General features: G+C 60.6%; 51 protein-coding genes, 1 tRNA gene and 3 pseudogenes (1 of these 55 cut by a window edge). 9 read left to right on the top strand and 46 right to left on the bottom strand.

Annotated elements, in window-relative coordinates:
* The 5 genes from AF70_RS10150 to AF70_RS10130 all read right to left on the bottom strand — a co-directional run.
* Positions 1 to 66, bottom strand: the 5' portion of a protein-coding gene (locus tag AF70_RS10150; RefSeq protein WP_019581714.1) for an amino acid ABC transporter permease. 600 nt of this gene lie to the left of the window's left edge; only the first 66 of its 666 coding nucleotides appear in the window; the start codon lies at positions 64 to 66; its stop codon lies beyond the left edge, outside the window.
* Between the two features lie 466 nt (positions 67 to 532).
* Positions 533 to 1,315 carry a MetQ/NlpA family ABC transporter substrate-binding protein gene (locus AF70_RS10145; protein ID WP_007941045.1) on the bottom strand — a complete coding sequence of 261 codons (783 nt, stop codon included), beginning with the start codon at positions 1,313 to 1,315 and terminating at the stop codon, positions 533 to 535.
* 263 nt (positions 1,316 to 1,578) lie between these two features.
* Positions 1,579 to 2,511 carry a sigma 54-interacting transcriptional regulator gene (locus AF70_RS10140; RefSeq protein WP_028939554.1) on the bottom strand — a complete coding sequence of 311 codons (933 nt, stop codon included), beginning with the start codon at positions 2,509 to 2,511 and terminating at the stop codon, positions 1,579 to 1,581.
* Positions 2,512 to 2,566: 55 nt separating this feature from the next.
* Positions 2,567 to 3,148 (bottom strand): alpha/beta hydrolase, encoded by a 582-nt coding sequence (locus AF70_RS10135; protein WP_019581711.1) that lies wholly within the window; start codon positions 3,146 to 3,148, stop codon positions 2,567 to 2,569.
* Between the two features lie 378 nt (positions 3,149 to 3,526).
* A complete protein-coding gene (locus AF70_RS10130) occupies positions 3,527 to 4,600 on the bottom strand; it encodes a fatty acid desaturase (protein ID WP_028939553.1) in 1,074 nt (357 codons plus the stop codon).
* 100 nt (positions 4,601 to 4,700) lie between these two features.
* On the opposite strand from AF70_RS10130, the gene AF70_RS10125 reads away from it, so the two are divergent.
* Positions 4,701 to 5,705, top strand: coding sequence for an AraC family transcriptional regulator (locus AF70_RS10125; RefSeq protein ID WP_028939552.1), 1,005 nt, complete (start codon positions 4,701 to 4,703; stop codon positions 5,703 to 5,705).
* A gap of 70 nt (positions 5,706 to 5,775) precedes the next feature.
* On the opposite strand, the gene AF70_RS10120 is transcribed toward AF70_RS10125, so the two are convergent.
* Together AF70_RS10120 and AF70_RS10115 are read right to left on the bottom strand one after the other, a co-directional pair.
* Entirely contained in the window at positions 5,776 to 6,141 is a 366-nt protein-coding gene (locus AF70_RS10120; protein WP_019581708.1) for a response regulator, read from the bottom strand.
* 86 nt (positions 6,142 to 6,227) lie between these two features.
* The gene (locus AF70_RS10115) at positions 6,228 to 6,914 is read right to left on the bottom strand and encodes a Crp/Fnr family transcriptional regulator (RefSeq protein ID WP_028939551.1); all 687 of its coding nucleotides are present in this window, start codon (positions 6,912 to 6,914) and stop codon (positions 6,228 to 6,230) included.
* Positions 6,915 to 6,998: 84 nt separating this feature from the next.
* Between AF70_RS10115 and AF70_RS10110 the strand changes: the two genes are divergently transcribed.
* Positions 6,999 to 7,517 (top strand): DUF962 domain-containing protein, encoded by a 519-nt coding sequence (locus AF70_RS10110; RefSeq protein WP_028939550.1) that lies wholly within the window; start codon positions 6,999 to 7,001, stop codon positions 7,515 to 7,517.
* A gap of 43 nt (positions 7,518 to 7,560) precedes the next feature.
* Here AF70_RS10110 and AF70_RS10105 read toward each other — a convergent pair whose 3' ends face one another.
* The 9 genes from AF70_RS10105 to dibA all read right to left on the bottom strand — a co-directional run bounded on the left by AF70_RS10105 (position 7,561) and on the right by dibA (position 18,237).
* Positions 7,561 to 9,771 carry a GMC family oxidoreductase gene (locus tag AF70_RS10105; protein ID WP_028939549.1) on the bottom strand — a complete coding sequence of 737 codons (2,211 nt, stop codon included), beginning with the start codon at positions 9,769 to 9,771 and terminating at the stop codon, positions 7,561 to 7,563.
* Positions 9,768 to 10,280, bottom strand: a complete 513-nt coding sequence (locus tag AF70_RS10100) for a hypothetical protein (protein ID WP_028939548.1) — start codon at positions 10,278 to 10,280, stop codon at positions 9,768 to 9,770. The genes AF70_RS10105 and AF70_RS10100 overlap by 4 nt, the downstream gene beginning before the upstream one ends.
* Positions 10,270 to 11,640 carry a hypothetical protein gene (locus AF70_RS10095; RefSeq protein WP_026331890.1) on the bottom strand — a complete coding sequence of 457 codons (1,371 nt, stop codon included), beginning with the start codon at positions 11,638 to 11,640 and terminating at the stop codon, positions 10,270 to 10,272. The genes AF70_RS10100 and AF70_RS10095 overlap by 11 nt, the downstream gene beginning before the upstream one ends.
* 270 nt (positions 11,641 to 11,910) lie before the next feature.
* Positions 11,911 to 12,900, bottom strand: a complete 990-nt coding sequence (locus tag AF70_RS10090; protein ID WP_028939547.1) for a sulfate/molybdate ABC transporter ATP-binding protein — start codon at positions 12,898 to 12,900, stop codon at positions 11,911 to 11,913.
* A gap of 3 nt (positions 12,901 to 12,903) precedes the next feature.
* A complete protein-coding gene (gene cysW / locus AF70_RS10085) occupies positions 12,904 to 13,773 on the bottom strand; it encodes a sulfate ABC transporter permease subunit CysW (RefSeq protein ID WP_007941037.1) in 870 nt (289 codons plus the stop codon).
* A 13-nt stretch (positions 13,774 to 13,786) separates the two neighbouring features.
* A complete protein-coding gene (gene cysT / locus AF70_RS10080) occupies positions 13,787 to 14,605 on the bottom strand; it encodes a sulfate ABC transporter permease subunit CysT (protein ID WP_028939546.1) in 819 nt (272 codons plus the stop codon).
* Positions 14,606 to 14,676: 71 nt separating this feature from the next.
* Complete coding sequence (locus AF70_RS10075) at positions 14,677 to 15,690, bottom strand: sulfate ABC transporter substrate-binding protein (RefSeq protein ID WP_018929363.1); 1,014 nt, start codon at positions 15,688 to 15,690, stop codon at positions 14,677 to 14,679.
* Positions 15,691 to 15,821: 131 nt separating this feature from the next.
* Entirely contained in the window at positions 15,822 to 16,004 is a 183-nt protein-coding gene (gene oscA, locus AF70_RS10070) for a sulfur starvation response protein OscA (RefSeq protein WP_018929364.1), read from the bottom strand.
* A 313-nt stretch (positions 16,005 to 16,317) separates the two neighbouring features.
* A complete protein-coding gene (dibA, locus tag AF70_RS10065) occupies positions 16,318 to 18,237 on the bottom strand; it encodes a phosphodiesterase DibA (protein ID WP_028939545.1) in 1,920 nt (639 codons plus the stop codon).
* Between the two features lie 148 nt (positions 18,238 to 18,385).
* Here dibA and desA point away from each other — a divergent pair, with 148 nt between their 5' ends.
* Both desA and AF70_RS10055 read left to right on the top strand, forming a co-directional pair.
* Positions 18,386 to 19,570 (top strand): delta-9 fatty acid desaturase DesA, encoded by a 1,185-nt coding sequence (gene desA / locus AF70_RS10060; RefSeq protein WP_019581700.1) that lies wholly within the window; start codon positions 18,386 to 18,388, stop codon positions 19,568 to 19,570.
* Positions 19,571 to 19,714: 144 nt separating this feature from the next.
* Complete coding sequence (locus tag AF70_RS10055; protein ID WP_019581699.1) at positions 19,715 to 20,704, top strand: sensor domain-containing diguanylate cyclase; 990 nt, start codon at positions 19,715 to 19,717, stop codon at positions 20,702 to 20,704.
* A gap of 55 nt (positions 20,705 to 20,759) precedes the next feature.
* On the opposite strand, the gene AF70_RS10050 is transcribed toward AF70_RS10055, so the two are convergent.
* From AF70_RS10050 to gabD, 3 genes are all read right to left on the bottom strand, one after another.
* Entirely contained in the window at positions 20,760 to 21,974 is a 1,215-nt protein-coding gene (locus AF70_RS10050) for a response regulator (RefSeq protein ID WP_028939544.1), read from the bottom strand.
* Positions 21,975 to 22,110: 136 nt separating this feature from the next.
* On the bottom strand, positions 22,111 to 23,388 hold the full coding sequence (gene gabT / locus AF70_RS10045; RefSeq protein ID WP_028939543.1) for a 4-aminobutyrate--2-oxoglutarate transaminase: 1,278 nt from the start codon (positions 23,386 to 23,388) through the stop codon (positions 22,111 to 22,113).
* 197 nt (positions 23,389 to 23,585) lie between these two features.
* Positions 23,586 to 25,028, bottom strand: coding sequence for an NADP-dependent succinate-semialdehyde dehydrogenase (gene gabD / locus AF70_RS10040; protein ID WP_019581696.1), 1,443 nt, complete (start codon positions 25,026 to 25,028; stop codon positions 23,586 to 23,588).
* 349 nt (positions 25,029 to 25,377) lie between these two features.
* Here gabD and AF70_RS10035 point away from each other — a divergent pair.
* A tRNA-Arg gene (locus AF70_RS10035) sits at positions 25,378 to 25,454 on the top strand.
* Positions 25,455 to 25,530: 76 nt separating this feature from the next.
* On the opposite strand, the gene AF70_RS10030 is transcribed toward AF70_RS10035, so the two are convergent.
* Both AF70_RS10030 and AF70_RS10025 read right to left on the bottom strand, forming a co-directional pair.
* The gene (locus tag AF70_RS10030; RefSeq protein ID WP_081625773.1) at positions 25,531 to 25,839 is read right to left on the bottom strand and encodes a type II toxin-antitoxin system RelE/ParE family toxin; all 309 of its coding nucleotides are present in this window, start codon (positions 25,837 to 25,839) and stop codon (positions 25,531 to 25,533) included.
* Positions 25,836 to 26,135, bottom strand: coding sequence for a type II toxin-antitoxin system prevent-host-death family antitoxin (locus AF70_RS10025; protein ID WP_019581695.1), 300 nt, complete (start codon positions 26,133 to 26,135; stop codon positions 25,836 to 25,838). The genes AF70_RS10030 and AF70_RS10025 overlap by 4 nt, the downstream gene beginning before the upstream one ends.
* 206 nt (positions 26,136 to 26,341) lie before the next feature.
* Here AF70_RS10025 and AF70_RS29795 point away from each other — a divergent pair.
* Positions 26,342 to 26,428 (top strand): annotated as a pseudogene (locus AF70_RS29795) (DUF3077 domain-containing protein); the annotation flags it as partial.
* Between the two features lie 105 nt (positions 26,429 to 26,533).
* Here the strand turns inward: AF70_RS29795 and AF70_RS10015 are convergent.
* From AF70_RS10015 to AF70_RS09990, 7 genes and pseudogenes are all read right to left on the bottom strand, one after another.
* Positions 26,534 to 26,716, bottom strand: a pseudogene (locus tag AF70_RS10015) (type II toxin-antitoxin system HicB family antitoxin); the annotation flags it as partial.
* A pseudogene (locus tag AF70_RS29790) lies at positions 26,713 to 26,844 on the bottom strand (type II toxin-antitoxin system HicA family toxin); the annotation flags it as partial. The pseudogenes AF70_RS10015 and AF70_RS29790, both read right to left, overlap by 4 nt.
* A 129-nt stretch (positions 26,845 to 26,973) precedes the next feature.
* A complete protein-coding gene (locus AF70_RS10010) occupies positions 26,974 to 27,243 on the bottom strand; it encodes a hypothetical protein (RefSeq protein WP_028939542.1) in 270 nt (89 codons plus the stop codon).
* 20 nt (positions 27,244 to 27,263) lie between these two features.
* Positions 27,264 to 27,884 carry a hypothetical protein gene (locus tag AF70_RS10005; protein WP_028939541.1) on the bottom strand — a complete coding sequence of 207 codons (621 nt, stop codon included), beginning with the start codon at positions 27,882 to 27,884 and terminating at the stop codon, positions 27,264 to 27,266.
* Complete coding sequence (locus tag AF70_RS10000; protein ID WP_028939540.1) at positions 27,881 to 28,462, bottom strand: RNA polymerase sigma factor; 582 nt, start codon at positions 28,460 to 28,462, stop codon at positions 27,881 to 27,883. Before AF70_RS10000 ends, AF70_RS10005 begins: the two co-directional genes overlap by 4 nt.
* A gap of 8 nt (positions 28,463 to 28,470) precedes the next feature.
* A complete protein-coding gene (locus AF70_RS09995; RefSeq protein ID WP_028939539.1) occupies positions 28,471 to 30,204 on the bottom strand; it encodes a VWA domain-containing protein in 1,734 nt (577 codons plus the stop codon).
* Between the two features lie 87 nt (positions 30,205 to 30,291).
* On the bottom strand, positions 30,292 to 30,852 hold the full coding sequence (locus AF70_RS09990; RefSeq protein ID WP_028939538.1) for a YbhB/YbcL family Raf kinase inhibitor-like protein: 561 nt from the start codon (positions 30,850 to 30,852) through the stop codon (positions 30,292 to 30,294).
* A 140-nt stretch (positions 30,853 to 30,992) separates the two neighbouring features.
* Here AF70_RS09990 and AF70_RS09985 point away from each other — a divergent pair, with 140 nt between their 5' ends.
* On the top strand, positions 30,993 to 32,522 hold the full coding sequence (locus AF70_RS09985; RefSeq protein ID WP_028939537.1) for an apoptosis inducing factor family protein: 1,530 nt from the start codon (positions 30,993 to 30,995) through the stop codon (positions 32,520 to 32,522).
* 23 nt (positions 32,523 to 32,545) lie between these two features.
* On the opposite strand, the gene pgaD is transcribed toward AF70_RS09985, so the two are convergent.
* The 13 genes from pgaD to AF70_RS09920 all read right to left on the bottom strand — a co-directional run bounded on the left by pgaD (position 32,546) and on the right by AF70_RS09920 (position 47,728).
* Positions 32,546 to 33,073 (bottom strand): poly-beta-1,6-N-acetyl-D-glucosamine biosynthesis protein PgaD, encoded by a 528-nt coding sequence (pgaD, locus tag AF70_RS09980; RefSeq protein WP_028939536.1) that lies wholly within the window; start codon positions 33,071 to 33,073, stop codon positions 32,546 to 32,548.
* Positions 33,070 to 34,425 carry a poly-beta-1,6-N-acetyl-D-glucosamine synthase gene (gene pgaC, locus AF70_RS09975; RefSeq protein WP_019581685.1) on the bottom strand — a complete coding sequence of 452 codons (1,356 nt, stop codon included), beginning with the start codon at positions 34,423 to 34,425 and terminating at the stop codon, positions 33,070 to 33,072. The genes pgaD and pgaC overlap by 4 nt, the downstream gene beginning before the upstream one ends.
* Before the next feature lies 1 nt (position 34,426).
* Entirely contained in the window at positions 34,427 to 36,424 is a 1,998-nt protein-coding gene (gene pgaB, locus AF70_RS09970) for a poly-beta-1,6-N-acetyl-D-glucosamine N-deacetylase PgaB (protein WP_028939535.1), read from the bottom strand.
* Between the two features lie 12 nt (positions 36,425 to 36,436).
* Positions 36,437 to 38,917 carry a poly-beta-1,6 N-acetyl-D-glucosamine export porin PgaA gene (gene pgaA, locus AF70_RS09965; protein ID WP_028939534.1) on the bottom strand — a complete coding sequence of 827 codons (2,481 nt, stop codon included), beginning with the start codon at positions 38,915 to 38,917 and terminating at the stop codon, positions 36,437 to 36,439.
* Positions 38,918 to 39,167: 250 nt separating this feature from the next.
* A complete protein-coding gene (locus tag AF70_RS09960; RefSeq protein ID WP_028939533.1) occupies positions 39,168 to 40,679 on the bottom strand; it encodes a YdgA family protein in 1,512 nt (503 codons plus the stop codon).
* A gap of 235 nt (positions 40,680 to 40,914) precedes the next feature.
* Positions 40,915 to 41,550, bottom strand: coding sequence for a hypothetical protein (locus tag AF70_RS09955; RefSeq protein WP_019581681.1), 636 nt, complete (start codon positions 41,548 to 41,550; stop codon positions 40,915 to 40,917).
* Positions 41,551 to 41,631: 81 nt separating this feature from the next.
* Positions 41,632 to 43,080 carry an efflux transporter outer membrane subunit gene (locus AF70_RS09950; protein ID WP_028939532.1) on the bottom strand — a complete coding sequence of 483 codons (1,449 nt, stop codon included), beginning with the start codon at positions 43,078 to 43,080 and terminating at the stop codon, positions 41,632 to 41,634.
* Positions 43,077 to 43,964, bottom strand: coding sequence for an HlyD family secretion protein (locus AF70_RS09945; protein WP_019581679.1), 888 nt, complete (start codon positions 43,962 to 43,964; stop codon positions 43,077 to 43,079). Before AF70_RS09945 ends, AF70_RS09950 begins: the two co-directional genes overlap by 4 nt.
* On the bottom strand, positions 43,961 to 44,170 hold the full coding sequence (locus AF70_RS09940) for a DUF1656 domain-containing protein (protein ID WP_018929385.1): 210 nt from the start codon (positions 44,168 to 44,170) through the stop codon (positions 43,961 to 43,963). Before AF70_RS09940 ends, AF70_RS09945 begins: the two co-directional genes overlap by 4 nt.
* Complete coding sequence (locus AF70_RS09935; protein WP_028939531.1) at positions 44,167 to 46,239, bottom strand: FUSC family protein; 2,073 nt, start codon at positions 46,237 to 46,239, stop codon at positions 44,167 to 44,169. The genes AF70_RS09940 and AF70_RS09935 overlap by 4 nt, the downstream gene beginning before the upstream one ends.
* On the bottom strand, positions 46,236 to 46,664 hold the full coding sequence (locus AF70_RS09930; protein WP_019581677.1) for a MarR family winged helix-turn-helix transcriptional regulator: 429 nt from the start codon (positions 46,662 to 46,664) through the stop codon (positions 46,236 to 46,238). The genes AF70_RS09935 and AF70_RS09930 overlap by 4 nt, the downstream gene beginning before the upstream one ends.
* A gap of 215 nt (positions 46,665 to 46,879) precedes the next feature.
* Positions 46,880 to 47,125, bottom strand: a complete 246-nt coding sequence (locus tag AF70_RS09925) for a DUF2789 domain-containing protein (protein ID WP_007940999.1) — start codon at positions 47,123 to 47,125, stop codon at positions 46,880 to 46,882.
* A 135-nt stretch (positions 47,126 to 47,260) separates the two neighbouring features.
* On the bottom strand, positions 47,261 to 47,728 hold the full coding sequence (locus AF70_RS09920) for an aminoacyl-tRNA deacylase (RefSeq protein WP_018929388.1): 468 nt from the start codon (positions 47,726 to 47,728) through the stop codon (positions 47,261 to 47,263).
* Positions 47,729 to 47,942: 214 nt separating this feature from the next.
* Here AF70_RS09920 and AF70_RS09915 point away from each other — a divergent pair, with 214 nt between their 5' ends.
* The gene (locus tag AF70_RS09915) at positions 47,943 to 48,476 is read left to right on the top strand and encodes an NfeD family protein (RefSeq protein ID WP_019581675.1); all 534 of its coding nucleotides are present in this window, start codon (positions 47,943 to 47,945) and stop codon (positions 48,474 to 48,476) included.
* A 2-nt stretch (positions 48,477 to 48,478) separates the two neighbouring features.
* Positions 48,479 to 49,237 carry a slipin family protein gene (locus tag AF70_RS09910; RefSeq protein ID WP_019651568.1) on the top strand — a complete coding sequence of 253 codons (759 nt, stop codon included), beginning with the start codon at positions 48,479 to 48,481 and terminating at the stop codon, positions 49,235 to 49,237.
* Here AF70_RS09910 and AF70_RS09905 read toward each other — a convergent pair.
* The 5 genes from AF70_RS09905 to AF70_RS09885 all read right to left on the bottom strand — a co-directional run.
* Positions 49,226 to 50,191: an aspartyl beta-hydroxylase gene (locus AF70_RS09905; protein ID WP_028939530.1), complete on the bottom strand. Its 966-nt coding sequence runs from the start codon at positions 50,189 to 50,191 to the stop codon at positions 49,226 to 49,228. The genes AF70_RS09910 and AF70_RS09905 overlap by 12 nt on opposite strands.
* Positions 50,179 to 50,964: an aspartyl/asparaginyl beta-hydroxylase domain-containing protein gene (locus tag AF70_RS09900; protein WP_028939529.1), complete on the bottom strand. Its 786-nt coding sequence runs from the start codon at positions 50,962 to 50,964 to the stop codon at positions 50,179 to 50,181. Before AF70_RS09900 ends, AF70_RS09905 begins: the two co-directional genes overlap by 13 nt.
* Positions 50,961 to 51,566 carry an adenylyl-sulfate kinase gene (gene cysC, locus AF70_RS09895; protein ID WP_028939528.1) on the bottom strand — a complete coding sequence of 202 codons (606 nt, stop codon included), beginning with the start codon at positions 51,564 to 51,566 and terminating at the stop codon, positions 50,961 to 50,963. Before cysC ends, AF70_RS09900 begins: the two co-directional genes overlap by 4 nt.
* Positions 51,550 to 53,067: a TolC family protein gene (locus AF70_RS09890; protein WP_028939527.1), complete on the bottom strand. Its 1,518-nt coding sequence runs from the start codon at positions 53,065 to 53,067 to the stop codon at positions 51,550 to 51,552. Before AF70_RS09890 ends, cysC begins: the two co-directional genes overlap by 17 nt.
* Positions 53,068 to 53,108: 41 nt before the next feature.
* Positions 53,109 to 56,999 (bottom strand): S-layer family protein (locus AF70_RS09885; protein WP_256677872.1); only part of this gene is annotated, 3,891 nt, incomplete at its 5' end.

Raw genomic sequence — 56,999 nt, 5'->3', positions numbered from 1 at the left:
CGTCACGCCAACGGCTTTGAGAAACGCCGGCAGGGTGCCGAGGATAAATGCGTAGTCGAAGGTCATTGAACATCCTGTAAGCCGCTCGGGAAGCGACGATGGCGCAGTCCATGGGCAGTGGATAACCACCCGGCAGGCACCGACTTTAAAGGTATAAAAAGAGGAATTTAAATACCGATAAAGCATATTGATATCACACAAAAAACTATCCTGTGGGTTTGCGACGGCAGCGGGAGACGGCTATTTTCCTTTGCGCTGTAGGAAGGATCTTTTTTTCAAGATGCCCCTCCAAGGACGTGCAGCTTTTGGCCAGACTCCCCCGGCCGAACCATCACAAGGAAGAGAACATGGCTGACGTAAAAGTGCCGCCGCGGCTGGATCCGCAGGACATCGTGAAATTGCTGGTGGCGCTGCGCAGGGCGTTGAAGGCGCGGGTGGCCTGAAATCTTTTGATCTTGGCGCAATAAAAAACGCCGACGCTGTAGTAGCCGTCGGCGTTTGAAACCTTGAAGGGGTTCGAGACGGCGGTGAATCAGAACGCCGGCAGTACAGCGCCACTGTATTTCTTGTCGATGAACGCCTTCACTTCCGGGCTGGTCAGGGCCTTGGCCAGTTTCTGGATGGCAACGCTGTCCTTGTTGTCCGGACGTGCCACCAGGAAGTTCACGTAAGGCGAATCGGCACCTTCGATCACCAGCGCGTCTTTAGCCGGGTTGAGGCCCGCGTCCAGCGCGTAGTTGGTGTTGATCATGTCCAGATCGACCTGGTCCAGAACACGCGGCAGCATGGCCGATTCCAGTTCCTTGAACTTGAAATTGTGCGGGTTCTTGGCGATGTCTTTCGGGGTGGCCAAAGCGTTTTTCGGGTCTTTCAACTCGATCAGGCCAGCCTTCTGCAGCAGGATCAGGGCACGGCCGCTGTTGCTGCCTTCGTTCGGGATGGCGATGGTTGCGCCGTCCTTCAGCTCAGCCAGGGTTTTGACTTTCTTCGAGTAGCCGCCGAACGGTTCGACGTGCACACCGATCACAGTTACCAGGTTCGTGCCTTTGCCTTCGTTGAAGCTTTTCAGGTACGGCAGGGTCTGGAAGTAGTTGGCGTCCAGACGCTTCTGGTCGACCTGCACGTTCGGCTGAACGTAGTCGGTGAAGACTTTGATCTCCAGGTCTACGCCTTCTTTGGCGAGGGTTGGCTTGATCAGTTCAAGAATCTCGGCATGTGGAATCGGCGTCGCCGCAACCACCAGTTTCTCGCCAGCCTGGGCCAGGCCCGCGGTCAGGGCAGCCGCCAATGCGGTGAACAACAGAACCTTTTTCATGCAGTGTCCTTATCGAAAATCACGGTCGTCATCGACGACGGCTAAATGTTTAGGTGCCAGTGAAGTGCTATCGCTGGCGTGACGCGGACAATACCGGGATTTTTTATTCCCGAACAATATCTTTTATTCACTTTCATATTCCATTTTGTTCATACAGTCCAATCCACGAACGACCCTGTAGGAGCGAGGCTTGCCCGCGAAGAGGGAGTGTCAGCCGACATCAATATTGCCTGGCACACCGCTGTCGCGAGCAAGCTTCGCTCCTACAGAAGCCCCGTGGTTTTGAGCAGGTCTTTCAAGGCCTCTTTTTCGGCGGCGGAGCCGCTGCCGAGGATTTTTTTCAGTTGCTGCTCGATCTGTAGCAACGATGCCGGCGCCTCGGGCAGATTCAAATGCTCCGGCAAAATCTCATCGCCAGTACTCACCAGCAGTGCAAAGTGAATGACGTTCTCCAGCTCTCGTGTATTGCCCGGCCAACTGTGTTGCTCCAGCAGATGCTGCGCGGCTTCGCTGATCAGTGGCACCGGCAGGTCGAGGCGTTGGCTGTAGATGCCGAGGAAGTATTCGGCCAGCGACAAAATGTCGCCCATCCGCTCACGCAAGGCCGGCAGGTCGAGCTGGCCCTCGCTGAGGTAGTGATAAAGCCGCTCATGGAATTTTCCGGCCGCCACTGCCTGGGCCAGATCGATGCTGGTGGCCGCCACCAGACGCACGTCCACCGGGCTCGGCTGGTGCGCACCGACGCGGGTGACTTCGTGGTTTTCCAGGGCTGCGAGCAACTTGATCTGGATCGGCAGCGGCAGGTCGCCGATCTCGTCCAGGTACAAGGTGCCGCCGTTGGCCGAGCCGAACCAGCCGGCACGACTGCTGGCCGAACCGCTGTAACTGCCGGCGGCATAGCCGAACAGTTCAGCATCGGCGTAAGTCGGGCTGATCGCGCCGCAATTGACGGACACGAACAACCCGCCACGATCACTGGCGCGATGGATGTGCCGCGCCAGCAGTTCTTTACCGCTGCCGGTTTCACCGCGAATCAACACTGAGATCGAACGTGGCGCCAGCTGTTCCAGCTCCTGGCGCAACTGCCGGGAACGCGGATCGACAAACACCAGCGCCTTGGCACGGATGCTCAGCGGGCTTTTCTCCGCATCGGGAAAGGTCAGCAATGGCTGACCGAAGGTTTCATGCAAACTCATGGCAGACTCCCGCCCAAAACCGCCGGGAGACGGGGGCGTTTAACAAGAAAAAGGGTTACGCACGTCGCAGGGCGTGGTGTTCCATACGGTTTTGCAGGCGATAGAGATAGGCAAAACCCTGCTCCCAGCGCTGGTGACCGGACTTCACATTGATATGCCCGGCACCCGACAAAATCCCCGCCTCCGCACCCCAGTTGCGGGCCAGCTCAAGGGCTCGCGGCGCACTCACGGCGCTGTCGTTGTCGGAGCTGACCACCTGGCTCGGGAACGGCAGCAGGCTGGTTGGAATCGGGGCGAAGTTACGCAGCGCCGGCGAGCACGCGGGGCGCTCGACGTCCGCCGGCGCGACCAGCAAGGCGCCGCGCACTTGACGCAAAAATTGCAGCGGCGCGGTGGCTGCCCAATGGGCAACGGTGATGCAACCCAGGCTATGGGCGATCAGGATCACAGGCGTGCTGTCGGCGGCAATCGCCTCGGCCAACGCTGCGACCCAGTCTTCACGACGAGGCGTCAGCCAATCGGCCTGCTCCACCCGCGCGCTGTTTGGCAGACTGTTCTGCCAGTGGGTTTGCCAATGATCTTCTGGCGATCCTTGCCAGCCCGGCACAATCAGGTAGCGAATTGATTCGTTGCGCATGGGGGAGCTCTCCTGCTGTGTGTCTGTTCCTGATCGAGTATAGGGAGGAGAGTTATATTCGCTAAGGAATAAGAAGCTATTTATTAAGACCAATATCGAATATACGTTTGCCCGAAATAAAAAAGGGGCCGCACCCTGCCAAGGAGACGGCCCCGGAAACTCAAAATCTGTTTGCGCTGATCAACAATCCTGAAGCCGATGATTGGCGAAATCGGTTATCCAATAAAGGAATATTTAATTACTTTATTAGGCCTAAATCGCATATACGAATCATCTTCGGCAATCGCCGCCCCCTCGCTGCTTGCGTCACAACGTAGCGTCCCTTTGGGTCAAATTGATGACGAGCGCTTTTCGCCTTTGAGTTTCCGGGTGCCTTGCTCAAACCTGGGCGGCATGCACCTGACGGGGTTCTGTGGTCGCCTTGTGCGCAAATCGGTTCGCCCGTGCAAACGTCCCGAAATCATTGAACCGAACCCCCATCTCACGCATCACCTCATGCGCCACTGGCACTGTCATCTGGCGGATGTAAAACGGCTCCTTCACCACAAAGTGATGGATCCCGTGGCTGCTGCCGAAGTTGAAGCAGAACGCCTGCAATGGCCACAGCCACCAAGGGTTCAAGACCTGAGTCTGCTGAATCACATTCCCCGGCTCGACGTCACCGTAGTAGTGCATGTTCGAGCTGACAAAGTGCAGGCAGAACGTGCGCAACACGTTCGGACCGATGATCACCACGACAGCGATGTCGATCACTTGCATCACCGCCAATGTCGTCGCCGACCATTCGATGGGCACAGCCAACAGATGCGCGATGCCGTTGGCGGCGTGAAAACCGAGGAACACATACCACGCCCCCCAATGCATCAGCGCCAGCGGTGCGTAAACTTTCAGGGAGCGCTTGAGGATGCTGAACTTGTGCGCCCAGGTCTTGGCCCGCAGCATGCGGATAAACGCCGACATCACGTTGTCGCCAACCATCAACAGCCGCGCAAAACCCCAGCGCTCACCGTTGGTGATCGCCCGCTCTTCCATGTCGGCTTCGGTGCCGGACACCTTGTGGTGGTTGAGGTGCAAATGGCGGCGGATCCACGGATTGATGGTGCTCGGCCGCGCCAGCCACACCAGGCCCATCATCAGGTTATGCGGCACCCGCTGTTTGCGAAAATACATGCTGTGGATCAGGTCATGCTCAAGTTCATGGGTCAACGAGGCGAAGAACGCGTTGAGCAACAGGCATGCCCACCAAGCCATATATCCGTTGATGTAGAGCACTGCCGAACCGATCATCCCGGCCAGGGCGAAGGCCAGAATACCCGCGCCCAAGGCGTCCTGATGATTGAGAATCGGGTAGCGCTGACGCAGTTCGACGCCTTTGGCCAATACCACTTGGCGAATATGCGCTGATCGCTGTGCTGCATTCAGTCGCTGGGGACTTGCAGAAGTACCGTCCATGCTTCCATCCTTTGGTTATTGATGCTCGCATCCTGCCCTGTGATGCTTAACTGAACGGTAGCCGTGAACGCCAACCTGTTGACCGGACGCGCCAATCGACATGACTGAACCGACCTCCCTCGCCAGCTGGACCCGCGCCCTGCGCAAGCAGCTCGATGCGCTGGGGCTCGACAGCACCGCCCTGTGCCAACAGGCAGGGCTCGACCCGCAGTTGATGGACGACCCGAACGCCCGTTACCCGTTGTCCGGCACCACGCGTCTGTGGGAAATCGCGGTGCAGGTCAGCGGCGACCCGGCGATTGGCTTGCGGGTGTCGCGTTTCGTCAGCCCTACCACCTTTCATGCGCTGGGTTATGCGTTGGTAGCCAGCGGCAGTCTGCGGGAGGTCTTCGAGCGCATCGTGCGTTATCACCAGGTGGTCAGTAATGCGCTGGACCTGGAGCTGATCCGCGACGAGGATCGCTACCGCTTCCGCCTGAAAATCCCCCAGGGCAACCCCGCGCCCGCCTTCGAAGCCATCGACGCCTTCGCGGCGATTTACGTGCGCACCTGCCGTAACCGGCTGGGCCGTGACTACGCGCCGCTGGCGGTTTATCTGCGCCGTCCGGAACCTGCCGACCCGCATCAATGGCACAAAGTGTTCCGTTCGCCGGTGTATTTCGCCGCCGAGGAAGACCGACTGGAATTCGCCCTGGTGGATTTCGACAGCCACCTGGACGACGCCAACCCGGAACTGGCCGAACACAACGAAACCGTGCTCAAACGCACCCTGGCACAACTCAAGCCCCTGACCTGGGAGCGCAAGGTTCGCGACGCCATTGAAGAGCAACTGCCTGAGGGCGAACCGTCGGCCGATCGCATCGCCGAAGCACTGCACTTGAGCTTGCGCAGCCTGCAACGGCACCTGGCGGACGAAGGTTGTCGATTCGATACGCTGCTCAACGAAAGTCGGGAAAACCTGGCGCTGCTGCACCTGCGCGACCCGCAATGCTCGTTGAGCGAGGTTAGTTATCTATTGGGATTCGCCGACACCAGCAGCTTCAGCCGCGCGTTCAAGCGCTGGACGGGGATGACGCCGGGGCAGTTTCGGGATGGGTTGCGGTAATAGATTCGCAAGGTGCGTTGAGATTTCCGGCCCCATCGCAATTTCTCAAGCACCACTGAAACCGCTACTGCTACCGCCCCCGATCTCGCCGCAACAGCTTGCGCACCCGTTTCACCAGCTCGCTGACGGTAAACGGCTTGAGCAGGTAATCATCCTCATGCAACTCCAACCCGCGCAGCCGGTCCTCGATGCCGTCCGTGGTGGTGAGCAACAGCACCGGCGTATCGCCGAGCTTGCGGATTTGCTGCAGCAACTGCCAGCCGTTGAGCCCCGGCAGCATCACGTCGAGGATAATCAATTCATATTCGCCAGATTCGATAAAGCGTCGGCCGTCCATGCCATTGAGCGCTACATCCACCGCATAACTCGCTTCGCTCAGGCCTTTGGCCAGGAGGCTGGCGGTCTCGGGTTCGTCTTCCACTAACAGCACACGCATGGCACACCTCGATTGTCGTCTTCACAGGCTAGGCGCGTTCATGGACAAAGCCCATCAATAAAATCGACAGCGCCTGCAAGTGCACATCAAACCACCGCCAACGCCCGCAACCGCTGCGCATCCAGAATCTCGATCTCGCCATACCTGAGATTCAGAATCCCCTGCCCCTGCAAGTCCTTGAGGATCTGGTTGGTGGTCTGGCGCGACAGCGACAGCATCGACGCCAATTGCTCCTGCGGCAGTTGCAGAACGCGGCGCGGCAGATCGATTTCACCATAGCCCTCGGCAATCATCAGCAAGCGATGGGCCAGGCGTGCCGGGGCCGGCATCAGGCTCAGCTGTTCGAGGTTGATGAAGGTCAGGCGCAGTTTGTGGCTCATCAGCAATGCCAGTTGCCGCCAGTACGCCGGGCGTTCGTCGAGCAACGCCAGCAGCGCTGTTTGCGGGATGTGCAACAGAATGCACTGGCCCACGGCGTAGGCATCATGGGTTCGCGGCTGACCATCGAACAGGCAGATTTCGCCGAACCAGTGCGGCGGCTCCACCAGACTCAGCAGCGCTTCCTTGCCCTGCTCATTCACCGCGCCAATGCGCACCGAACCTTCAAGCACCGCATACAACCCGCACGGGGGATCACCGCGTTTGAACAGCAGTTGCCCCGGCGATAGGCGCCGAATCCGGGCGATTGCCAGCAGACTATCCTGTAAGGAAACAGGTACATGACTGAACCATTGCCCCGTATCCAGGCGCGAACGCCAAACCTGCATGTCCATGAAAACTCCTGGAGATTGTCGCCTGGCTGACAGAGCGAGAGATGAACCCGGGGCATCATCAATCACCCTACAGGAGGAATAACAATGAAAAGCCTCGTTGACCATCTCAGTCAATACGCCGCCTACCACCGTGATCCGCGCAATATCGCCAGCCACTTCGTGGGCATTCCCCTGATCGTCGTGGCGGTCGCGGTGTTGCTGTCGCGTCCGCAATGGGCTGGGGGCTGGCTGTCACCGGCAGTGCTGGTGTCACTGGCGTCGGCGTGGTTTTACCTGCGCCTGGAACTGCGGCTTGGAGTGCTGATGACGGTATTGCTGGGCCTGTCGGTCTGGCTGGGGCATGTGCTTGCGCAGCAAAGCACATTTGCCTGGCTTAGCGCCGGCATCGGGATGTTTGTGGTGGGCTGGGCGATTCAGTTTGTCGGCCATCATTACGAGGGGCGCAAACCGGCGTTTGTCGATGATGTGACGGGGTTGATTGTCGGGCCATTGTTTGTGGTGGTGGAAGCAGGCTTCCTGCTGGGGCTTCGGAGCGAACTGAAACGGGCCATCGAAGAACGCGCCGGGCCAGTGGCCTTGCGCAATCAACGCTCAGCCGCCTGAGAAAAAGAGCGGTAACGGATTGATGCCGTTACCGCTCAAGGTTTCACAGCGTGCCGAACTCGACCCGAACCGTCAGTGCACCGAGGTTGTCCTTCAAACCCGCACCGTAGAGGCCTAGCAGGTCATCATTGATACACAACTGCAGCTCGCCTTGCTGGCCGGCCGGAATCTGCGCCAGATCACCGATCAGGAAGGGAATGCCAAAGTCACCAACACGGCCGATCAAAGCACCTTCGGCGGCCCCCATCAGCGTATAGCCGAACTTGGCGATGTAGTTCGGATTGCCCTTTCCATCCACCCAATTACCCTCCGGGCTGGCGCACCATAAGCCAAGGACACAACGAGCCAGACGCGGCACCAGACCGTTGATCTGTACACCGGTGCCCTGCCAGGGCAGATTGGCCAGAACCTCCACCGTCGCAGCCTTCAGGTCGTTGGCCAGCGTATCCCCGGCCTGGAACGACAACGCGGCAATCGTCAGGCTCGGGTTCGAAGTGCCGGTGCTGGGGAAGACACCGTCGCCCACCAGGAACAGGTTCTTGTGGTCCCAACTGCGCTGGTATTTGTCGACGACCGATTTGGTTGGATCATCGCCCATGCGATAGGTCCCCATCAGGTGCCCGGCACCCTGGAAACTGTAAGGCTCATTGTCGTAGGTGAACGTCCCGGGCGTGAGAGGCTTCGTCAGCTCCACCGCGCCGAGCAGTTCGGTGATGATGTGAGTCGCCAACTTCTTCGCCTGCTTGAAGCCCTCCTTGGTGTATTTGGACAGGTCATAGTGAATTTCCGGCCGGGGAATGCCGAGCCGGTCCTTGTACTCGGTCGACGGCACGATGTAACACGTGGGGTGATCGGGATCGTCCTCGACCTGCTCCACCAGAAACGCGATCCGGAACTGACGGATGAACAAGTCGTTGAGCTTTTGAACCAACGCTGTCCCATAGAGCACTTGCTGTGGTTTCAAGGCCGGCGGTAGCGGGTTGGTTTGACTGTGATTCGCCCCGTCGATGAAGTCAGCCACGGTGGTGTAAGGATCGGTGGCCGGCCAGTTCCAGCCCTCGTTACCGATTTCGATGCGCCACGCCGCTCGAGAGCTGCGAAAGTCACCGTCACGCAAACTCTCGATACCCGCCGTGGACAGAGGACCCCGGTACGGAAAAACCGCCTTGCCTTCAGGCATCAGCCCCCATGCCAGGTAGATCGGGTGATCGGCCAGGCTGCGTCCCACCTGCCCACTGCTGTTGGCCACACCTTTGGGCCAGGCCGGACTCGTGGAGTTCAGTAATAGCTTGGGTGTCTCGATGGCATGGGCGGCGATCACATAACGCTGCCCGATAGCGACGCCGGTTCCAGTGACCGGGCCGTCGCCAAGCTGATACTGAATGAATTCGATACCGTTGATATTGCTGTCCGCCCCGACGGTCACTTTGCTCGCCACGGTTCGGTACAACACCTTGACCTTGCCGGTGGCCAGGGCCTTGTTCATTGTCACTGTCGCATCGTACTTGGCCTGGATCGGACAGATCGGTGTGCAGTTGGTGTTGCCGGCACACACCCGGCGCCCCGCGTAAGGTTGGGAATTGCGCCCGGCGGGCGTCGGACTGACCACCAGCGGCAAGCCGTCGAACATCTGCCCCGTCACGGCCGTGACAAAACTGCCATCGACCAGCGACAACGGAATGCTATGCATCGGGAATGAATAACCTTCGGGAAAGGTCATGCCCAGATAGGCCTGGTCGGCGACATTGGCCGCCACGCCGATTTCTGCCTCGGCCCGGCAGTAGGCACTTTGCAGATCGTCGTAGCCGATAGGCCAGTCCACCCCGACGCCGTATTTTGATTTCAGGCGAAAATCGTTCGGCACCATGCGCAGACATGTCCCGACCCAATGCCAGGTGGTGCCGCCGCCGACCCGTTCATAGGTGCTGGTGAAGGGCATCGGGCCTTTCTGTACCAGATAGCTGATCGCCGGCTTGTCCCAGCCCAGGATCAAATCGGCGATGGTCGCACGCGGGGCGTTCTCGTTGGCCGGATCACGGGGCGTGTCCAGGCTCGTCACCGGTGGGTAAGGGGCTTCGGGGGTTTTCAGCGTGGCCGTATAGAAGCGCTCCAGGTATTGAGCACGGTTGGCCGGGATTTCCGGGCCTGATTCGAGCACCAGCACATCCACCCCGGCCATGCCCAGTTGATAAGCGATGATGCTGCCGGCCAGCCCCGCGCCAACGATCACTACGTCCGCTTGTTCGGTACTCATGACAAGGCTCCTTGCTGTCCGCTGGCGGGTACCCCGGTGTAATCCTCAAGGCTCGGCGGCGTGGCGTTCCAATAGCCGAAAAACATCTCGCTGTAGCCCATGGGATGGGCCTGGGCAATTTTCCAGGCCCAGCTGTTGATGTAGGCCTGATCGGACACCACCATCGAATCGGTCGATTTGTAGCTCCCAGTGGCATAGGGCTGATACCAGACACCCAACAACCACAGTTTCATGATCGAACGCGCTGCTCGGGCGGTTTGCGTAGTCGCCGGTTGCGCCCCATCCATCAGTACCGCCTGGGCGATCCGGTCCGGAGGCTCAAGGTCCGCCGCCATCGTGGCGTACTGAGTCAGCAAGGCATTGAGCACATCAGGCGTGATGCGTGGCGTGATGAACTCGAGAAAGATCGGCGGCAAGCCCACCTGGTCGATGGCCGGCGCCAGTCGATCAGCGGGAATGCCGGTGAGGGCCGATGAAAGGCCGATGAAGTTTTGCAGATCACTGCTCATGGCTGACTCCTTGTCCACCCGTGGACTGTGCGCGTTCAAGCAGGTAGGTGAAATCCGCGAAGCTGGTGCGCGGAGATTCGGTGACATGGGTGGCCGCATTACCGTGGCACGCCATGCAGCTGGAAGACGCCTGGGGCACGGTGCCCTGGATATAGGTTTCCAGCGTGGCGTTGGCCAGGAACAAGGGCGCGGGGCTGCCCAGTGGGTTGGTCGCCGATATCTGGCAATTGGGCTGTGGAGGAGCAGACGGCCACTGGGTGCTGATCAATTGATAGTTCGCCCAGACGCTCTGCGGATTGACCGTCCGCAGCAGGGCCTGGTACGTGGTGTTCAGGGTTTTGGTGGCGTCGGTCAGCGGCGCGTCACGCTCGATCTGCGAGGGCGTCGCCTTGACTGCCGGGTTCCACGGCCGTGGCGGAGGCTGGTTGACGTCGCTCTTGCTGTTGACGTTGTAGAACAGGTACGGGCCCACCCGCTGCTCAGGAGGTGTGGATTTCTCCGGTACGTTTTTCACATGTTCGAAGGTTGACCACACCCACTGCGCCGCATTGGCGGTCTTATGAACGATGTGCAACCCCACCAGCCCGACCGGCTCGGATACGCACGACTCCTCGACAATCGGCCCATGACTCGGATCGTTGTTGCCCGGCGTATAGACCAGTGCATCGACGGTGTGGAAATCCTGCCTGCGGTCATTGGGGCCCAGTACTTTCCACGACGCCTTCACCATCACCGCACCGACCTGCTTCGTCTCAGCCGAGCCACAGCTGAAAGCCACGGCGTTGCTCGGGCTCGCGGCGAAAAACTTCTGCTGGCCTTCGATGCTGTACAACCCGTTGTTGACGATCCCGTCGAACATCGATTGGTTGACCACGATTTCGTTGCGCGTATAGACGCCGTTCTGATCCACCAGCGGGCCGCTCTCGAAAGGCTGAATAAACTCATCCAGCACATCGGGCACCTTGCCCATCTGTTGCAACAGGCGGCCAGGCTTGAGTGACTTGCACACTTCGGGGAGGGTGGCCGGCGCATCCCAGGGCAGCGGTGTCTGTCCCTTGGCCCGGAATATCTGGTAGCTCTCTTTCCAGCTTTCCCACACCGTGGCCTCATCCTGCTTGCCGATGGGGGTGCCGGTATTTGGATCGCCATTGTCCAGCGCCGGCCAGCTCAGGGCGATGAAGGTCTGCCACGACAAGTCATCGAAATCGGCCTGCAGGCTGGGCAGAGAAACCGGTTGGGTAACCGTGACATCAAAGGGTATCTGCGGCGACAGTGAGGGGGCGGCAATGGCGGACGAGCCCAACAAAGCGCTCAACAAGGCACAGCCAAACGGGCCATGCCGACTGACTTCCATTCTCATGTTTTATCTCCTTGGCATCAGGGCGCCAGGAGATAACACCGGTCCGTCATGGACTCTCACTGCCTCCTGGCAAGTCAGAGTCTAGGTAGGGTTTGAGGCAAAAAAATCACGGGGGTAGAACCGATCGAAGCAAGGTCGGTTGGTGTTATTACAGATTGGGCGAGGTGTGCTTGGAGACGCCATCGCGAGCAAGGACTTTGGGTTGCCGACAGAGTTTGTGGTCAACACCAATCCACTGCTGGAACGAGCCTGCTCGCGATGCTTTGGCCCTTAAATGTTGGCGACTTTCTGCCAGACCTTGGGTTTGAAGAACAACGTCTCACCCTTCGTCAATCCAACCAGGCTGTCGTGATCCTTCACCACTTCAGCTTCAATCAACTCGCTCTGGCCTTCGACCTTCAGCGTCACCCGCGTGGTGGCGCCCAATGGACGAATATCCCGCACTTCAGCGGCGTGGTGGTCTTCCAGTTCATGCCGCGACAGCGACACTTCGTGTGGACGGAACAGTACGTGCCGGTCTTCGCCCAAATGCAGACGGTTCGAATCGCCGAGGAAGTGATAGACGAAATCGCTGGCCGGATTTTCGTAGACGTCGCCCGGTGACCCGATCTGCTCGATCACCCCCTTGTTCATCACCACGATCCGGTCGGCAACTTCCATCGCCTCTTCCTGGTCGTGGGTCACGAATACCGAAGTCAGGTTGATGTCTTCGTGCAGCCGCGCGAGCCAGCGACGCAGTTCTTTACGGACCTTGGCATCGAGTGCACCAAAAGGCTCGTCGAGCAGCAGCACTTTCGGCTCCACCGCCAGGGCGCGGGCCAACGCGATGCGCTGACGCTGGCCGCCGGAGAGTTGTTCCGGGTAGCGATCGGCCAACCAGTCCAGTTGCACCATGTTCAGCAGTTCGTGGACTTTCGCCGCGATCTGGCTTTCGTTCGGACGCTGGTTTTTCGGCTTCATACGCAGGCCGAACGCAACGTTGTCGAACACCGTCATATGGCGGAACAAGGCGTAGTGCTGGAACACGAAACCGACGTTGCGATCACGCACGTCGTGGCCGGAAACATCTTCGCCGTGGAACACGATGTTGCCCTGATCCGGGGTTTCCAGGCCGGCGATGATTCGCAGCAATGTGGTCTTGCCGCAGCCGGACGGCCCCAGCAGCGCCACGAGTTCGCCGCTTTGAATGTCCAGGCTGATGTTGTCCAGCGCCTTGAACGCGTGGAAGTTCTTGCTGACGTTACGCACTTCGATCGACATGACTTATTCCTCCGCGGCGCTGGCGCGCAGGCGGTTAATACGGTTTTCGCTCCACTGCTTGAGCAGCAGGATGAAGAGCGCCAGGATCAGCAACAGGCTCGCCACGGCGAACGCGGCCACGTGGTTGTATTCGTTGTAGAGAATCTCGACGTGCAGCGGCAAAGTGTTGGTCACCCCGCGAATGTGCCCGGACACCACCGACACCGCCCCGAACTCACCCATGGCCCGCGCGGTACACAGCACCACGCCATAGATCAGGCCCCATTTGATGTTCGGCACGGTGACGTGCCAGAACATCTGCCAGCCATTGGCGCCAAGCAAACGCGCGGCCTCTTCCTCCTGGGTACCTTGTTCCTGCATCAGCGGGATCAGCTCACGGGCCACGAACGGCACGGTGACGAAAATCGTCGCCAGCACAATGCCCGGCAAGGCGAAGACGATCTGAATGTCATGGTCCTGCAACCACGGGCCGAACAGCCCCTGGGCGCCGAACATCAGCACGTAGACCAGACCTGCGATCACCGGCGACACCGAGAACGGCAAGTCGATCAGGGTCACCAGCATGCTCTTGCCGCGGAACGAGTATTTGCTCACGCACCACGCCGCGCTGACACCGAACACCAGGTTCAGCGGCACCGAAATCAACACCGCAATCACCGTGAGTTTCAGGGCCGACAACGCGTCCGGCTCAAAGATCGCGGTGAAGAACGCCCCCAGGCCCAGCTTCAGGCCCTGGGACACGACGATGAACAGCGGCAGTAACAGAAACAGCGCAAAAATCAGCCAGCCGAGGCCAATGAGGATTCGCCGCGAAGCAGCACTGCCACGGCGGGCGGCGTTCGAGGAGGCCGCTGCAATAGACGATTGGGACATTTTTCGCGCCTCCTTATGGGGTTTCGATGCGCCGCTGCAACAAGTTGATCAGCAGCAACAGGACAAAGGAAACCACCAGCATCAGTACACCAATGGAGGTGGCGCCGGTGTAATCGTACTGGTCGAGTTTGACCATGATCAGCAGCGGCAGAATTTCGGTTTTCATTGGCATGTTGCCAGCGATGAAAATCACCGAACCGTACTCGCCGACCCCACGGGCAAAGGCCAAAGCGAAACCGGTCAGCCAGGCCGGGAGCAGCGCCGGCATCAGAATATGGCGGAAAACCTGCAACGGATTTGCCCCCAGACACGCCGCCGCCTCCTCCACTTCACGGGGGATATCGGCCAGTACAGGCTGTACCGTACGTACTACGAATGGAAGTGTTACAAAAGTCAGCGCCAGGGTGATGCCGAGGGGGGTATACGCGATCTTGAAACCCAGGTCCGCCGCGAACTGACCCACCAGGCCGGTGGGGGTGTACAGCGCGGTCAACGCAATACCGGCCACGGCAGTGGGCAATGCGAAGGGCAGATCGATCATCGCATCGATGACTTTGCGCCCCGGGAAGGTGTAGCGCACCAGCACCCAGGCCAGCAGCGTGCCGATCACGCCGTTGATGATCGCGGCGTACAACGCGGTGCCGAAGCTCAGCTTCAACGCGGCCAGCACCCGAGGTGCCGAGATGATTACCCAGAACTGGTCCCAGGTCAGTTGAGCGGCATGCACGAACATCGCCGCCAGTGGAATGAGCACAATCAGGCTGAGGTACACCAAGGTGTAGCCCAGCGTCAGCCCGAAGCCGGGTATGACGGGGGAGATACGACGCGACATAAAAGTCCTTGGTTGAAAACGCACTAAGCCCCGACGGCAAGATCGGGGCCCGTTGGCAGACCTATTTCAGGCTACTGCGCCTGGTAAATCTGGTCGAACACGCCACCGTCATTGAAGAACTTCGGCTGGGCGGTTTTCCAGCCGCCGAAGTCCTTGTCGATGGTCACCAGTTCCAGGGTCGGGAACTGTTTGGCGTACTTGGCGGCTACGTCCTTGTCACGTGGACGATAGAAGTTTTTCGCCGCAATTTCCTGGCCGGCCGGGCTGTACAGGTGCTTGAGGTACGCTTCGGCGATTTCGGTATTACCCTTCTTCTCGGCGTTCTTGTCGACCACAGCCACCGGTGGCTCGGCAAGGATCGACAGCGAAGGCACGACGATGTCGAACTTGTCGGCGCCGCCGTCTTCTTTCAAGGCCAGGAAAGCTTCGTTTTCCCAGGCCAGCAACACGTCGCCCTGGCCGTTGTTGACGAAGGTGATGGTCGAACCGCGAGCACCGGTGTCCAGCACAGGCACGTGCTTGAACAGGGTCTGCACATACTCTTTGGCCTTGGCTTCGTTACCGCCATTGGCTTTCAGGCCATAGGCCCAGGCCGCGAGGAAGTTCCAGCGTGCACCGCCGGAGGTTTTCGGGTTCGGGGTGATGACCTCCACGCCGTTTTTGGTCAGGTCACCCCAGTCCTTGATGCCTTTCGGGTTGCCCTTGCGCACCAGGAACACGATGGTCGAGGTGTAAGGCGTGCTCGCTTCCGGCAGACGCTTCTGCCAGTCAGCCGGCAGGCTCTTGCCGAGCTTGGCGATTTCGTCGATGTCACCGGCCAGGGCCAGGGTCACCACGTCGGCCCGCAGACCGTCGATCACCGCCCGGCCCTGCTTGCCTGAGCCACCGTGGGACTGCTGGATCTTCACATTGTCGCCAGCGTGGTCTTTCTTCCAGAAGTTGATGAACTCGGCGTTGTAGTCCTGATACAGCTCACGGGTCGGGTCATACGACACGTTGAGCAGTTCGTAATCCTTGGCAACCGCGGAACCAGCAAAAAGGGCACTGGCCAGGGCGGCCAACGCAAAATGGCGAATCGACGACATGGTGAAAGCTCCTGGAATTCTTGGTGTGGTGGCTTTTTCTTATGGTCTGGAACGGGTTGCCTGACTCAAGGATCGAAGCCTTCGACGCTCCCGTAGGAGCCGCCGAAGGCTGCGATCTTTTGATCTTTGCTTCAGCTCGACTTGTTGCCCGGATGCTGCAAACGGAATTTCTCTTTGCGTTCGATCTGTACCACCTGGGCGTTGTGCACGGTGATTTCCACCGCGCCAAAGCGCAGATCGCGCAACGCGCTCTGGATCTCACGCAAAATGGTAGCTTCGTCCTGCCCGTCAACACTGCGTAGGGATGCGCTCATGGTGCTGCTCCTTTAATGAGATATGCCTGGCAGTGGCGGGCACTGCGTACGGCGTGAGAGCAATAGTAGATAGGCGCAGATATTCTTAAAAATACTATTTAAGAATGTTTATATAACCAAAATGAATTATTTGATGGGACAAGGGATTGCGGGGGATCTACTATTTTCAGGGCCACACAAAACCCTGTGGCGAGGGGGCTTGCCCCCCGTTGGGTCGCCGTAGCGGCCCCAAATTTTTGCGTCTGCTGCGCAGCCGAACGGGGCGGTGCGGCGTTCCGACAAGCCCCCTCGCCACAAGAAGCAGTTCAGGCACTCATCCAATCACCGGCGCCCGAACCCAATCCAAGGACGCCGCCGGTACAGGTCGCCCAAACCAGTACCCCTGCCCCAGATCGCAATCGTGCTCGAGCAGGAAAGCCGCCTGCTCGACCTGCTCGATCCCCTCGGCATGCACCTGCATTCCCATGCTTTGCGCCAACGCAACGATCACCCGCGCGATCGCCGCGTCATCCTCATCACCCGGCAAGCCTGCGACGAATCCCTGATCGATCTTGAGTTTTTGCACCGGTAAACGCTTGAGTCGCAGCAACGACGAATAGCCCGTGCCGAAGTCATCGATGGCCAACCGCACGCCCAACTCACGCAAGCGATGCATCTGCTCCAGCGCCACTTCCGGATCCTCCATCACCGCGCTTTCGGTGACTTCCAGCTCCAGATACGCCGGATCCAGCCCGGTGTCGTGGAGCACCTGAGCCACCTGTTGGTACAACTCACGGCGAGCGAACAGGCGCGAAGAAACGTTCACCGCAACAAACGACAACACCACGCCCCCGGCTTGCCACTGGCACATTTGCTGACAGGCCTGGCGCATGACCCAGGCATCGATCTCGGCAATCAACCCGGTGCGTTCGGCAATGGGGATGAACTCAGCCGGTGACACCAGTCCGCGCTGTGGATGCTCCCAGCGCACCAGGGCCTCAACGCCAATCAGACGACTGGTCTTGAGGTCGTGCACGGGCTGGTAATAGACCCGCAATTCCTGCTGCTCCAGCGCTCGACGCAATTCGAACGCAATCTCGACACGTTGCTGGGCATGCGCGGTCAGCTCTTCGGTGTAGAGGGCATAGCTGTCGCGACCGGCGCTCTTGGCCTTGAACAGTGCCGAGTCGGCATTGCGCAACAGTTGCTCGGCGCTCAACGCATCGCTGGGGAACAGGCTGATGCCGACACTGGCGTTGATGAACAACGAATGCCCGTCAATCTGAAACCGCTCCTTGAGACCATCGATGACCCGCTGGGCCAGCGCCGCGGCATGCCCCGGTTGCGGGCAATTTTCAGCCAATAGGGCAAATTCGTCGCCACTGAGCCGCGCCAGGGTGATGCCCGGGCCGAACAAGGTATTCAGACGCTCAGCCACGCCCTTGAGCAATTGATCACCAACACTGTGACCGAGGCTGTCGTTGATCAATTTGAAGTGATCCAGGTCGATCATCAGCAACGCACAACCGCGCTTATGGGCCTGCGCCGAGGCCACAGCCTGCCCGGCACGGTCGGTAAACAGCAGGCGATTGGGCAGATTGGTCAGCGGATCGTGGTGGGCCAGGTGCGTCAGTTCATGCTCGGAGTTCTTGATCGCACTGATGTCGGAAAACACCGCAACGTACTGGCTGAGCCGCCCCTGATCGTCATGAACGAGGCGGATCGTCTGCCATTGCGGGTAAATCTCGCCGCTTTTGCGACGATTCCAGATTTCCCCGCTCCACTCACCCAGGCTTTCGAGTGTCGCGAACATCGCCTGGTAGAAACCCGGCGGGTGATGGCCCGACTTGAACATGCTCGGTCGCTGACCCAGCACTTCCTCACACTGGTAGCCGGTGATTTCCATGAACGCCCGGTTCACATGGACGATCAGCCCGTTGCTGTTGGTGACCAGTACCCCTTCGCGGGTGCAATCGAACACCGCGGCCGCCTGTCGCAAACGCTCCCGGTCGGCATTACGTTCCCGCAATTTGGCGCCGACGCCCAGGCAGCGAAACAAACGTGCACGCGCGATGAAAATCAGCCCGGCACTGAAGGCCACCCAGGCATAACCGTTGATCAGTTGCCAGCGCAGCAGGTCGGTGGAGTTATCGAAGAAACTGTTCAATAAATAACCACTGAACTGAAGCCAGACTACGGAAAGCACCAGGTAAAGTAGCGCTGCACGCAAGGCATCGCGATATGTGGCTGACATTCGAGCGTCCATGTCCCTACAAAAAAGGCTGGAATTATAGATTAAAGAAACATCCCGCCACTCTTATCTGAAAGGGCGACTGGTTTTATCTGTGGGCTAAGTGATAATGCGACGGCTGTTTTTTTCTTTATCGAGGGTCCTATAGGCTATGTGGTACGAAGGTTTTCTTGGCTTATCGCCCTGGTCACTGGTGGCAGTCACCCTGCTGATGACCCACGTCACGATCGTCGGCGTCACGGTCTATCTGCATCGCTATTCAGCCCATCGCTCACTTGAGCTCAATGCCGGCCTGAAACATTTCTTCCGCTTCTGGCTGTGGTTGACCACGGCGCAGAACACCCGCGAGTGGACAGCTATCCACCGCAAGCATCACGCCAAATGCGAAACCGTCGATGACCCGCACAGCCCGGTCATCAAGGGCTTGTCCACCGTTCTGCGCAAAGGCGCCGAGCTGTACCGCGCCGAAGCGGAAAACCCCGAGACCCTGCGCATCTACGGCAAGAACTGCCCCGAAGACTGGATCGAACGCAACCTCTACAGCCGTTTCCCGCTGCTGGGCGTGGCCATCATGGGCGTCATCGACCTGCTGCTGTTCGGCACCATCGGCATCACCATCTGGGCCATCCAGATGATGTGGATCCCGGTCTGGGCCGCCGGCGTGGTCAATGGCCTGGGCCATGCCATCGGCTACCGCAACTTCGAATGCCGCGATGCGGCGACCAATCTGGTGCCCTGGGGCATCCTGATCGGCGGCGAAGAACTGCATAACAACCATCACACCTACCCTAACTCGGCCAAACTGTCGGTGAAGAAGTGGGAATTCGACCTCGGCTGGGCCTGGATCCAGGTCTTCAGCTTCCTGCGCCTGGCCAAGGTCCAGCGGGTTGCGCCGATCGCCCACCGTGTCGAAGGCAAAGGCAACCTGGACATGGACACCGCCATGGCGATCCTCAACAACCGCTTCCAGATCATGGCCCAGTACCGCAAGCTGGTGATCGCGCCACTGGTCAAGCAAGAGCTGGAAAAGGTCGATCACTCGGTCCGCCACCAGTTCCACCGGGCCAAACGCCTGCTCTCGCGGGAAACCAGCCTGCTGGACGACAAGCACCACCTGCGCATCCAGACCATGCTCGAGCACAGCCAGGCGCTGAAGGTAATTTACGAGAAACGCCTGGCCTTGCAGCAGATCTGGGTCAAGACCAGCTCAAATGGTCACGACATGCTGGCCGCCATCAAGGATTGGGTACACGAGGCCGAGGCCAGCGGGATTCAATCCCTGCGCGACTTCGCCGACCAACTGAAAACCTACTCCCTGCGCCCTGCCGCTGCCTGACGCCGTTGATCGGTGCGCCCCGTTCGCGGGCGCACCCTTCGGAACTTCGCCCCAAATCTCCTATCTCAAAGACACTTCGCCACCCCGGCGGGCTTTGTGTTGGCCGCTGTCGAATTAGCGGCACGCCCTTTGAGACTTGTGCCGATGGTCAATAAAAACCTACAAGACACATCCCTTCCACAGTGGCCCGAGGCCGCGCAAACGTTGATGGCGCTGATGCATGCGCAGGGCGAAGTGGCGCGGCTGAGCGAACGCGAACAGCTGTTCAGCTCGCTGCTGGTCAGCGTCAACGCCGTGCTTTGGGCATTCAACTGGGAAACCCGTCAGGTGCTCTACGTCAGCCCGGCCTATGACCGGATCTTCGGCCGCCCCGCCGGCCTGTTGCTGTCCGACTACAACCACTGGCGTGACAGTGTTTATCCCGACGATCTGGACTACGCCGAGCGCAGCCTGGCGCAAGTGCTGGTCAACGGCGCCGTTGAAGACCGCGAATACCGCATCATCGCCGCCGACGGCCAAGTGCGCTGGCTCAGCGACAAGTGCTTCATCAACCGCCAGGCCGAACCGGGCCAGCCAGTGATCATCGTCGGCATTGCCGAAGACATCACCGAAAAGAAGCAGATGGAAACCGAGCTCCACCGCCTGGCCACCACCGACGTACTGACCCAAAGCAGCAACCGCCGACACTTCTTCGAATGTGCCAATCACGAATTCGAGCAGGCACGCCAGCAAGGCAAGCCGCTGGCCTTCCTGCTGCTGGACATCGATGACTTTAAAGTGATCAACGACACCTACGGCCATCCGGAAGGCGACAAGGTGCTGCAACGCATCGCTGAGAGCGGTCGCGCGGCCCTGCGGCGTGGTGATCTGTTCGGGCGGATCGGCGGTGAGGAATTCGCCGCCGTGTTCCCCGGTTGTGCACCGGACATGGCCATGCAAGTGGCCGAGCGCCTGCACCGGGAGATTCAACGGTTGAGTTTCAGCCATGACGACCAGACGTTCGGCATCACCGTCAGCCAGGGCCTGACCAGCCTCACGCCCGAGGATGAAAACCTCGACAGCCTGTTCGCCCGCGCAGATGCGGCGATGTACCAGGCCAAGCGCCAGGGCAAGAACCGGATAATCTCCAGCTGAGAACTGTCTGGCACTGAAGCCACAGAGCCTCGCTCCTACAAGATTGGCGTCTGGCTTATTTTTTGCGCAAGCGCATCAGCTCCGGCAATCCGATCTTGAGCAACCGCGCCGTGCGGCTCTTGGCCAATGCCTCGATCCCCTCATGCTCGGTCAGGCGCGCCAGTTGCGCGGCCATGTTCATCACCAGCGCTTCGCGGGAGTAAACCCCGCCACCGAGCTGATAAACCGCCGCAATCAGCTCACGCAGCTCCAGCGGCAGCCGCCAGCGGGTGCGCAGCGCCGAACCGTAGGCCGCGCCGAATTCGGCCAGGGCATCGCCGACTTCCTCCCATTCATCCAGCTCACCACCGGCCTGCTTCCACTCCTGCAAACAGCGCAGCAACGCCAGGTCGCCAAGGCGATGCAGCATGCCCGCGCAATAACAGCGCTCCTGATCCAGATCCAGCAAGCGCGCCAGCGTTCGCGCGTATTCAGCGGTGTGCAGGGACAGTTCCCAATAGCGCTCGGCATAGTCCGCCAGTTGCGAATCATTGAGCCGGGCACTGCGTTTGAGGGCAAGCCCCAGAATCAGGTTCATGCTTTGCCCGGTGCCCAAGCGATGCAGCGCCTGGGACAGGGTTTGCACGGCGGCGCCATGATGCTGGGCCGCGCTGTTGGCGGCGGCAATCAGCACGGCGGTGACTTGCGGGTCGGTGCGGATTTCGTCTTCCAGCCGCGTCAGGTCGAGGCCATCGGGATTGAGGCTACGCTTGATCGCCACCTGCACGTCGGTCATCAGCGGTGCACCGTCCGCCAGTTCACGCCGCCGTTCCAGATACACCGACAAGGTCATGCCCGGCGCCAATGACGGCACCTCGCAAGACACCTCTTCACCAGCGTTCAACAGCAAATCCTGCAGACGCTGGGTCAGGTTTTCCATGTCCAGGGGTTTGGTCAGGTACGCCGTGGGCGCCAGGGGCAAGGCTTCACGCACGCTGGCGCTGTCGTTGCGGCTGCTCATCAGAATGAACGGCAACGGCGGATTACGTTTGCGCTGACGAACGCTGCGCAAGACACTCAGGCCATCGACGCCGGGCAACTCCCAGTCGACGATCACTAGGTCATAAGGATTTTCCGCCAACAGCTGCAGCGTTTCCTGGCCATCGGCACACAGGTCCAGCCGCGCATCGCAGCGCACATTCAACAACACCTGCTTGAGCAGGTCGCGGGACCAAGGGTCCGCCTCGGCAATCAGCACTCGCGGTACAGCGGGTAATACCACAGCAGTCATCTGCACACTCCAACGGCAATGCTTGCACCTTAGTCAATGCTGGCCATTCGATACAGCCCAATTGCTCCTGATGTGTTTCAAGGGACATAAAAAAACCCGCCGAAGCGGGTTTTTTGTCGATCAGTTCACAAACGGATCAGAGCTCGGCGAAGCACTCTTCGATGATCGCCAGGCCTTTGTCCAGTTGCTCGTCCGGCGCGGTCAGCGGTACCAGCACACGCAGAACGTTGCCGTAGGTGCCGCACGACAGCAGGATCAGGCCCTTGTCGCGAGCCTTGGCCACAACGGCGGCTACAGCAGCCGGGTTCGGCTTGTGGCTGTCGCCGTTTTCAAACAGCTCGACAGCGATCATCGCACCCAGGGCACGCACGTCGCCGATCACCGGGTATTTGGCCTGAATGGCTTTCAGACCAGTCACCAGACGCTCGCCAACCGCTTTGCAACGGTCCAGCAGGTGCTCTTCTTCGAACACTTCCATCACGGCCAGGGCCGCGGCGCAAGCGATCGGGCTACCGGCGTAAGTGCCGCCCAGGCCGCCTGGAGCGATGGCGTCCATGTATTCGGCCTTGCCGCACACACCGGCCAGCGGGAAGCCGCCAGCGATGGATTTGGCGAAGGTGGTCAGGTCGGCGGCAACGCCCATCTGTTCCATGGCGAAGAAGGTGCCGGTACGGCCAGCGCCCGTTTGCACTTCGTCAGCGATCAACAGAATGCCGTGCTGGTCGCACAGGGTGCGCAGACGCTTCATGAACTCTTTAGGCGCGACGTAGAAACCGCCTTCGCCCTGCACCGGCTCGATGATGATCGCAGCGATGTCACGCGGCTCAGCGTCGTTCTTGAAGATGCGCTCGATGCTGGCGATCGAATCGTCGATGCTCACACCGTGCAGTTCGTTCGGATACAGCGCGCGGAAGATGCCGCCTGGCATCAGGCCCATGCCGGCCGAGTAAGGCACGACTTTACCGGTCAGGCCCAGGGTCATCATGGTGCGACCGTGATAAGCGCCGGTGAACGCGATCACGCCGGCACGGCCAGTGGCGGCGCGGGCGATCTTGATGGAGTTTTCCACGGCTTCGGAGCCGGTGGTCACCAGCAGGGTTTTCTTGGCGAAATCACCTGGCACCTTGGCGTTGATTTTTTCGCACACTTCCACGTACGGCTCGTAGGCCAGCACCTGGAAGCAGGTGTGGGTCAGCTTGTTCAGTTGTTCGGTGACGGCGGCGATGATTTTCGGGTGCACGTGACCGGTGTTCAGCACGGCGATACCGCCGGCGAAGTCGATGAACTCACGACCTTCAACGTCGGTCACGGTGGCGTTCTTCGCGTGGTCGGCGAAGATCGGGTGAATCTGACCAACACCACGGGGTACAGCAGCGGTGCGGCGGGCCATCAACTCAGCGTTAGTCTTGCTCATACATTCCTCATTCGCCGCTCATCGGTCGGCGTGGTTCAAGGATTAAGCGGCGGGGAAGCAACTACGGCAGCATGCGATGATCGACTGCCACAGCGTTCCCGGCCACAGAGAAAATTCCGTTTGTTGCACGCAAAGGGACAGCGCTCTCGTGCCCTTTGCGTTTGAAGCAATGCCTTGCCGGGCTTATCCCTTCGGGCTTAGATACCCAGGCAGAGGTATTTGATTTCCAGGTAATCTTCGATGCCGTACTTGGAGCCTTCACGGCCCAGGCCCGACGCCTTGATGCCGCCGAACGGCGCGACTTCGTTGGAGATCAACCCGGTGTTGACGCCGACCATGCCGTATTCCAGGGCTTCAGCCACACGGAACACACGGCCCAGGTCACGCGCATAGAAGTACGAGGCCAGACCGAACTCGGTGTCGTTGGACATCGCAATCACGTCGGCTTCGTCTTTGAAGCGGAACAGCGGCGCCAATGGACCGAAGGTTTCTTCCTTGGCCACGGCCGCGTTGTTCGGCACGTTGGTCAGAATGGTCGGCTCGAAGAAGTTGCCTTGCATGCTCTTGCCGCCCGCCAGCACGGTAGCGCCTTTGCCGACTGCGTCAGCAATGTGCTCTTGAACCTTGGCCACGGCTTTTTCGTCGATCAGCGGGCCAGTGGTGGTGCCGTCTTCCAGACCGTTGCCGATCTTGAGTTTGGCCACGGCGACTTTCAGCTTCTCGGCGAACGCGTCGTAGACCGAATCCTGAATGTACAGACGGTTGGCGCAGACGCAGGTCTGGCCGTTGTTGCGGTACTTGGAAATGATCGCGCCTTCGACGGCCTTATCCAGGTCCGCGTCGTCGAACACGATGAACGGCGCGTTGCCGCCCAGTTCCAGCGAGACTTTCTTGATGTCCTTGGCGCACTCGGTCATCAGCTGACGACCGATTTCGGTCGAACCGGTGAACGACAGCTTGCGCACGATCGGGTTGCCGGTCAGCTCGCTGCCGATGTCGCCAGCGCTGCCGGTCACCACACTGAACACGCCGTTCGGAATACCGGCACGCTGAGCCAGTTCAGCCAGAGCGAATGCAGAGAACGGAGTTTGCGATGCAGGCTTGAGCACCATGGTGCAACCGGCGGCCAGGGCCGGGCCGGCTTTACGGGTGATCATCGCGGCCGGGAAGTTCCACGGGGTGATCGCAGCGGTCACACCGATCGGCTGCTTGATCACGATCAGGCGCTTGTCTGGCTGGTGGCCCGGAATCACGTCACCGTAGACGCGCTTGGCTTCTTCGGCGAACCACTCGATAAAGGAAGCGGCGTAAACGATCTCGCCCTTGGCTTCAGCCAATGGCTTGCCCTGCTCCAGGGTCATCAGGCGAGCCAGGTCGTCCTGGTTCTCGATGATCAGCTCGAACCAGCGACGCAGCTTGTTCGCGCGCTCCTTGGCGGTCAGTGCACGCCAGGCCGGCAGCGCTTTATCAGCGGCTTCGATCGCGCGGCGGGTTTCGGCAGCGCCCATTTTCGGCACAGTACCCAGAATTTCGCCCGTTGCCGGGTTATTGACCTTGATCGTCTGACCGTTGTCCGCATCGACCCAAGCGCCATCGATAAAGGCTTGCTGGCGGAACAACTGGGTGTCTTTAAGCTGCATGTCGGCTTTCCTTAACAGCACCGCGGCCAGCGCGGAGCGAATTATGATTGTAGAAAGGCGCCTTATAGGCTGCCGTCAGGGAAATCATTCACCGGGCTGAAGCACATAAATAGCGCACTGATCGAACTCGTGCGGTTCAGCACCCAGACAAGAGCGTTTGAAATCTCAAACGAATCCTAGGATCAAAGGGGGTAAAGGACAATAGGCTGTTCGAAAAAAAGAACGAAAACGCCGCATTTGCTTATTTTTTCTGATCAACGTAGCAAACGCCGGTTACGCTTTGGAAAAACGCAGGCGATTCAGCGGCATGGACGCCCGCAGCGCATATGAGTATCATGGCGCCCGCATTGCACCAGTAGCTCAGCTGGATAGAGTACTGCCCTCCGAAGGCAGGGGTCGTGGGTTCGAATCCCGCCTGGTGCACCATATGTAGAAACGAGAAAGCCTCAGGTCTTAGGGTCTGGGGCTTTTTTGTGGGTAAGCCATTTTCAATGGTTTGGGTCTAGTGATCAGCGCTGCCTGATTCGAATAGACGTCCAACGTCCCTTGCGGCATGCAGGACACGCTCAATCTGAACATCGCCCTCGAAAAGACTATAAAAGATCAAATATCGGCCGTGGGAAATCATTCGCAGCCCTCTGGCATAGTCATCTCGGGGAATACCTTGATTAGGCTGATCCAGCAGCCGAGCACAGCACACTCGTAGCTCACCAACAAAAGTCCGAGCTCGACCCGGATTGTCACGGGCAATGTAGCGGGCGATTTGCTGCAGATCCTCTCGTGCCAGTGCGGAGAAAAACAGTTGTCTCATGGGCGCTTCTGCTCTGCTTCGACCTCATCAATGAGCGCATCAAGCTCGGCAAACACGGTATCGGCAGCAATAGCCGGACGTGGGTCATTGCGGCTGGTCGCAATAGCTACACATATTTCTGCGGCTCGTAATCTATCCAGGAGCTGCTGATAAGCGGCGTGCGGCAAAAGGTAGGCAGCAGGACGATTGTGGTTGAGAACGGCAACTGGCTCTGAGCCTGCTTGCTCAATCACAGTACTTGGGCTGCGTTTCAGCTCGGTAATACTGACCGACCGACTCGCAAGTAATTGCTCCATGACGGCTCCAAAGGTACAAAAAATAGTACCTTATAGTGCTCGATTTTCCGAACAACGGTCAACGTGCAACTGACCGGGGCCATCTGCCCCACAAAAAACCATCGAAACGGGTTTCCTTTGCTGTCGTTAAATCGAGATTCGCTAGTCAAATGACCGGCAAATGAGCGGCACGAACAAAGGCGGCTGAAACCGCACCTTGGCCAGTTGCTGTGGCGCAGGCGTCCGACCTGTGGTTCCTGGCCAAGTCGTTTGCTGAGGATGCAGCCTACGCAAAAGACACCGATCGCTATTCGGGGCCTCCAAAATTGCGTGTAGATGCTGACTTCTGCCGTCCTACCACTCATGCAACTGCATAACCGTGCAATAGCAGTGGTCAGGCATGCGCTCGATCTTCGTCAGAGCTTGGCGCAAGTTTCCAGATAATCAGTGACGGCCTCTTCAAATGCGTTTCGAAGTTCCTGTACCGACTCGCCATGAAACCCAACGACATCTCTAATACCAGCGATATGGCCGACAAACAGGCCGTCTTCCTCGCTGTATTCAATTCGGGCGGCATAGCCTTTGTAATTCATTACGTTCATGGGGTGACTCCTGCTTGTTCAAGGAAAGCCCGCGCACCACGAACCTGGTAGGACTTTGCTTTTTTGTCCGGGTGTGGTCGATGAAAGGTGCCGACCACACCGTTGAGCTCAAAACGTACCCGGAACCCAACATGATTGGTAAGGCGGAAAAATCCCAGGCAATAAAAAACCCCTGAGCAGTCTCAGCACCGAAGCGCATCAACCGACAGGGGCCATCAACATTTCTTTAATGGCAAAAAACCGCCAAAACGGTTTTTTCATTCTGTCGTCCAGTCAAACTCGTCGTACTCATCATCGTCGTCTTCGTCCTCGATCAACTCATCATCAAGAACGTCTTCCTCAAGATCATCTTCTGCCTGCTTTGCCAGAAGAAACTCCTTACGACTCTCAGTCACTGCTCGCCTTAATTCCTCACCCTTCACCGGGCAGTTGAGCATTTGGGCGATGCGGTCGATTTTTTGGGCCACGGCATCCTCCAACGCATCGGCTATGGGCTGATAGTGCGCGCTTTCGGGTGTTGTTGCCAAATCGGCGACCGCTGTTCAGCTCATTTTTTCTGCAATTCCTTGAGTTTGGCCGCCAGGTTTTCCTTGGGAAAGCGCTTGTGCAATGTCGTCATTAGCGCCTCGGCGGCTTGGGTTTGTCCGGCGTCTTGCAGGCGTATCACTTCACGTAATTGATCATCTAGTGACTTGACCGGCGCGGCGGCGCGTTTGCTGAGTTTTGCTTCGTCGGCCATTTCGCTGTTGATCGATTCGCGCTGCATCGGTGCAGCAAAATCCGCCATCGGCGCAGCCGGTGCAGGAGCGGACAAAGCCTCGGCCGGTGCGGCCTGGGAGCGCGCTGCGGCTTCCGGTTTGGCGAGCGGTGCGGAGGCTTTGGGCGCAGGTGCGAAGTCGTATCTCGGCAGTTGCTCGGGCGTGCGTTGCACCAATGCCAGCATTAGCGCGACACCGACGAGGCTGGCGAATGCCACTTGCCAACGGGGCTGTTGGCAGGCGCGGAGCCAGCGTTGCCACAGGCTGGGCTTCGGCGCGGGGGCTTCGCGGTGGGCAGTGGCGAGGATGAAGGCGTCGAGGTGCGCCGGTGGTTCGCCGCTGCTGTGATCGCGAAAATGCTTGAGCATTTCATCGTCGGGCGATGACGGTGTTTGTTTGGCGTCAGTCATGTCAGTACCTCCTCGGCCAGTAGCCGACGCAGTTTTTGCTGGGCGTAGCGCAAGCGGCTTTTAACGGTTTCCAGCGGTGTTTCGGTGAGGGTGGCGATCTGCGGCAGGTCGAGGTCGCCGTGGGCGCGCAGCAGGAACACTTCGCGCTGGTCGGCGGGCAGGGTTTGCAGAGCGGTTTCGAGGCGTTGACCGTCGCGGCTCAGGCTCAGCAGTTGTTCAGGGTCGGCTGCGTCGTCGATCAGGGCGTGGGTCTGTTCGTCATAGCTGTCGTGCAAGGGGTTGTGGATGCCATGTTTGCGCCAGTGATCGATCAGTCGGTTGCGGGCAATCTGGTAGAGCCAGGTACGAAAGTTCGCCCGGCCTTGTGGCTGACTGGTGCTGCGGATCAGGCTCAGCCAGGTTTCCTGGTACACCTCTTCGGCCAGTTCGGGTTTACCGCTGAGGCCGAGAAGGAATCGATACAGGCCCTGGCGGTGGCGGGCGTACAAAACTTCGAACGCCGGCCCGTCGCCCGAGCGGTAGCGCGCCAGCAGCGATTCATCGCTGCTGGCGGTTGAGCTGATTGCAGGATCGGACATGTCAGCTTTCACTCTATCCGGTTGTCGTTGGGCGGTTGATTCGAGGCGGTGGAGGCTCGCAGGCTCTGCGCCAGTTCCACCAATTGCACGAACTCACCGCGCAGGCCGAACTGATCATCACCCCGTGCACCACGGGCCAGGGTTTCGGTGTCTTTCAGGCTGAAATTACCGGTGTAGCGCCCATCCTTGAGCTGCTGGGAAAACGCAGCGACGGCGGCGGCAAAGCGCAGGTCATCGCTGGCGGCCGAGAATTTGCCGGTCTCACCCTTCATGATTGGCCGCTCGATCAAGCGACTGTTCCCACCTTCCGGCAACTGATAACGCACCCGCAGCATCGCCAATTCTCCGTTTTTTGCGGAAACATCAGTCGCCGATTTGCCATAGCGCAACGGTTCCAGCCAGCCCTTCTCGCCCTTGGGCACAATTTCGTACAGCGCCGTCACCGTGTGCCCTGCGCCGATTTCTCCGGCGTCGACTTTGTCGTTGCTGAAATCCTCACGCTTCAAGGCGCGGTTCTCATAGCCCAACAGCCGGTATTCGCTGACCTGAGCCGGGTTGAACTCCACCTGCAGCTTCACGTTCTTCGCCACTACCGCCAAGGTCGAGCCGAGTTGATCCACCAGCACCTTGCGCGCTTCGCGCAGGTTGTCGATGTAGGCGTAGTTACCGTCGCCGGCGTCGGCCAGTTGTTCCATCAGGTGTTCATTGTAGTTATCCACACCAAAACCCAGGGTGGTCAGGGACACGCCGGTCTTGCGTTTATCCACAGCCATTTGCTTGAGGCTGTCGAAGTCGCTGATGCCGACGTTGAAGTCACCGTCAGTGGCCAGCAGGATGCGGTTGATGCCTTTGGGAATAAACGCCTGTTGCGCCATTTGGTAAGCCAGTTCAATACCCGACGCGCCGGCGGTCGAGCCGCCCGCCGTCAATTGATCGATGGCGGTACGAATTTTCGCTTTTTCCCGTCCGGAAGTCGGCTCCAGCACCACACGGGATTCTCCGGCGTAGACCACCAGCGAAACCCGGTCCTGCTCGCGCAGTTGATCGACCAGCAATTTCAGGGTGCTTTTGACCAGAGGCAAGCCTTCGCGACGGTCCATGGAGCCGGACACGTCCACCAGAAATACCAGGTTCGCTGGGGCCAGCTCCGCCACCGCGTAATCAGACGCCTTGATGCCGATACGCAGCAATCGGGTATGCGGGTTCCAGGGTGACGGTGCCAGCTCGGTGGTCACACCGAACGGTGAGCCGTCAGTGGGCAAGGCGTAATCGTAGGGGAAGTAATTGACCATTTCTTCCAGCCGCACCGCTCCTTCCGGCGGTAAACGCCCCTGATTGAGCAAGCGCCGGACATTGGCGTACGCGCCGGTATCGACGTCGGCGCTGAAGGTCGAGACCGGCGCTTCGGCCACGCTGTGAATCGGGTTATCGGCCAGCGCCTGATATTGCTCGCGCTGTTCATCCCGATAGCCCTGTGGATAAGCCTCACCGGCCGGCACTGGCGCGAAAGCGACCAACGGGCCAGGTCTTGCGCTACGCTTGGCCATCGCGGTGTCCGCCATGGCCGCTTCGCGCACCAATGCTTCGGTTTTCGGCGCATTTTGAGCTGAGGGCACAACCGCTGCCGGGTTGCCCGTCTCAGAGGCTGGTGTGGATGAACCGCCGCAACCGGCAACGGCCAGCAGTAACCCGGCGGCGAAACCCTGGGCGGCCGGGCGGAGGACATGCAGAGGAAGTGACATGGGGGCTGACCTCAGGAGGAAATTGACTCATTCATCCTCTGAGACGGACAGCCCGCCGGGTTCGGGTTAAGCCGAAGTGAAAAATCTTCAGCGGTGATAACGCCGCACCACGCTGCTGTTTTTCAGCACATGGCCTTTGATCTGCTCCATCAACTGCGCTCGGGTCAAGCCGGCAGGCAAGGCCTCTGGCGCCAGGTCCAGGGCGTAGATCTGGATGATGTAGTGATGGGTGCTGTCACCGATGGGCGGGCACGGGCCAACGTAGTGAGTGGTGCCTTTGACGTTGGTGCCACCCACGCCTTCGAGAGTGGATTTGGCGCCGACACCAGCCGGGATCTGCCGTGTCGTGGCCTTGATGCCGTAATGAATCCAGTGATCGACGCCCAGGCCTTTCTGGCCGTCCGGGTCGTGCATGACGATGGCGTAGCTGAGGGTGCCCGGGGGCCCGGCGCTCCAGCTCAGGGCCGGGGACTGATTCTTGCCGCCGCAACCGCTGGCATCGCTGGCTTCCGCCGACGTGAACAGCCGATTGTCCGAAACACCGGGAATGCTGAGGGTGAAACGCTCCTGGGCCTGCGCCGGCAACTGCACGCAAAGGGCGACTGCAACGGCCGCCAGCCAAGGGTTCAAAGAGGTCAATCGGGTCATACCGGAGCACCTTGTGCGGGGTGGGGCCGTCGTCGGCACGCAAACTATAGCCGGACCGTTCGTGCGGTGGCAGAGGGAATTGGCTGAACCTGTGAATAAGCACCAAACTCCTAAGTGAAACACCTGCCTGGAGATCGATCATGGCACTGCACCGCGTCGCCCGTTTTGCCGATGTGCCCCTCGACCGTGGCCTTGAGGTCCGTATCGACAAGATGAAAATCGTCTTGCTGCGGGTCGGCGATCAATTGCGCGCCTATCAGGGTAGATGTCCCCACGCCGGGGCGCCCTTGGCCAAAGGTGCGCTGTGTGAGGGTCGGCTGATCTGCCCGTGGCACAAGGCGGCTTATCGGCTCGAAGACGGCGCGCTGTGCGAGCCACCGTCCCTGGACAGTCTGCGGCGCTACCCGCTGGAATTGCGCGACGATGAGGTCTGGGTCGATGACCAGCCGATGCCCAGTCCCAGCACACCGCCGGCGGACGATAAGCGCACCTTTGCGATCATCGGCGCTGGTGCCGCCGGTACAGCCTGTGCGGCGGCGTTGCGGGAGAAAGGCTTCGGCGGTCGGGTGCTACTGATCGACCGTGAGCCCGAGGCCGGATACGACCGTACGGCATTGAGCAAATTCGTGATTGCCGGGGAGATGCCACCAGACGAAGTTCCGCCGCTGCGCGATGAAGATTTTTATCGTGAACAGCGCATTGAACGGATAAACAGCGATGTGATGGGCCTGGATGCACCGAGCCGGACCCTGCGCCTGGCCGATGGTCAATCGTTGAGCTATGACGCCGCGGTGATTGCGACCGGTGGCATACCAAAATCCCTGTCGCTGCCAGGCGCCGATCTGCCGCAGGTGTTCGTGTTGCGCTCGAAGGCGCAGGCGCAGCAGATTCTGACCACCGCAAAACCGGGTCAAAGGGCAGTGGTTGTCGGCGGCAGCTTCATTGGCCTGGAATCCGCTTCATCCCTGCGTCAATACGGCCTCGATGTCACCGTCCTGACGCGCCATGCCATCCCTTTCGAGGCGCAATTCGGCGAGGCCGTCGGCAAAGCGATTCGTGCCCTGCACGAGGCCAATGGTGTGGTGTTTCATACCGATGGCGAAGTGGCGAAGATCGAAGGCACAGGCAAAGTCGAAGCGGTGCTGCTGGACAACGGCCAGCGCTTGCCGGCGGATCTGGTGCTGGTCGGCATTGGCGTCACCCCGGCGACCACTCCGTTTACCGATCTGCCGAAGGAAAAAGATCAGTCATTGAGGGTCGACGGCGGCATGCGCGTGACCGACGGGCTCTGGGCCGTCGGCGATATCGCGACCTTCCCGCTCAATGGCCAGCCCCAACGGATCGAACACTGGCGCCTGGCCCAGCAACAGGCGCGGATTGCGGCGGCGAATATGCTCGGCGGCGACGAGCGCTACCTCGACGTGCCGTATTTCTGGACCTGGCACTTCGGCAAAAACTACGACTATCTCGGACACGCCGAGACCTGGGACGAGGTTGAGTTCAAAGGCGCCCCAGAAAATCCGCCGTTTATTGGCCTGTTCGGTAAAAACGGCGTGGTGGCGGCAGCGGTTGCGTGTGATCAGGAACGGGCGATGGCAATGCTCGCCGAACGGATGAAACAACCGCTGTCGGTGGACGAGGCGTGGCGCCTGATCCGGGATTTTGCCTGACGCACTTTTTCAAGGCGTCAGGTTCAGACGTGGCTCATCGGCTCGCGGTTGTCGTCATCTTCGGCCGGCAGGCGGATCACCAATGGATGCTCCAATGGCGCCAAGGGCGGCGGCAGTTGGGACGGGTCGACCGGGGTGAAGTGCGTAACGACATGGCTGACATCGCCTTCCTGATCGTTGTGAATGGTCATTGAGCCCGGCGTGCGCAGTTTCGCCAGTCGGTCGCCGGTCAACTTGAAGCTTTTGCTCAGCCCCTGATCGTCCACCACCGGCGCCGGCAAACGGCGCTGGGCGAAGCTCTTGCTTTTGCGTTGTTGATAACGCGCCCAACCAATCAGGATCACCGCGTTCACCAGCGCCACCCACAGGTAAATCTGCAACGTACCGAGGGCGTCGAAAAACGACGCATCGATGCGCGGCCCGTCATGGGTATCGATCAACGGCCACAGCCCCCGCGCCAGTAAATACAGCAGCCCGATCCAGGCCAGCACGGTGAAGAAAACATCGAGAACGACCAAAAAGGGCCGCTGCCGGGTTCTGATGATTCTCATTTGATGACCTCCTCTTCATCGTCATCCAGCGGCTTGATGCCCCGGTCCGGACTGACCCAGCGCGCGCGCTTCTGATGTTGGCCAAACAGCACTTTGGGGAAGCTGACCAGGGTGGTGAGCAGGCTGATGAACCAGAACACCAGCGGGTACCAGACCACCCAGAACATGGTCCTGCCGAGTCCCTTTTCGTAACGTCGGTCGATCATGATGCTGACCGCAAATTGCACCAGGCAGACCACCGCCAACAGCAGCCCGGTAAAGGCCGGTGGCATCAGGTGATGGACAGCAATGGCAGGCGGCATTTCGACGAATTTGCCGACGCCCCAGAAGATCACCGACAACAGGAAGGTGAAGGCCCAACCGGTGGACAGGCAGTATTCGAACAGCAACGGCCAGAGGTAACGATGGCGGTATTGCCAGATGCCCCGGATGTTCTTGAACAACACCTCGGCGCCGCCCTGGGCCCAGCGCAAGCGCTGCTTCCACAGGCCGCCGAGGGTTTCGGGCATGAGGATCCAGCACAACGCGCGGGGCTCGTAGAAAATGCTCCAGTGATCCAGTTGCAGCTTCCAACTGATGTCGATGTCTTCGGTGATCATGTCCGGGCTCCAGTAGCCGACCCGGTTCAGGGCCGTACGACGGAAGGCGACGATCACCCCGGAGACGGTGAAGATCCGCCCGAACACCCGCTGGGTACGCTTGATCAGGCCGATGATCGAGGAGAACTCGCCGACCTGTACCCGGCCGATCAGGGTCGAACGGGTGCGGATTCGCGGGTTGCCGGTCACAGCGCCCAGTCGTGCGTTGTCGAGCATCGGCGCCACCAGATAGGCCGCGGTATTCGGCGCCAACAGCGCGTCACCGTCGATGCACACCAGGTACTCGCTGCGCGCCGCGATGGCGCCCATGCGCAGGGCCACGGCTTTGCCCTGGTTTTCCGCCAGGTGCAGCACCCGCAAACGCGGATCCTGCGCCGCCAGTGCGTCGAGCACCGCGGCGGTGTTGTCCTTGGAGCCGTCGTTGATCGCGATCACTTCGATGTTCGGGTAATGCTGGGCCAGCGCCGCGTGGATGGTATCGGCGGCGTTGTCGCCTTCGTTGTAGCAAGGGATCAGGATCGAGATCAGCGGTTCGCCGGCCAATGGTGGCGGCAAGGTGTCGTCCTGCCACGGCCAGTGCCGCTCCCAGTGCAGCCAGAAATACAGGCCGCCGGCGATCCACAGCCCCGACATGAACAGTGGGTAGAAGAATACGAAGTCCATCAGGAATTGCCCGGTGACCAGAAAGATCAGCCCGAGGGGAACCCCCAGGACGATCGCCAGAACCAACAGGGCCAGAAGTCTGTCCAGCATGTTATGGATTCCACTTGTTGGAGAGCGCGGGCCGCACGGCTTTCAGGTCCGGCTGGTTCTCGAGGAAGTTGTCTGGGTAGTAGCCGAAACTGGTGGCGCCCTGACGCTTGAGGCGGCCCATCCAGTCAGCCAACTGCCCGCCGTCGATGTCGGCGTGTTTATTTTTCGTCCAGTCGCGGGCCTGCAATTCGAACACCGTGCGGTCGAGTGCGCCGGGGCGCGATTTGACCGTCGCCACCAGTGCTTCGAGCCACGGTCCGGATTGCTGGCGGCTCTGTTTTTCCATCAGCGGCATGGCCATCGGTGCCGTCCAGTCGTAGGCGCCCAGGAAGTCGTCGAGGTTCTGTGCAAACCAGGCTTCGCTCTCGGGGTTGAGCATCGGCTCGGCGAAAATATTGCGCGCCGTCTTCACTTGCGGGCCGCGAATGGCGCGAACCTTGGCGGTCAGCTCATGGGTGAAATCGATCAGGTAGCGGCTCTTGAACCGCGTCCAGCGTTGCAGGGTGGCCGGATCCTCGCGCAGGGCGGCAATCGAACCGGGCAGGCCGTTGGCGGCATAGACTTTCAGGGCTTCGGGGCCGGCGTCTTCGAAGTCCGACAGCACCGCGTCATCGTGATAGAGGATGCCGTCGACCGAGGTCAGGCGTGCCACGTCTTCGTAGATTTCACCGATGATGCGCCGCACGTTCGGGTCGAACGGCGACAAGCGCTTGTATTGGTCCGGATCGATCGACGTGGTGCCGGTTTTCGGGTCCCAGCGAGTGACTCGCGGCAACTTCGAATCCAGGGCAAAACTCAGCACCGGCATCCAGGCATAGACTTTGACGTGAGCCCGGGTGCGCAACTGCCAAGCCACGCGATCGAAGATATCGGCGCGCATCGGCAGGTGGCGGTTGGGGAAGTACAGCGAATGCACCAGGCCATCGCCCGCGGGATCCGCGAAGGCTTGCAGGAACACCGTGTTGGCACCCATGTCGGCCATGCGCTGGATCAGTTTGCCGAGGTTGATTTCCTGTTGGGCCGGGTCCGGGTCGTAGACGTTGTCCAGATCCACATGCACCACGCGCATCGGCGATTCGGCCTGCACCGCGACGACGCTGTTGGCGAAGTGTTCGCCATCCGGGTCCGAGGCCACCAGAAAGCGCGGGCCGCTCATCAGGTTGTCGAGGGCATCGAGGCCGTCGTCCAGAGTCAGGGCCATCTGATAACCCTGGTCGTTGATCACTTGCAGCGAGGTGCCATCCGCCACGCCGTACGGCCAGACCCAGACTCGCGGTTTGTAGCCAGTGACCTTGCGGATCTTCTCCGAGATGGCCGCTACGTCGGCGCGCATCCGGGCCTGGAATTGGGCTTCAGTTTCGTAGCGACCGGTGGCGGCGTCATAGCGCCGGGTCGCGGCTGCCGGTTGCAGGTTGCCTTGCGGGTTGGCCAACACGCCTTTGTGGCTGGCGTCGGTGTGGGCGGCGATTTCCACCAGGCCGGACCGGGAAATCTCGCGGATCTGCTCCCAGGTCAGGAAATCCGATCGCTTGCGCGGTGTACCGGCGAAATCCACTGGCTGGTTCTGCGGCGTGTCGATCCACACCCCGACCGGCGCCAGCAAGGCGTGCCAGTTATAGGCGCGCAGCACCGGCATTACGCGGGTGTAGAAGCTCGAATAACCATCATCGAAACTCAGCATGATCGCCCGTGGCGGCAGCTCGGGACCGCCGTTGCGAGCGGCCATGACCTGATCGACGGTGACCGGTGTGTAGTTGTTCTCCCGCAGCCACGCCAGTTGCTCGAGCAGGCGCTCGGTGCGCACGGCCACCACCGCCTGATCGGGGTCGCGGTCTTCGACATCGTGGTATGCGATCCCCAGCACATGGTTTTTCGGCCACGGCTTTTCATTGGCCGGCATCGGGCGTTCGGACGGCGGCGCGAAGGCTGGGGCTTGCTGGGCACAGGCGCTGATCAACAGCACTCCCAGCAGGAGGATGAAACGCGAAATAAAAGGCATCTTCAAACTCTTCTAGAAGCGGTAAGTAAGGTCGACGAGCAGGCGCAGATCGGTTTCCCGGTCACCGTCAAATGGCCGGTTGATCACGCTCAGCAGGCCGCCCACCTCGAACACGTCGTTCCAGCTGTAGCGCTGGCCATAACCCAGCAGGGCGATACCGCCGGTGCCGTGATCGCGCTGGCTGTAGGTGCCCGCACCGGCCTGGAACTGCTGGCTCCAGGAGGTTTCGTAGCGGTGGTAGAGCACGTGATTGACGTTCACCGTCGGCAGCACGCTGAAGTCGGATTTGGGGTTGAAGTACGGCACGTCGTCGGACTTGGAGTTATGGCTGCTGCCGACTTCCAGACCGAGGTCGACTTGCAACCCCGGCGCGCGATAAACGCCCTCGCGACCGGTGAGTACGGCTTCGACACGGTTGTTGCCGTCGCTGAAATGCGAGGGGCTGACCGCCAGTCTCCACTCACGGCTTTCATTGGCGCGCCAGCGGATAAAGCCGCTGCCGCCGTTGGCCGTGATGTCGCTGTTCAACGCTCGCAACGGCGTTTGTGCCGACAGATATTCGAGGCTGCCGCCGTACTGCCAGTGGTCGTCGATGTCTCGGGCAATCGCCAGGCGCGCGCCCTGTTTATCGCCAAAGCCGTAGGAATGGTTGGAGACTTCCGCTTCCAGGGACATGTCGCGAGTCCGACGTTCGAGCCCGACACGCTGGAAGCGATGGTGACCAGTACCTTCCTGGAAATCGCCAGTGGCGTAGCCGGCACCGGCGAACAGGCGCCAGTCTTCATCGATGGGCGGGCTGTACAGCGTGGTTTCGATGCCGAAATCGCGGCTGCCGTTGACCGCCCCGACATCGCCGTTGCCGCCGCCATAACTCTTGCCGCCGTAGGCCTGAACTCGCAGCTCGGCCATGTCATGGACCGCACGCTGACGCTGCAAACGCTGCACCTGACGGTTGTCCGGAAAACGTGCGACCACATCGTCGGTCAGCGCATCCATCTGCCGCCATTCCTGCAGATCCATAGCCGTGTGGCCCTGAGCGATTTCCAGCCCGATATCCCGCGGGGCCATGCTCTCGGTTTCCTTGAGCTGATTCTCGGCGCGTCGTGGCCAATCCCGGGCCAGGTACAGATCGGCCTGGGCCAGACGCAAGCCGACGTTGCCCGGTGCCTGATCGACCAACGTCTGCAAACGCTGCTCGCCCGACGGCAGATCGGCGCCGTAGGTGCCGGCCTGGGCGGCAAGCTGCTGCGCGTCCATCCATTCATCGTTGGGATTGCCCACCGGCAGGCCCTTGAGCTCGACCCGTGGCTTTTGGGTCTTGGCCAGGTCCTCGGCGACCTTGCGCGCGTCATCGGCCTTGTCGCTTTCGAGTAGGGCGTAATAGAGCGCGGTGCTGTCTTCCAGGCGATCGCCGACATCGGCATCCGGCGCCACCAGCACCTGGCGATACAAATCGGTGGCGATTTCCGGCTGACGCTGATCCAGATAGGACGACGCCACCCAACGCAGGGCATAGGTCGGAATCTTCACGCCTTCGGCGAGCAGCTTCTGGTATTCGGTGATCACATCGGCGGTGCGTGCACGGGCCTTGAGGGCGCCCATGCGGTCGATTCGCCAGCGGATGACGTCATCGTGGGCCGCAGGGTCCGGCGTCCAGGTCGCCAGCAACTGGTCGTAATCGGCCAGGGCCCGATCGGCGATCACATAACGTTCTTTTTCGCTGCGGGTGGCGAGTTCGGCCAGGCGCACGCGTTCGGCGGCCAGGTCACCTTCGAGACGGCGTTGCGTGACCGGATCAATCAACCCCGGCCGCTGACGCGCCAGGCGCAAGGCCGGCTCCGGCAAACGGGCGCGTTGCAGGGCAATCACGTATTCCCGAGCGACTTCGGGTTTGCTGCCGGCGCGGGTGAAGGCCTGGTCGTACTCAAACAACGCATCGTAAGTGGCACCGGCGCGGGTCAAGGCGTAGGCCAAAGCCAGACGGCGGCCAGGATCATCCGGTTTCGCCGCCACCAGAGCCCTGGCGCGGGCAACCGCCTCGTCAGGTTTACCGGCGTCGGCCTGGGTCATCGCCAGGCCCAGCTGCAGGTCGGCATTTTGCGGTTCAAGAGCCAGGGCCTTGTTGTACACCTGGGTCGCCGAGTCCCAACGCTTGAGGTTGCGATAGGCCCGCGCGGTGGCAGTCAGGGCCTGGACCGGCAACGCTCGATCACGTCCCTGGGTTTCATAGACCTGTACCACTTCGGCATCCAGACCGGCCCAACTGGCGATCTGCAAGTGATCGCTGATCTGGCCAGTGGAGGCCTGGCTTACCGGCACCTGGCGCAACACCGTCAGCGCAGGCGTGTAGTTGCCGGCCCGCGCATCGCGAACCATTTGATCGTAAGGGGTATCGGCGAGCGCCAGCACCGGCCACAACAATTGGCCGCACAGCGCAACGCGAAACAAGGGGCGCAGCCCACGATGAATAAAGGGACCAGCAATACGCGGCATTCGTCAGCATCCTTACATGGCCAGCCGGGTCGCAATGCCCCTTGCCCACTCGTAACGGAAAGCCGGATCGAAAGACCCGGCCAAGCTTTATCGAAGCAGTCTTGCATGCAAGCGTAGTCAATAATTCAAGACACAATATTTCTTCAGATTCGTGGCCGGCCTCCCCTCACCCCGTTTCGGAACCCCAGACAGCAAAACGCCCGGCGTCTGCGTGTTGCAGAGGCCGGGCGTTGCGCTGAAGCCTGCGGTTTTACTGGATGGTGACGTCGCCAGTGCCGCCGAGCTTACTCATCACAAAACCGACAAACTCTTCGAGGGTCATTTTCTGGCCGTTGAAGTCCACCTGATTGTTGGCGTAATGCAACTTGGTGACGACGTTGTTACCGTCCAGTTTTGCCAGTTGCGTACCGACCGCCATGCTGCTGAACATGTCGGCGGTTGCGCTCGCCTGATCGGCGATGAGCTTGGCATCGGTCTGACCGTCGATTTGCGACTGCACGGTGAGCAAATCAATGAGCATTGGCTTGGACACCAACACGTTGAACTCCAGCAACGCGATCAACTGCTTGACCAATTGGTCTGGCGGCAGGTCCATGGATTGCGGTTTGGTCAGGTCCAGCACCAGGTTGGCGCGGCTTTCGCCGTTGCTGGTGTTGAACGACAGGTTTTCCAAGGCCACCTGGGGACCTGCGGCCAGCAGTTTCTCCAGACCGGTCTTGACCTGTGCCTCTTCGGCCGGAGTCAGGTTCAGCTGTGGCGCCGGCAGACCGGCGGCAGTGGCTTCGGCGGCGGCCCGCTCGTACGGTTGCAGTTTGGTCTGGTAGATCTGCATCAGCGACATCGTCGACGGGATGTCGAGGTTTTTCAGGCTCATGGCCATCTGCGCAGACCCGATAACCTTGCCGTTCAAGGACACTTCACCGACCTTGTAATCGGCACGCCCCGAAGCGTTGGTGCCTGATTCCCCGGTCTGGTTCTTCATTTCAAAGTTCTTGAAACCGAGTACCGATTGCTTGGGGCCAAAGGTGGTTTTGCTGTTTGTCAGCTCGAGGGTGTTGTCACCGACGTAATAGCCGTAGGTGCTTTTGGTCAGGTTGCTGGCCAGGGTCAAGCCGTTGAGCTCGACCTGCACCGGCGTCTGGTCTTCAGCCACAGTGGTCAGCTTCAGGCTGTCCATGTACCCGTCGGCCTTGACCTTTTGCGCCTGGGCGCTGGCGGCCACGTCGAGTTTCAACCCGGAGAACGTCAGGTTGGACTTGTCATCCAGTGCCGCTTCCAGCGGCAGGAATTCGAGCGAGCCCTTGGTGGAGTTGTCGTAGCCGATGTTGACCACGCCTTTGACCGGAGATTTGTCCTTGGCAGCGGCGAACCACTTTTCGGTCAGCGGGGTTTTTTCCAGCTCGTAGTGACTGGTGGCCAGGACTGGCAACCACTTGAACGATACCAGGCGCGAGAACGGCAGCGGGCCGTGTTCGATGCGGTCGACGAACAGCATCTCCATCGGCGCTTCACCAAACATCTCGCCCTCGCCCTTGAGGCGGTAGTGCGCGGTGCTGCTGAACACATGACGCTCCAGCGACACCAGTTCCAGCGACGCCGTGCCGTTGGAACCCGCCAGCGCGGCATGCAGCTCTTTGTTGGCGTCGGCGATCGAGCTGTTCAGCACCCCATCGAGTTTGCTGCCGGTGTACCAGGCGCCGCCCGCGCTGATTGCACCGATGGCCACGACAATTCCTAGAAGCACGCCTGCTGATTTATTCATGAAGTACCCGATCAATGTCCATTGTTGAAAGTGTGGTCGTCTTCCCTGAACCCATAACGGGTCGCGGTCACGACTGCGCTGAAAGTGGCGAGGAGATTAGCATTTGCGCCGTGGGACGGCCCAATGATTAAAGGTGAAAGAGTGTCCATGGGCTGCGGCTGCCTGTGGACAACTGGCAGGGGAGAGTTTCGGCGATCGTTCAATCGCCTTCGCGAGCAGCCCTGCCAATACAACTTTACGAATACTGAACCTCGATCTCATCAAGCTGATGATCAAAACTTTTTAGCCGCGCGGTCCACGTATACACCAGCACTTCAAAATCCCGATTGATCACCGCCCCGCCAGTCACTTCCGCGCGTGGGTCACAGAAATCCAGTTGATAGCGTTCGCGGGCCATGGCGTTGGCGACATCGGACAGTTCTCGGGCATTGTTGAGCCAGTGCCAGCCCTCGTCGGCCACTTGCTTGTCCAGCGCCTGGCATTGCTTCTTCAAGGTTTCGAGGCTTTTTTCCAGCGGCGTGCCGGTAAGTTCGCCCATGACTTCCTGAAACGTGCGCCCCGGTTGCCAGTAACTGCCCCAGAAATACCGGTCGAACACCGTTTCTACCCGGCGCAAAGCCACCTTGGTGTCCCAGATCAGCACCAGGGTTTTGCCTTGTTCGAGTTGTCGTCTCTTGATGCGCTGGTTCTGGAGCGAAGCCCAGGCGACCACCACGATGGCCATCACGGCGATCAGTGCCGCCGCGCTGTCGAGGAAGATCAGCGCCTTGTCGATCTGGTGGGCCAGCATGACGCCATAGAAATAGGTGGCCGACAGCAAAACCAATGCCGCAATGGCGCACCAGAAGCCGGGAGCGTAAGGGTTTTTCATTATTAGATCCCCATGACCAACGCAAGCCTTGATCGACGGGTTCGCCGCGCGCCCCCATAAAATCAAAGCATAGCAACGGCCTCAGGGTTTGCCGGGTTGTGAGCCTTGCGTTCGTCCGCTTTCCCAGCCGCCGCCCAAGGCGAGGAACAAATCGATCTGGCTCATGGCGACCTGGGTGTTGGCCGAGGCCAGTTGCGCCCGTGCATCGGTGTAGGTGCGGGTGGCTTGCAAGTCCGCCAGGAACGACGCGCGACCGGCCTGGAAGAAGCGGTGGGTCTGGTCTGCCGCCAATTGCGCCGACTGTTCGGCGTCCGCCAATGCATCGCGACGCTGAAGTTGCGCGGAATATTGCGCCAGGCCGGTCTGAGTCTCGCGGATGGCGTTGAGCACCACGCCATCGAAATGCGCCAGCGCGCCTTGAGTTGCGAACTCGGCCTCACGGATTCGCGCGCGGGAGCCGTTGGACGGTACGGTCCAGGTCAGCAACGGACCGAAGCCCCAGCGATTGGTCGACGGTTTGCCAAGGTTTTCCAGGGTGCCGACCGTGCCCACGGTCGCGCCGATGCTGATGTCCGGGTACAACTCGCCGGTGGCAATGCCGATGCCGGCGGTGGCCGCCGCCAACTTGCGCTCGGCCTGGCGCACGTCTGGTCGGCGTTTGAGCAGAGTGGCGCCGTCACCCACCGGCAACAATTGGGTAACTTTCGGCAGCTCGGCACAGTCGCTGGTGCCCGCCGGCAGTTGCTCGACCGGTTTGGCCAGCAGCATCGACAAGCGGAACAACCCGGCCTGACGTGCGGCTTCATAACGCGGCAATTCGGCGCGCAAGGATTTGAATTGGGTTTGCGAACGGGTGACCTGGGTTTCATCGCCGCGTCCGGCATCGCGCAAGCGCTGGGTCAGGGAGGTGCTCTGGGCTTGCAGGTCGAGGGAATGCTGCGCGATCTCCCGCTCTTCGTTGGCCGCACAAACCTGGGTGTAAGCCCGCACCACATCGGCCACCAGGGTGATGCGCGCGGTGTCCGCTGCCGCCTGGGTCGCATCGGCATTGGCCTTGGCCGCTTCGATGCCGCGCTGCAAGGTGCCGAACAAGTCGAACTGATACGAGGTCGTGATGCCGATATCGCCGACGTTGGCCACGGGCACTTTTTCCGGTATCAAGAACGCTTCGCCGGACTCCTGCAAACGCTGGGCGCCGACCTTCACGCCGCCGCTCCAACCGCCCGCCGCCTGCGCTTCGTCGACCTGAGCGCGAGCCCGCGAAAGATTCGCCGCCGCCACCCGCAAATCGGTGTTGGAGGCCATGGCCTGCTGCACCAATAGGTCCAGACGCGGATCCTGATACAACCGCCACCAATCGGCGGGCACCGGTGCCGAGACGACATGTTTGCCGTTCACCGCCAGATCGCCCTGAAAGTCTTCACGGTGCACGGCGGCCTCGTCCGGCAAGTGATAATCCGGCCCCACTACCTGACAGGCCGACAGCAACAAGCCCAATCCGGCAACCGCCAAACCCGAGGCCCTGCTCATTTCGCCGGCCCCCCGGTTTGATCGTCGATGATCGACACGGTGGCCGTACGCCCGGCAATCATGCGGAAATCTTCCGGCACCTCATCGAAAGCGATTCGCACCGGAATCCGCTGGGCCAACCGCACCCAACTGAACGCCGGGTTGACGTTGGGCAACAGGTTGCTGCCGCTGCTGCGGTCACGGTCTTCGATGCCGGCGACGATGCTTTCGACATGCCCGCGCAGGCGCGCACGGTCGCCGATCACCCGAATGTCGACGCTCTGGCCGACATGAATGCCGTCCAGTTTGGTTTCTTCGAAATAGCCGTCGATGTGGAAGGAATTACTGTCGACCACCGACAACACCGGGCGCCCGGCGCTGACGAACTCCTGAGAGCGCGGCGCCCGGTCGTTGACGTAGCCATCCACCGGGCTGCGGATCACCGAGCGGTCGAGGTTGAGCTGGGCGCTGTCCACCGTCACTTGCGCTTCCATCAACGCCACTTCGGCGCGCGCCACCCGGGACTGGCTTTCTTCCAGTTGCTCGGCCGGGACCAGATTGCCCAAGCCACGGTTACGCTTGGCCTCGCGCTGGGCCTGGGCCAAGGTTTCCTGACGGTCGGCGACCGCCGCTTTGGCTTGGCGCAGGGCCAGCTTGAAGCGGTCCTGATCGATGCTGAACAGCACCTGGCCACGTTTCACCCACTGGTTGTCGCGCACCTCCACTTGCTGGATCAGCCCCGATACATCCGGGGCGATCTGCACGATGTCGGCACGGATGTGCCCGTCCCGGGTCCAGGGCGCGAACATGTAATACATGACCATGCGCCAGACCACGACAATCGCGAAGCTCACGATCAACAATGTCAGGACTACACGGCCGAGGGTCAAAAAAGGTTTTTTCATGTCATCAGGTATCGACTGAGTGAGTCCACGGCGCCGAGCAGCACAGCGTAGAGAGCCACGTTGAACAATGCCCGGTGCCAGACCAGACGGTAAAAGTGCAGGCGCGTCAGCACCCCGTGCACCAACAGGAACAACACATAGGTAATGCCCATCAGCACCAGCAGCGTGGGCAGGAACACCCCGCTGATATCCAGATCACCGATCATAAAGGCGCTCCATCGATGCCATGGGGAAGCGGTTCTTCGAGTTCGCCCGTGCCGACAAACTCGACGCCCGGCAACAGCGCCAGACGCAGGCCGCTCAAGGCGTGCAGCAGATGCAGACGGGTTTCGTCATCACCTTGGCCGCCGAGGGCGCGGCGGGTGCGATCGAGGGTCATCAGCAACGGACTCGGCGCCGGCAGGCGTTCGCCAGCCTTGAGGCAGGCCTTGAAGTACTCGCCGACTTCAGCCACCACCTGGCGCAGCAGCGCTTGCGGCGCACCGGGCACTCGCGGCGAATAGGCGAGCAGGTCCAGCAGATTCAGGGCCACGCGCACTTCGCGCAGGGCGATGCCGGTGTCCTGGCCGGTCATGGCCAGTCGCGGCAAATGCTGCATCAGGCGATCGAGCATCTGCACGCCCATGTGCCGGTGTTCGGCCAGCGTGGCCGGCTCGGTCAGGCCGACGATGTCGCGCCAGCTGAAACGGGTCAGACGCTTGGCCGCCAGTTCCGCACCGAATGGCCAGGCGATCAGGGTCCAGATGAACGCGAACAGTAACCCCATGGGCCCAGCCAGATTGGAGTTGGTGAAACTGAGAAAATCCGCGTCGTAGGCGCCCTGAATGCTGATGAAGGACGAGGTGTTGACGATGGTCAGCAACATCCCCAGATAAAAACGCGGCTGCACTGTCAGGGTGCCAACGCAAATGAACGGGATGGCGAACGCCAGCACCAGCATCGGGAAGTCATGCAGGTTCGGCAGGATCAGAAACAGATAAAGGCCGGCGAACAGCACCGACATCGCGGTCCAGAAAAAGAACCGGTAGATCTGCGGCGCCGGGTCGTCCATCGACGCAAAGAAACTGCACGCCACCGCCGCCAGGATCACCGCGCTGCCGCCGTCGGTCCAGCCGAGCAGAATCCACAGCACCGAGGCGACGATGATCGCGGTGACCGTAGAAGCCGCCGAATAGAGCATCAAGCCACGGTCGAGAAACGGTGACAGTCGCCCCAGCCGCCAGTGCCGATACACCGCGCGCCAGTTGTCCTGACTCTCGCACTGAATGGCGTGTTGCAGACTGCGACAGTCTTGCCACAGGTCGATCCACTCGCCGAGGCGATACAGCGCATTGGAAAACAGCAACTGCTTGCGATCGTCCAGCGCCTCGGCACTGGGTTGCAGCGCTTCGAGCCGGTTTTTCAGGGCCTGCCAGCGGCCGAGGTCAGCGTCTTTGTGGTCAAGCCATTCGCTGGTGGCGGTCAGCAGTGGCGCGAACTTATCCACAAGCTCCGGCGTGCGCCGCTCGAGGGCATAAAGCGCATCGTCGAGGGCGTCGATCACCGGCAACAGATGAATCATCCGACCGCGCAACTCCTTGGTGTTGCGCACCGTTTGCGCTCGCGCGCCCTCGTGGGGCAGCTGACCGATCATCAATTCCAGGCTGTTGAAGTTCGCCACCATCGATGAACGCAAGGCGCTGACTTCCTCCGGCTGCACATTGCGGCTAAGGAAACGCAGGCTGTAGGTCGAGGCATCGGCAAACCATTTGTTCACCGAGTCGTTGAACACCGGCGCCAGCCGCCGTGGCCAGAACATGGCGCCGACGACCGCCGCGCAGGCGATGCCGAGAAAAATCTCTTCGGTCCGCGCCTCGGCCACGTCCCACACCGCCAAAGGGTTAGCCACCACCGGCAAGGCGATCAGCGGCAAGGTGTAACCGGCGAGCATCAAGGCGTAGTTGTTGGCGGTGCGCAGGTGCAAGGACAGGAACAGCAAAATCCCGGTCCACAGCGCGATGACCACCACCAGCACATAAGGGCTCTGAACGAACATCGGCACAAAAAACACCGCCGCCGCCGCACCGAGCAAGGTACCCGCCGCGCGATACAACGCCTTGGAGCTGGTAGGGCCGAGGAACGGGCTGGAAACGATGTACACCGTGGCCATCGCCCAATACGGACGAGGCATTTGCATGAGCATGGCGATGTACAGCGCAATCATCGAGGCCGCGAACGTGCGCACACCGTAGAACCAGTCCCGCGCCGGGGGCACGCCGGTGAAAAAACCGCTCAAGGCTGAACCACCGGCAGATGATTGGCCGCTTCGAAGGCTTTGAGTACCCGTAGCGCCGCTTCCAGATCACTCTGGTCAATGCCTTCGAGCACCTCCTGGCGCAAACGCACCAACTCGGCTTCGACCGCCTGCACCAACTCGCGACCGGTCGCGGTCAGGCTCAGGCATTTGGCGCGCCGGTCATGAGCGTCTTCGGTACGGCAGACGTAACCGGCATGACACAGCTGATCCAGCAACCGCACCAGCGACGGACTCTCCATCCCGGCCGCCTGCGCGACCGTCACCTGCCGCACACCCTCGCCCAAGCGCCCGATCATCAATAGCGGGGCGGCGCAGGCTTCGGAGATCCCATAGTTGACCAGCGTGGTCTGGCAGATCTTCCGCCAATGCCTGGCGGCCACCACCATGGAGCTGCTGATGTTCATCTGGAGAGCGGCGAGGTTCTTTGGCACGAGGGAATGCACACACTGTTAGTTTGCTAACTATCAATATGGCATTCGAGGGGAAAGTTGGTCAAGTTTTGAAACAAATTGGCGAGCAACGGCCAGACGCGGAAAAAGCTAACAAACTCAGTTTCTGCCCAGTTTTTTTTACCACTCACCAGTTTTTTTTACATTTCGCCATTTCTCTCCAGATTTTTTTACACCCCCCGCCCCTTCCTCAGCATTACATCCAACTGATCCACCACCTCCGCCCAATCCGCGTCATCCAGAATTTCCTCACGCAGTAACTCTGCCTGGCTCTCGCTCCAGAAGAACGCGTCCGCGAGGTGCAGTTCGGGTTTTAGCGGTGAATGGGTGGCGATGAATTTATCGATGCTTTCGGCGTCGTCAGGCAGGCCGAGTTGTTTGAACAGGGCCGGGAGGCTGTGGGTGGGGGATTCCATGTCGGGCTCCTTTGTGATCGCGTATTGGATGGGTGACTGTGGCGCGGCCATTCGCGGGCAAGCCTCGCTCCTACAGGGACGCGCGGTCGAATGTAGGAGCGAGGCTTGCCCGCGATGACGGCAGTTATGTCGACACTAGGCCGACAGACTCAACTCGCAGACCTCGGCATGCGGCACCATTTTCAGATATTCAGGCACGCTCATGTGTACCAGGTTGTTGTGGTTGCCGGCTTCGAGGTAGATGTCTTGCTGCCGGGTCAGCAATGGGTCGATGACCATGTCCAGGCCATAGGATTCGCCCAATGCAGGCACGGCGCCGCGTTCGCAATCGTCGAACAGGTGCGGCAGGTTGCTTTCCCGGGTGACTTGCCATTCGCTGCTGCCACGGACTTTGCTCAGGTCCAGGTGACGGCTGGCGGGCAGCACGGCCATCAAGTAATGCCCGTGGCGATCGTCGAGGATCACCGATTTGGCCACCCGTTCAGCAGGAATGCCTGCGAGCCGCGCCGTTTCAAGGCTGCTGGCCGAGTGCGGATGGGAAACGATGTCATATTCGCAGTGCGCCTTGTCCAGGCTGGTCTGCACGGTTTTTGCCATACGCATGATGCACCTCGGTGTCCGCGACAACGAATGGCGGACGATGGTTAGAATTTTTTCTCTCCATTAAAAGTCTAGGCCCGCGGGTGGAATTCGGCGGGAAATCCGCCCGTCGGATGCGGTCAACAACTGGTCAAAATTCATACAGCCACAGGCTCAACTAGACTTGTACACAGAGCCACGAACGGCTCGCGGACGGATGACTCTCCCGGAGGGTCAAGTGAACATTCGTTGCTGTGTAATTGCGCTGCTGCTGGCCCTGAGCGGACCGGTTTTCGCAGCGGACACCGTTGTAGTGCTGGTTCCTGACCCGATCGGGATCTGGCTGATCACCTTCGGCATTGTGTTTATGATCGCCGAGGCGGCCTTGCCCAATTTCGGCGTGGTCGGATTGGGCGGCATTGTGATGTTTGTGATCGGCGCGGTGATTCTGACCAATGCCGAAGTGCCTGTTCCCTTGATCATCGGCCTGGGGCTGATCAGTGGGCTTCTGTTGATTTTCCTGCTGATCCGCGCCTTGAAAACCCGACCGCGCCGCAACTTCAGTGGCGACGCCGAATTGCTGGGCAGCGTGACGCCGATAACGTCGTTGCAGGCTGGCAATGCTTATGTCGGCTGGGTGCACCTGCAAGGCGAACAATGGCAAGTCATGAGTGCCACACCACTGAAACCGGGACAACAGGTCCGGGTGGTGGCACGCAAGGGTCTACTGCTGCAAGTGGCCGCGACTGACGCGGCACCGGGTGGAGAATAGTCATGGGTCTGCAATTGGGTTTTGCCGCGCTGCTGTTATTGCTGATTGCACTGGCGGGGTCGACTTTCCGCATTCTGCGCGAATACGAACGCGGCGTGGTGTTCCAGCTCGGACGCTTCTGGCAGGTCAAGGGCCCGGGTCTGATCCTGCTGATTCCGGCGGTTCAACAAATGGTTCGTGTCGATCTGCGGACCGTGGTGCTCGACATACCGCCACAAGACGTGATCACCCGTGACAACGTCTCGGTCAAGGTCAATGCAGTGCTGTATTTCCGCGTGCTCGACCCGCAACGGGCGATCATTCAGGTCGAGGACTTTCTCATGGCCACCAGCCAACTGGCCCAGACCACGTTGCGGGCGGTGCTCGGTAAACATGAACTCGATGAATTGCTGGCCGAACGGGAACGGCTGAACGTCGACATCCAGCAAGTGCTCGATGCCCAGACCGACGCCTGGGGCATCAAGGTGGCCACTGTCGAGATCAAGCACGTGGACCTCAATGAATCGATGATCCGCGCCATCGCCAAACAGGCCGAAGCCGAACGGGAACGCCGGGCCAAGGTGATCCACGCCGAAGGCGAATTGCAGGCCTCGGAAAAACTCATGCAGGCTGCCGAAATGCTCGGGCGTCAGCCGGGGGCCATGCAGTTGCGCTACATGCAGACGCTGAGTTCGATTGCCGGTGACAAGAGTTCGACCATCGTCTTCCCGCTGCCGATCGAATTGCTCAAGGGGATGGCGGATTTGTCGTCAAAATCCTGAGGAAATAATCTGTGGGCTGCGAGCTTTTTCCAACGCCTCATACGGTTCCCGCACCCAACGTTCCACATGCTCACGAAGCAACGCCGAGGCTTCGCGATGCTTGTCATCGCTGTCGCCGACAAACACCTGCGACGGCTGCTTGGCATGTTGCCCCACCGCTGCAAACACTTGCCGGCGCTGCTCGATGTCCAACGCAAAGAACGCCGCCAACCGCCCCGCCATCGCCTGCGGCAGTTCGCTGTAATTCACCGCCCAGCCGCCAAATGCCTGGCATTGCGCCAACCCCGTTGCCAGCAACCGCCCCAACCGCCGAGCGATGTAATCCTCACGGCCGCTGAACGGGAATTCGTCATCCAGCACACTGGCGCCAATCATCCCCGGCACCATGTGCACGCCCGGGCGACGCAGATGCGAGACAGCAATCTCCAGCGGATCGCGATAAAGAAACAGCCACGGTGTTTCAGGGAAGCACTCGCGCAGCAACGCCAGTTCACCGATGTTCCAGGCGTCGAGCTTGATCACCAGCCGTTGCTCCACGCCGCGCCGACATTGTCCGTAGGCCGACAGTAACCCTTTGATCGCCGCACGGCGCTCGACAGCAGGCAAATCGCTGCGTAGCAACGCGTCCAGTGGCGGAGGTTCGCTGATGACGATGTGGTTGTCGAGTTGCGCCAGCATCTGGCTGACCAGGGTCGAGCCACAGCGGGAGGCGTGAAAAATAAAGGCGCTCGGCGTCAGGCCGGGGCTGCAAGCCTGCCAGTCCGCAAGGGTCGACAATGCCGTTTTTCGGCGAAATGCCTGATTGAACGGCAGTCGCAGCGCATCCTCCACGGCGTCACGAAAAAACGGCTGATGCAGCCGCGTGTCACCGAACCAGCACCAATCGACTTGCCATTGCCCAGCCTCTTGCCACACGCGAATCGGCAACCAGCCTTCGAGGTTCAGGCGCTCCATTGTTCAGTCCACTGGCGGCGACCATCGCGCATCGCCGCACGTAATTCTTCGCGGGTGAACACAAGGCCATGCTCGGCGGCCAGCTCCAGAGTGCGGGCGACAAAGGCTTCATTGTCCCGCAATCCCTGCAAGGTCTTGCACAGCTGCGGATCGCTGGCCAGCAGTGCCTTGAATTGCTCTATAGCTTGATCACCCATTAGCGGCGACGGCGTGGTTGCCCCCCCATCGATAATCGCCTGCTCCAGCCAGGCACCGGGCCGGCAATCGAGCACCAGATGAATCCGCGTCTGGGTATCGCGATTGTCCACGCGATGAGGTCGCGCCAGGTCGAGGTACCAGCACTCGCCAGCGGCCATCGGCATGCGTTGGCCGTCCAGCATGAAGTCCACTTGAGGGGGGCTGAGCAGCGGGATGTGCAGACGCAAGTCCGCATCCGGCTCGCCCAGGTCATAGTCACGATGCTCATGGATACGCCCGCCCGGGCCAAGTCGCAACAGGCGCGCACAGACAATCTCCAGCGGCAGATCCCGCAGCCCTCGCTGCCATCGACCATCCCGTCGCCAGGGTTCGCGCAATCGAGGCTCACCGATCCCGGGTGCCAGCTCGGTCAAGGCATCGGCCGCGGAAATCAGCGCCACACCGCTCCAGTCGCCGGTGTAGTAAGCGCTGTTGAAATGACCGTGCCAGTCGTCCTCACCGATCGCCGCCAGCGCCTGCAACAGCAACGGCAAATCCACCGTCACCGGCAATCGGGAGAATGCCGGTCGGCTCATCGTTTTGGCAGCACCGCACATTCGCCGAGCCAGGTCAGCAAACGGTCAAGACAGGCCTCGACCGATTGCGCGCCCGTATCGAGCACCAGCGACGCACACGGCGGTGGTTCGTAAGGCGCGGAGACACCAGTGAACCCAGCCAACTCACCCCGTCGAGCCCTGGCGTAATGACCTTTGGGATCACGCTGCTCACACACCGCCAAAGAGGCGCTACACCAGACTTCGCGGTAATCCTCGCCCAGCCGTCGGGCAAACAGTTCACGCAACTCCACCAAGGGCGCGATCATCGCGAGAATGACAATCTGCCCATTCTCGACCAACAGCGCCGCCAGTTCGCTGGCGCGGCGGATGTTTTCCAGGCGATCACTGTCGGTGAACCCCAGATCGCGATTGAGCCCGACCCGCAGTCCATCGCCATCGAGCACCACACTCTGTATGCCATGTTCGAACAGCTCGGCGTGCAGTGCCTGGGCCAATGTCGACTTGCCCGCCGCCGGTAAACCGGTCAGCAGAATCGCCGTGCCGCGATGGCCGTTGCGGGCCTCCCGTTGGGCACGGCTGATGCTCGCCGTCGGCGCCAGCAGGTTAGTGGACCGGGGCATGGGCCACCGGCGGTACTGAGATGTTGCCCGCCGCCCACGCCTCTTCGCGATTGGCCAGTGCGGTAGCGATGGACTGGACTTCGGTAGATTGCACTTCGTCCGGCAGCGGATCGAGACCGGCGCTGGCGAAGATTTGCCCGTAAGCGTTGCGCAGGTCAGCGTAGGACAGGTCGCGACGCAGATCGGCCTGCAACGTGTTCAGTTCGCCCTGGATCAGATCCAGTTCGCCCAGCCCGGCCGCCTGATAGCGGTTGCGCAGCTGGCCGATGATTTGCCCGTCGATGTTCGACAACTGCTGATTGGTCTGGAACTGCCGCAGTGCTTCGCGGTAGTTGGCGTTGGCCACGTAGAGCTGGGCCAACACTGCGATGGACATCGCCTGACGACGTGCCGTGGCGACTTCTTCGCCGGCCTTGGCGACGTCGATCGCGGCGGGTGCGGAAATCACATTGAACAGGTTCCAGGTGACTTTCACCCCGTAATCCGCCCAGCTCTGTTCCACCAAAAACGAGTTGCTGTCGTAATGCCCGCCAGCGGAGAACTCCAGCCCTGGTAACAGGCGCAGCATGGCTTTGCGGGTTTCGGCGGCGCTGATGCGGGTCTGGTAATCCTGCTCGCGCAACTCTGGCCGACTGGTCAGGGCTTCCTGCTCCAGGCTGGCGAGGTCGACCTTGAGCTCCGGAATGACGTAATCGTCCTGAGTCGCCAGCGTCAGCTCGGTATTCAGTGGCAGGTTGATCAGGGTCGCCAACTCGGTTTTTGCCAGCGACAGCGCGCGGCGTTGCTCTTCCAGTTGCCGGGTGGCTTCGATCAGCGAGCGCTGATAAGCCAACGACTGGATCGGATCGCCGATACGCTGTTGGCTCATGCTCTGGCTATTCTCACGGGCGGTATCGACCCGGGCCATCAGGCTGTCGATTTGCTTGAGCAAACGCTCGGCGGCCACGGCTCGCCAATAGGCCGAGCGCACGTCCTGGACGATGGTGTTGATCACCTTGCGCCGACGTTCCTGCACGATCAGCCGCTGATCGCCCTGCTGCTTGGCGCTGATGTAGCTGACACCGAAGTCGAGCACGTTCCAGACCATGGTCAGGTCCGCCACGTCACGGTCGCGGTCCTGGGAGGTCGACGGCTCCAGAGACTGGGTGCCGGTGCGCACGCTCTGGCTGCTGGAGGCGTTGACGTTGTTGCGCCCCACGTAACCGGCATCCAGCGCCATGCGCGGCAGCATGTCGAAACTGGCGAGGTCGAGTTGGCGCTTGGCCAGGGCTTCTTCCATGATCTTGAGCCGGCCTTCGAGGTTGTATTTCACCGCGCGGGCCATGGCCTGGTGCAGGGTCAGCGGGCCGCTGAGGGGCTCCTGACCCTTGTACATGTTTTGCAGATCGCTTTTGGCGCGCTGTTGGCTGACGCTGCGTTCGATCGGTTGACTGGTGACTGCACATCCGCTGATCGCCAGCGCCAGCAGGCTGGCGCCGAACAACTTATGACTTCTTTTCATCCTTGTATTGCCCCCGGTGCCGCACTGCTTTAATGATTTTTTCAGGCCTGCATTTCACTGATACCGACCTGTTGCAAAGCCGCGGCCAAGCTGTCGACCTGCCGTTGCTCGGTGTCTTTGAGCTGTTGTAATTGCTGGCCAAGACTCGGTGCGCCAAACACGCCGCGCAGCCCTTGGGAAGCATCCCCCGCTTTGATTGACTGATTACCAAAGGTGTTCAGCGAATCCCCCTCGCTACTGGTGGCCTGATTGAACAGGCTCGACAGCGTGCTGCTGCCGAAGACCCCGCCATCGCCCCCGCCAAAGCCGAGGAAGCCGTGGCCTGAGCCATCGCCACCGTTGTCGCTGCTGGTGAATACCTGGGCAATAAAACTCGGCGTCAGCGCCCCGTGGTTTATGAAAATGTCACCCAGAGGCCGAATGCCATTGCCCATCACCCGTTGTTCAAACAACGGGGCAAAGGTCAGTGGCGAGCCGAGATCGCCAGTGGGTGGGGTGAAGATGATCGGTTGCAATGGCACGTTCGGTGGATCGGCCACGACCACCGGTGTCAACACCAAGGGCGGCGGCGTCGGTACGGTGTCGATCGTGTAGTTGTTGGACACCGCGACGCTGGCGCCCAGGTTGCCCGCCAGGTCCGTCACATTGCTGGTGTCCAGCGCAATGAAGTTGCTCGGGTCGGTAATGTTCGCGGTGGGCGTGAAAGTGCCGGTCCAGGTCTTGCCGCCGTCGCTGCTGGCCAGATTGGTCAGTTCACCGTTGGTCACGCTCAGGTCCGACAAGTCGAAGTTGCTGACCGCTTCGCTGAACGTGAAGGTCACCAGTGTCGTCTGGCCAATTCCCAACACCGGATTGGCAACCACGATGGTGGCGGTCGGGCGGGTCGCATCAAGCGCATAGTTGTTGGAGATGGCGATGCTGGCGCCGGCATTGCCCGCGGCGTCGAGCACATTGCCGGTGTCGAGCAGGATCAGGTTGGTCGTGTCGTTGATACTCGCGGTCGGCGTGAATGTCGCGGTCCAGGTCACACCACCGTCGCTGCTGGCCAGGTTGGACAACACGCCGTTGGCCACGCTGAGGTCGGACAGGTCGAAACCGGATACCGCTTCACTGAAGGTAACGGTCACCGTGGTCGTCTCGCCGATACCCAGTTTATTGTCCGCGACCACAATGGTCGCGGTCGGGCGCACGGTGTCGATGGCGTAGTTGTTGGAGTCGGTCACGCCGACGCCGCTGTTGCCCGACACGTTGGTCACACCGCTGTTGTCCAGGCGGATCAGGTTAGTGGTGTCCGTGACGCTGGTGGCAGGCGTGAAAGTCGCCGTCCAGGTCACGCCGCCATCGCTGGAAGAAACGCTGCTGAGGGTGCCGTTGGCAATCGTCAGGTCAGCATTGGTGAAACCGCTCACCGCTTCGCTGAAGGTAATGGTCACCAGCGATGTTTCACCGGCCTTGAGGGCACTGTCGGCAACGACGATGGTGGCGGTCGGCACCTGGGTTTCCACCACATAGTTGGCCGAGTTGGTGGTGCCTGCTCCAGTGTTGCCGGCCACGTCCGACACACTGCTGTTGTTCAGGGTAATGACGTTGCTGGCGTCGGTAACCCCGGCAGTCGGGGTGAAGGTCGCGGTCCAGGTGATGCCGCCGTCGCTGCTGCTGACCGCGCTCAAGGTACCGTTGGCGACGCTCAAGTCACTGTTGTCGAAACCCGTCACCGCTTCGCTGAAGGTGATGGTCACCAGGGCGGTTTCCCCCGGTTTCAGGGTCGAATCACTCAACACGATGGTCGCCGTCGGACGCTGGCTGTCGATGGCGTAGTTGTTGGAATCAGTGGTGCCGCTGCCGGCGTTGCCCGCCAGGTCGCTGATCCCGGTGTTGTCCAGGGTGATCAGGTTGGTGGTGTCGGTGATGCCCGCCGAAGGCGTGAAGGTCGCCGTCCAGGTGATGCCGCCATCGCTGCTGCTCACCGCACTCAGCGTACCGTTGGCGATGGTCAGGTCGGCGTTGGTGAACCCGCTCACTGCTTCGCTGAAGGTGATGGTCACCAGCGAGGTTTCGCCGATTTGCAGCGCTGTGTCCGCAACCACGATGGTGGCCGTCGGGCGCACGGTGTCGATGGCATAGTTGTTGGAATCGGTGGTGCCGCTGCCCACGTTACCGGAGGCGGCCGCCTGCACGCCGGTGTTGTCCAGGGTGATCAGGTTAGTCGCGTCGGTGATGCTGGTGGTCGGGGTGAACGTTGCCGTCCAGGTGATGCCGCCATCGCTGCTGCTCACCGCCGTGAGCGTACCGTTGGCGATGGTCAGGTCGGCATTGCTGAAACCACTCACCGCTTCGCTGAAGGTAATGGTCACCAGCGACGTTTCACCGATTTTCAGCGCGTTGTCGGCGACCACGATGGTGGCCGTCGGCAGCACCGTATCGATGGTGTAGTTGCCTGAGTTGGTGGTGCCGCTGCCGGTGTTGCCGGCCACATCGGTCACACCGGTATTGTTCAGGGTGATGACGTTGCTCGTGTCATTCACGCCGGCGGTTGGGGTGAAGGTCGCGGTCCAGGTGATGCCGCCATCGCTGCTGCTCACCGCCGTGAGCGTACCGTTGGCGATGCTCAAGTCACTGTTGTCGAAACCCGTGACCGCCTCGGAGAAGGTGATCGTCACCAACGACGTTTCTCCGGCACTCAGGGTGGCGTCCGCCAGGACGATGGTGGCCGTCGGGCGTTGGCTGTCGACGGCGTAGTTGTTGGAGTCGGTGGTGCCGCTGCCGGTGTTGCCGGCCCCATCGGTCACCCCGGTGTTGTCCAGGGTAATCAGATTGGTCGCATCGGTGATGCTCGCCGCCGGTGTCAGGGTGGCGGTGTAGGTGATGTTATCGCTGGTGCTCAGACTGCTCAGGGTACCGTTGCTCACCGTCAGGTCGGCGAGGCTGAAGCCGGTCACCGCCTCGGAGAAGGTGATGGTCACTACCGAAGTCTGACCCACCGCCAGCGCCGAGTCCGCGACCACGATGGTGGCCGTCGGACGCACGGTATCGATGGCGTAGTTGTTGGAATTGGTGGTGCCGCTACCGGCGTTGCCCGAGGCGTTGGTCACACCGCTGTTATCCAGGGTGATGACGTTGCTGGTGTCGGTGATGGCGCTGGTCGGGGTGAACGTGGCCGTCCAGGTGATGCCGCCGTCGCTGCTGCTCACCGCGCTCAGTGTACCGTTGGCGATGGTCAGGTCGGCGTTGGTGAAACCGCTCACCGCTTCGCTGAAGGTGATCGTCACCAGTGAGGTTTCACCGATTTTCAGCGCATTGTCGGCCACCACGATGGTCGCCGTCGGCAGCACCGTATCGATGGTGTAGTTGCCGGAGTTGGTGGTGCCGCTGCCGGTGTTGCCCGCCAGATCGCTGACCCCGGTATTGTTCAGGGTGATGACGTTGCTCGAATCATTCACGCCGACGGTCGGGGTGAAGGTCGCGGTCCAGGTGATACCGCCGTCGCTGCTGCTCACCGCCGTGAGCGTACCGTTGGCGATGCTCAGGTCCGCGTTGGTGAAGCCGCTGACCGCTTCGCTGAAGGTAATGGTCACCAGCGAGGTTTCACCGGCACTCAGGGTAGTGTCGGCCAGCACTATCGTGGCGGTCGGGCGCACCGTGTCGATGGCGTAGTTATTGGAATCGGTGGTGCCACTGCCGGCGTTGCCCGCCAAATCGCTGATCCCGGTGTTGTCCAGGGTGATCAGGTTGGTGGTGTCGTTGATGCTGGCGCTCGGGGTGAAGGTCGCCGTCCAGGTGATGCCGCCGTCGCTGCTGCTCACCGCCGTGAGCGTACCGTTGGCGATGGTCAGGTCGGCGTTGGTGAAACCGCTCACCGCCTCGGAGAAGGTGATGGTCACCAGCGAGGTTTCGCCGATTTTCAACGCCGTGTCCGCGACCACGATCGTGGC

Origin of the sequence: Pseudomonas sp. KD5 (genome assembly GCF_012932895.1) — a bacterium.
Taxonomy (GTDB): domain Bacteria; phylum Pseudomonadota; class Gammaproteobacteria; order Pseudomonadales; family Pseudomonadaceae; genus Aquipseudomonas.
Note: the sequence above shows the minus strand (reverse complement) of the source record. Positions and strands in the feature narration are given on the sequence as shown.

Coding starts and splice junctions, on each gene's coding strand:
- AF70_RS10095 (WP_026331890.1), bottom strand. CDS start 11,640: ATGAGAATGGAAGTCAGTCGGCATGGCCCGTTTGGCTGTGCCTTGTTG.
- AF70_RS10110 (WP_028939550.1), top strand. CDS start 6,999: ATGAAAAGCCTCGTTGACCATCTCAGTCAATACGCCGCCTACCACCGT.
- AF70_RS10055 (WP_019581699.1), top strand. CDS start 19,715: ATGGTCAATAAAAACCTACAAGACACATCCCTTCCACAGTGGCCCGAG.
- AF70_RS10000 (WP_028939540.1), bottom strand. CDS start 28,462: ATGTCCGATCCTGCAATCAGCTCAACCGCCAGCAGCGATGAATCGCTG.
- AF70_RS09950 (WP_028939532.1), bottom strand. CDS start 43,080: ATGAGCAGGGCCTCGGGTTTGGCGGTTGCCGGATTGGGCTTGTTGCTG.
- AF70_RS10125 (WP_028939552.1), top strand. CDS start 4,701: ATGACTGAACCGACCTCCCTCGCCAGCTGGACCCGCGCCCTGCGCAAG.
- pgaA (WP_028939534.1), bottom strand. CDS start 38,917: ATGCCGCGTATTGCTGGTCCCTTTATTCATCGTGGGCTGCGCCCCTTG.
- cysT (WP_028939546.1), bottom strand. CDS start 14,605: ATGTCGCGTCGTATCTCCCCCGTCATACCCGGCTTCGGGCTGACGCTG.
- AF70_RS09930 (WP_019581677.1), bottom strand. CDS start 46,664: ATGAACATCAGCAGCTCCATGGTGGTGGCCGCCAGGCATTGGCGGAAG.
- AF70_RS09995 (WP_028939539.1), bottom strand. CDS start 30,204: ATGTCACTTCCTCTGCATGTCCTCCGCCCGGCCGCCCAGGGTTTCGCC.
- AF70_RS09940 (WP_018929385.1), bottom strand. CDS start 44,170: ATGATCGGTGATCTGGATATCAGCGGGGTGTTCCTGCCCACGCTGCTG.
- dibA (WP_028939545.1), bottom strand. CDS start 18,237: ATGTCAGCCACATATCGCGATGCCTTGCGTGCAGCGCTACTTTACCTG.
- AF70_RS09905 (WP_028939530.1), bottom strand. CDS start 50,191: ATGGAGCGCCTGAACCTCGAAGGCTGGTTGCCGATTCGCGTGTGGCAA.
- AF70_RS09955 (WP_019581681.1), bottom strand. CDS start 41,550: ATGAAAAACCCTTACGCTCCCGGCTTCTGGTGCGCCATTGCGGCATTG.
- AF70_RS09985 (WP_028939537.1), top strand. CDS start 30,993: ATGGCACTGCACCGCGTCGCCCGTTTTGCCGATGTGCCCCTCGACCGT.
- AF70_RS09920 (WP_018929388.1), bottom strand. CDS start 47,728: ATGCGTATGGCAAAAACCGTGCAGACCAGCCTGGACAAGGCGCACTGC.
- AF70_RS09890 (WP_028939527.1), bottom strand. CDS start 53,067: ATGAAAAGAAGTCATAAGTTGTTCGGCGCCAGCCTGCTGGCGCTGGCG.
- AF70_RS10050 (WP_028939544.1), bottom strand. CDS start 21,974: ATGACTGCTGTGGTATTACCCGCTGTACCGCGAGTGCTGATTGCCGAG.
- gabT (WP_028939543.1), bottom strand. CDS start 23,388: ATGAGCAAGACTAACGCTGAGTTGATGGCCCGCCGCACCGCTGCTGTA.
- AF70_RS10100 (WP_028939548.1), bottom strand. CDS start 10,280: ATGAGCAGTGATCTGCAAAACTTCATCGGCCTTTCATCGGCCCTCACC.
- AF70_RS10105 (WP_028939549.1), bottom strand. CDS start 9,771: ATGAGTACCGAACAAGCGGACGTAGTGATCGTTGGCGCGGGGCTGGCC.
- oscA (WP_018929364.1), bottom strand. CDS start 16,004: ATGAGCGCATCCCTACGCAGTGTTGACGGGCAGGACGAAGCTACCATT.
- cysC (WP_028939528.1), bottom strand. CDS start 51,566: ATGCCCCGGTCCACTAACCTGCTGGCGCCGACGGCGAGCATCAGCCGT.
- gabD (WP_019581696.1), bottom strand. CDS start 25,028: ATGCAGCTTAAAGACACCCAGTTGTTCCGCCAGCAAGCCTTTATCGAT.
- AF70_RS10075 (WP_018929363.1), bottom strand. CDS start 15,690: ATGTCGTCGATTCGCCATTTTGCGTTGGCCGCCCTGGCCAGTGCCCTT.
- AF70_RS10135 (WP_019581711.1), bottom strand. CDS start 3,148: ATGCGCAACGAATCAATTCGCTACCTGATTGTGCCGGGCTGGCAAGGA.
- AF70_RS10120 (WP_019581708.1), bottom strand. CDS start 6,141: ATGCGTGTGCTGTTAGTGGAAGACGAACCCGAGACCGCCAGCCTCCTG.
- AF70_RS10005 (WP_028939541.1), bottom strand. CDS start 27,884: ATGACTGACGCCAAACAAACACCGTCATCGCCCGACGATGAAATGCTC.
- AF70_RS10025 (WP_019581695.1), bottom strand. CDS start 26,135: ATGGAGCAATTACTTGCGAGTCGGTCGGTCAGTATTACCGAGCTGAAA.
- AF70_RS09900 (WP_028939529.1), bottom strand. CDS start 50,964: ATGAGCCGACCGGCATTCTCCCGATTGCCGGTGACGGTGGATTTGCCG.
- AF70_RS10145 (WP_007941045.1), bottom strand. CDS start 1,315: ATGAAAAAGGTTCTGTTGTTCACCGCATTGGCGGCTGCCCTGACCGCG.
- pgaD (WP_028939536.1), bottom strand. CDS start 33,073: ATGAGAATCATCAGAACCCGGCAGCGGCCCTTTTTGGTCGTTCTCGAT.
- AF70_RS10090 (WP_028939547.1), bottom strand. CDS start 12,900: ATGTCGATCGAAGTGCGTAACGTCAGCAAGAACTTCCACGCGTTCAAG.
- AF70_RS10115 (WP_028939551.1), bottom strand. CDS start 6,914: ATGGACATGCAGGTTTGGCGTTCGCGCCTGGATACGGGGCAATGGTTC.
- AF70_RS09990 (WP_028939538.1), bottom strand. CDS start 30,852: ATGACCCGATTGACCTCTTTGAACCCTTGGCTGGCGGCCGTTGCAGTC.
- AF70_RS09925 (WP_007940999.1), bottom strand. CDS start 47,125: ATGGAATCCCCCACCCACAGCCTCCCGGCCCTGTTCAAACAACTCGGC.
- AF70_RS10140 (WP_028939554.1), bottom strand. CDS start 2,511: ATGAGTTTGCATGAAACCTTCGGTCAGCCATTGCTGACCTTTCCCGAT.
- AF70_RS09960 (WP_028939533.1), bottom strand. CDS start 40,679: ATGAATAAATCAGCAGGCGTGCTTCTAGGAATTGTCGTGGCCATCGGT.
- AF70_RS10130 (WP_028939553.1), bottom strand. CDS start 4,600: ATGGACGGTACTTCTGCAAGTCCCCAGCGACTGAATGCAGCACAGCGA.
- desA (WP_019581700.1), top strand. CDS start 18,386: ATGTGGTACGAAGGTTTTCTTGGCTTATCGCCCTGGTCACTGGTGGCA.
- AF70_RS09910 (WP_019651568.1), top strand. CDS start 48,479: ATGGGTCTGCAATTGGGTTTTGCCGCGCTGCTGTTATTGCTGATTGCA.
- pgaC (WP_019581685.1), bottom strand. CDS start 34,425: ATGCTGGACAGACTTCTGGCCCTGTTGGTTCTGGCGATCGTCCTGGGG.
- AF70_RS10030 (WP_081625773.1), bottom strand. CDS start 25,839: ATGAGACAACTGTTTTTCTCCGCACTGGCACGAGAGGATCTGCAGCAA.
- cysW (WP_007941037.1), bottom strand. CDS start 13,773: ATGTCCCAATCGTCTATTGCAGCGGCCTCCTCGAACGCCGCCCGCCGT.
- pgaB (WP_028939535.1), bottom strand. CDS start 36,424: ATGCCTTTTATTTCGCGTTTCATCCTCCTGCTGGGAGTGCTGTTGATC.
- AF70_RS09945 (WP_019581679.1), bottom strand. CDS start 43,964: ATGAAAAAACCTTTTTTGACCCTCGGCCGTGTAGTCCTGACATTGTTG.